Annotated in this window: 44 protein-coding genes and 10 tRNA genes (2 of these 54 only partly in view); 15 read left to right on the forward strand and 39 right to left on the reverse strand. The window is 43.0% G+C overall.

Annotated features, from left to right (window positions below; translation table 11 throughout):
- Positions 1-143 carry the end of a TIGR04211 family SH3 domain-containing protein gene (locus ACO05V_RS13455; protein ID WP_421852267.1) on the forward strand. The gene continues 526 nt to the left of window position 1, outside the view, so only the last 143 of its 669 coding nucleotides appear in the window; its start codon lies beyond the left edge, outside the window; its stop codon occupies positions 141-143.
- Between the two features lie 87 nt (positions 144-230).
- On the opposite strand, the gene ACO05V_RS13460 is transcribed toward ACO05V_RS13455, so the two are convergent.
- From ACO05V_RS13460 to ACO05V_RS13540, 17 genes are all read right to left on the reverse strand, one after another.
- Entirely contained in the window at positions 231-1,442 is a 1,212-nt protein-coding gene (locus ACO05V_RS13460; protein WP_338269659.1) for an IS256 family transposase, read from the reverse strand.
- Between the two features lie 193 nt (positions 1,443-1,635).
- The gene (locus ACO05V_RS13465) at positions 1,636-4,116 is read right to left on the reverse strand and encodes a Lon protease family protein (RefSeq protein ID WP_421852270.1); all 2,481 of its coding nucleotides are present in this window, start codon (positions 4,114-4,116) and stop codon (positions 1,636-1,638) included.
- A 219-nt stretch (positions 4,117-4,335) separates the two neighbouring features.
- Positions 4,336-5,136: a TatD family hydrolase gene (locus ACO05V_RS13470; RefSeq protein ID WP_421852273.1), complete on the reverse strand. Its 801-nt coding sequence runs from the start codon at positions 5,134-5,136 to the stop codon at positions 4,336-4,338.
- A gap of 7 nt (positions 5,137-5,143) precedes the next feature.
- Positions 5,144-6,082 carry a DNA polymerase III subunit delta' gene (gene holB / locus ACO05V_RS13475; protein WP_421852276.1) on the reverse strand — a complete coding sequence of 313 codons (939 nt, stop codon included), beginning with the start codon at positions 6,080-6,082 and terminating at the stop codon, positions 5,144-5,146.
- A complete protein-coding gene (tmk, locus tag ACO05V_RS13480) occupies positions 6,083-6,721 on the reverse strand; it encodes a dTMP kinase (RefSeq protein ID WP_421852279.1) in 639 nt (212 codons plus the stop codon).
- Positions 6,722-6,732: 11 nt separating this feature from the next.
- Positions 6,733-7,764, reverse strand: coding sequence for an endolytic transglycosylase MltG (gene mltG / locus ACO05V_RS13485; protein WP_421852282.1), 1,032 nt, complete (start codon positions 7,762-7,764; stop codon positions 6,733-6,735).
- A complete protein-coding gene (gene pabC, locus ACO05V_RS13490; protein ID WP_421852285.1) occupies positions 7,751-8,578 on the reverse strand; it encodes an aminodeoxychorismate lyase in 828 nt (275 codons plus the stop codon). Before pabC ends, mltG begins: the two co-directional genes overlap by 14 nt.
- A 48-nt stretch (positions 8,579-8,626) precedes the next feature.
- A tRNA-Glu gene (locus ACO05V_RS13495) sits at positions 8,627-8,702 on the reverse strand.
- Between the two features lie 28 nt (positions 8,703-8,730).
- Positions 8,731-8,805, reverse strand: a tRNA-Gly gene (locus ACO05V_RS13500).
- A gap of 56 nt (positions 8,806-8,861) precedes the next feature.
- Positions 8,862-8,937: transfer RNA gene (locus ACO05V_RS13505), tRNA-Glu, on the reverse strand.
- Between the two features lie 67 nt (positions 8,938-9,004).
- Positions 9,005-9,080: transfer RNA gene (locus tag ACO05V_RS13510), tRNA-Glu, on the reverse strand.
- Between the two features lie 50 nt (positions 9,081-9,130).
- Positions 9,131-9,205, reverse strand: a tRNA-Gly gene (locus ACO05V_RS13515).
- A gap of 81 nt (positions 9,206-9,286) precedes the next feature.
- Positions 9,287-9,362, reverse strand: a tRNA-Glu gene (locus tag ACO05V_RS13520).
- Positions 9,363-9,412: 50 nt separating this feature from the next.
- A tRNA-Gly gene (locus tag ACO05V_RS13525) sits at positions 9,413-9,487 on the reverse strand.
- Between the two features lie 81 nt (positions 9,488-9,568).
- Positions 9,569-9,644, reverse strand: a tRNA-Glu gene (locus ACO05V_RS13530).
- A gap of 50 nt (positions 9,645-9,694) precedes the next feature.
- Positions 9,695-9,769: transfer RNA gene (locus tag ACO05V_RS13535), tRNA-Gly, on the reverse strand.
- Positions 9,770-9,850: 81 nt separating this feature from the next.
- Positions 9,851-9,926: transfer RNA gene (locus tag ACO05V_RS13540), tRNA-Glu, on the reverse strand.
- Positions 9,927-10,057: 131 nt separating this feature from the next.
- Between ACO05V_RS13540 and ACO05V_RS13545 the strand changes: the two genes are divergently transcribed.
- The 3 genes from ACO05V_RS13545 (at position 10,058) to htpX (ending at position 12,976) form a co-directional block, all read left to right on the forward strand.
- On the forward strand, positions 10,058-10,627 hold the full coding sequence (locus tag ACO05V_RS13545) for a YajG family lipoprotein (RefSeq protein WP_421852288.1): 570 nt from the start codon (positions 10,058-10,060) through the stop codon (positions 10,625-10,627).
- Positions 10,628-10,813: 186 nt separating this feature from the next.
- Positions 10,814-12,031, forward strand: a complete 1,218-nt coding sequence (locus ACO05V_RS13550) for a pyridoxal phosphate-dependent aminotransferase (protein ID WP_421852292.1) — start codon at positions 10,814-10,816, stop codon at positions 12,029-12,031.
- Between the two features lie 66 nt (positions 12,032-12,097).
- Entirely contained in the window at positions 12,098-12,976 is an 879-nt protein-coding gene (gene htpX, locus ACO05V_RS13555) for a protease HtpX (RefSeq protein WP_211172966.1), read from the forward strand.
- Between the two features lie 73 nt (positions 12,977-13,049).
- Here htpX and ACO05V_RS13560 read toward each other — a convergent pair whose 3' ends face one another.
- The 4 genes from ACO05V_RS13560 to gcvT all read right to left on the reverse strand — a co-directional run bounded on the left by ACO05V_RS13560 (position 13,050) and on the right by gcvT (position 16,708).
- Positions 13,050-13,772 (reverse strand): flagellar brake protein, encoded by a 723-nt coding sequence (locus ACO05V_RS13560; protein ID WP_421852295.1) that lies wholly within the window; start codon positions 13,770-13,772, stop codon positions 13,050-13,052.
- Positions 13,773-13,781: 9 nt separating this feature from the next.
- The gene (locus ACO05V_RS13565) at positions 13,782-14,930 is read right to left on the reverse strand and encodes a 4-phosphoerythronate dehydrogenase (RefSeq protein ID WP_421852298.1); all 1,149 of its coding nucleotides are present in this window, start codon (positions 14,928-14,930) and stop codon (positions 13,782-13,784) included.
- Positions 14,911-15,450: an elongation factor P hydroxylase gene (locus ACO05V_RS13570; RefSeq protein ID WP_421852301.1), complete on the reverse strand. Its 540-nt coding sequence runs from the start codon at positions 15,448-15,450 to the stop codon at positions 14,911-14,913. The genes ACO05V_RS13565 and ACO05V_RS13570 overlap by 20 nt, the downstream gene beginning before the upstream one ends.
- 157 nt (positions 15,451-15,607) lie before the next feature.
- Entirely contained in the window at positions 15,608-16,708 is a 1,101-nt protein-coding gene (gene gcvT, locus ACO05V_RS13575) for a glycine cleavage system aminomethyltransferase GcvT (protein WP_421852304.1), read from the reverse strand.
- A gap of 372 nt (positions 16,709-17,080) precedes the next feature.
- Here gcvT and glyA point away from each other — a divergent pair, with 372 nt between their 5' ends.
- From glyA to gcvP, 3 genes are all read left to right on the forward strand, one after another.
- The gene (gene glyA / locus ACO05V_RS13580; RefSeq protein ID WP_421852307.1) at positions 17,081-18,358 is read left to right on the forward strand and encodes a serine hydroxymethyltransferase; all 1,278 of its coding nucleotides are present in this window, start codon (positions 17,081-17,083) and stop codon (positions 18,356-18,358) included.
- A gap of 57 nt (positions 18,359-18,415) precedes the next feature.
- Positions 18,416-18,799: a glycine cleavage system protein GcvH gene (gcvH, locus tag ACO05V_RS13585; protein ID WP_421852310.1), complete on the forward strand. Its 384-nt coding sequence runs from the start codon at positions 18,416-18,418 to the stop codon at positions 18,797-18,799.
- Positions 18,800-18,878: 79 nt separating this feature from the next.
- The gene (gene gcvP, locus ACO05V_RS13590; protein ID WP_421852313.1) at positions 18,879-21,743 is read left to right on the forward strand and encodes an aminomethyl-transferring glycine dehydrogenase; all 2,865 of its coding nucleotides are present in this window, start codon (positions 18,879-18,881) and stop codon (positions 21,741-21,743) included.
- A gap of 155 nt (positions 21,744-21,898) precedes the next feature.
- Here the strand turns inward: gcvP and ACO05V_RS13595 are convergent, their stop codons facing one another.
- Complete coding sequence (locus ACO05V_RS13595) at positions 21,899-22,804, reverse strand: LysR family transcriptional regulator (RefSeq protein WP_421852316.1); 906 nt, start codon at positions 22,802-22,804, stop codon at positions 21,899-21,901.
- Positions 22,805-22,897: 93 nt separating this feature from the next.
- Here ACO05V_RS13595 and ACO05V_RS13600 point away from each other — a divergent pair, with 93 nt between their 5' ends.
- On the forward strand, positions 22,898-24,058 hold the full coding sequence (locus tag ACO05V_RS13600) for an MFS transporter (protein WP_421852319.1): 1,161 nt from the start codon (positions 22,898-22,900) through the stop codon (positions 24,056-24,058).
- Between the two features lie 132 nt (positions 24,059-24,190).
- Entirely contained in the window at positions 24,191-25,267 is a 1,077-nt protein-coding gene (locus ACO05V_RS13605) for a GGDEF domain-containing protein (protein WP_421852322.1), read from the forward strand.
- Positions 25,268-25,271: 4 nt separating this feature from the next.
- On the opposite strand, the gene ACO05V_RS13610 is transcribed toward ACO05V_RS13605, so the two are convergent.
- Together ACO05V_RS13610 and ACO05V_RS13615 are read right to left on the reverse strand one after the other, a co-directional pair.
- Positions 25,272-26,027 carry a CLCA_X family protein gene (locus ACO05V_RS13610; protein WP_421852325.1) on the reverse strand — a complete coding sequence of 252 codons (756 nt, stop codon included), beginning with the start codon at positions 26,025-26,027 and terminating at the stop codon, positions 25,272-25,274.
- A gap of 143 nt (positions 26,028-26,170) precedes the next feature.
- Positions 26,171-27,094 carry a hypothetical protein gene (locus ACO05V_RS13615; protein WP_421852328.1) on the reverse strand — a complete coding sequence of 308 codons (924 nt, stop codon included), beginning with the start codon at positions 27,092-27,094 and terminating at the stop codon, positions 26,171-26,173.
- A gap of 158 nt (positions 27,095-27,252) precedes the next feature.
- Between ACO05V_RS13615 and ACO05V_RS13620 the strand changes: the two genes are divergently transcribed.
- Complete coding sequence (locus ACO05V_RS13620) at positions 27,253-27,837, forward strand: Fe-Mn family superoxide dismutase (protein ID WP_421852331.1); 585 nt, start codon at positions 27,253-27,255, stop codon at positions 27,835-27,837.
- A 74-nt stretch (positions 27,838-27,911) separates the two neighbouring features.
- On the opposite strand, the gene ACO05V_RS13625 is transcribed toward ACO05V_RS13620, so the two are convergent.
- Positions 27,912-28,361, reverse strand: coding sequence for a TerB family tellurite resistance protein (locus tag ACO05V_RS13625; protein WP_421852334.1), 450 nt, complete (start codon positions 28,359-28,361; stop codon positions 27,912-27,914).
- Positions 28,355-28,825: a DUF6942 family protein gene (locus ACO05V_RS13630; protein WP_421852337.1), complete on the reverse strand. Its 471-nt coding sequence runs from the start codon at positions 28,823-28,825 to the stop codon at positions 28,355-28,357. Before ACO05V_RS13630 ends, ACO05V_RS13625 begins: the two co-directional genes overlap by 7 nt.
- Positions 28,826-29,351: 526 nt before the next feature.
- Here ACO05V_RS13630 and ACO05V_RS13635 point away from each other — a divergent pair.
- Together ACO05V_RS13635 and ACO05V_RS13640 are read left to right on the forward strand one after the other, a co-directional pair.
- On the forward strand, positions 29,352-30,521 hold the full coding sequence (locus tag ACO05V_RS13635) for a type III PLP-dependent enzyme (protein ID WP_421852340.1): 1,170 nt from the start codon (positions 29,352-29,354) through the stop codon (positions 30,519-30,521).
- 155 nt (positions 30,522-30,676) lie between these two features.
- On the forward strand, positions 30,677-31,519 hold the full coding sequence (locus tag ACO05V_RS13640) for an MOSC domain-containing protein (RefSeq protein ID WP_421852343.1): 843 nt from the start codon (positions 30,677-30,679) through the stop codon (positions 31,517-31,519).
- 78 nt (positions 31,520-31,597) lie between these two features.
- Here the strand turns inward: ACO05V_RS13640 and ACO05V_RS13645 are convergent, their stop codons facing one another.
- Positions 31,598-33,184: an ABC-F family ATPase gene (locus ACO05V_RS13645; protein WP_421852347.1), complete on the reverse strand. Its 1,587-nt coding sequence runs from the start codon at positions 33,182-33,184 to the stop codon at positions 31,598-31,600.
- A 299-nt stretch (positions 33,185-33,483) separates the two neighbouring features.
- Between ACO05V_RS13645 and ACO05V_RS13650 the strand changes: the two genes are divergently transcribed.
- On the forward strand, positions 33,484-33,978 hold the full coding sequence (locus tag ACO05V_RS13650; protein ID WP_421852350.1) for a cyclic nucleotide-binding domain-containing protein: 495 nt from the start codon (positions 33,484-33,486) through the stop codon (positions 33,976-33,978).
- Positions 33,979-34,022: 44 nt separating this feature from the next.
- On the opposite strand, the gene ACO05V_RS13655 is transcribed toward ACO05V_RS13650, so the two are convergent.
- The 10 genes from ACO05V_RS13655 to ACO05V_RS13700 form a co-directional block, all read right to left on the reverse strand.
- A complete protein-coding gene (locus tag ACO05V_RS13655; RefSeq protein ID WP_421852353.1) occupies positions 34,023-34,376 on the reverse strand; it encodes a RidA family protein in 354 nt (117 codons plus the stop codon).
- Positions 34,377-34,484: 108 nt separating this feature from the next.
- Complete coding sequence (gene cobO, locus ACO05V_RS13660) at positions 34,485-35,093, reverse strand: cob(I)yrinic acid a,c-diamide adenosyltransferase (RefSeq protein WP_421852356.1); 609 nt, start codon at positions 35,091-35,093, stop codon at positions 34,485-34,487.
- A gap of 89 nt (positions 35,094-35,182) precedes the next feature.
- Complete coding sequence (metH, locus tag ACO05V_RS13665) at positions 35,183-38,920, reverse strand: methionine synthase (protein WP_421852359.1); 3,738 nt, start codon at positions 38,918-38,920, stop codon at positions 35,183-35,185.
- Between the two features lie 157 nt (positions 38,921-39,077).
- Positions 39,078-40,670, reverse strand: a complete 1,593-nt coding sequence (locus tag ACO05V_RS13670) for a hypothetical protein (protein WP_421852362.1) — start codon at positions 40,668-40,670, stop codon at positions 39,078-39,080.
- Between the two features lie 179 nt (positions 40,671-40,849).
- On the reverse strand, positions 40,850-43,483 hold the full coding sequence (gene pepN, locus ACO05V_RS13675; protein WP_421852365.1) for an aminopeptidase N: 2,634 nt from the start codon (positions 43,481-43,483) through the stop codon (positions 40,850-40,852).
- 13 nt (positions 43,484-43,496) lie between these two features.
- Entirely contained in the window at positions 43,497-44,321 is an 825-nt protein-coding gene (locus tag ACO05V_RS13680) for a DUF2797 domain-containing protein (protein ID WP_421852368.1), read from the reverse strand.
- On the reverse strand, positions 44,321-44,602 hold the full coding sequence (locus ACO05V_RS13685; RefSeq protein ID WP_421852370.1) for a YeaC family protein: 282 nt from the start codon (positions 44,600-44,602) through the stop codon (positions 44,321-44,323). The genes ACO05V_RS13680 and ACO05V_RS13685 overlap by 1 nt, the downstream gene beginning before the upstream one ends.
- An 89-nt stretch (positions 44,603-44,691) precedes the next feature.
- Positions 44,692-45,561 (reverse strand): rhomboid family intramembrane serine protease, encoded by an 870-nt coding sequence (locus tag ACO05V_RS13690; protein WP_421852373.1) that lies wholly within the window; start codon positions 45,559-45,561, stop codon positions 44,692-44,694.
- 57 nt (positions 45,562-45,618) lie between these two features.
- Positions 45,619-46,500: an NAD(+) kinase gene (locus tag ACO05V_RS13695; RefSeq protein ID WP_421852376.1), complete on the reverse strand. Its 882-nt coding sequence runs from the start codon at positions 46,498-46,500 to the stop codon at positions 45,619-45,621.
- Positions 46,501-46,633: 133 nt separating this feature from the next.
- Positions 46,634-47,572 carry a 1-aminocyclopropane-1-carboxylate deaminase/D-cysteine desulfhydrase gene (locus ACO05V_RS13700; RefSeq protein ID WP_421852379.1) on the reverse strand — a complete coding sequence of 313 codons (939 nt, stop codon included), beginning with the start codon at positions 47,570-47,572 and terminating at the stop codon, positions 46,634-46,636.
- 150 nt (positions 47,573-47,722) lie between these two features.
- Between ACO05V_RS13700 and ydiJ the strand changes: the two genes are divergently transcribed.
- Both ydiJ and ACO05V_RS13710 read left to right on the forward strand, forming a co-directional pair.
- Positions 47,723-50,797: a D-2-hydroxyglutarate dehydrogenase YdiJ gene (ydiJ, locus tag ACO05V_RS13705; protein WP_421852382.1), complete on the forward strand. Its 3,075-nt coding sequence runs from the start codon at positions 47,723-47,725 to the stop codon at positions 50,795-50,797.
- 67 nt (positions 50,798-50,864) lie between these two features.
- Complete coding sequence (locus ACO05V_RS13710; RefSeq protein ID WP_421852385.1) at positions 50,865-51,593, forward strand: spermidine synthase; 729 nt, start codon at positions 50,865-50,867, stop codon at positions 51,591-51,593.
- A gap of 112 nt (positions 51,594-51,705) precedes the next feature.
- Here ACO05V_RS13710 and ACO05V_RS13715 read toward each other — a convergent pair whose 3' ends face one another.
- Both ACO05V_RS13715 and ACO05V_RS13720 read right to left on the reverse strand, forming a co-directional pair.
- Positions 51,706-56,967 (reverse strand): GLUG motif-containing protein, encoded by a 5,262-nt coding sequence (locus tag ACO05V_RS13715; RefSeq protein WP_421852388.1) that lies wholly within the window; start codon positions 56,965-56,967, stop codon positions 51,706-51,708.
- A gap of 101 nt (positions 56,968-57,068) precedes the next feature.
- Positions 57,069-57,671: the 3' portion of an invasion associated locus B family protein gene (locus ACO05V_RS13720; RefSeq protein ID WP_421856969.1), read on the reverse strand. 60 nt of this gene lie beyond the right edge of the window; the window shows 603 of its 663 coding nt (coding positions 61-663); its start codon lies beyond the right edge, outside the window; the stop codon is at positions 57,069-57,071.

Raw genomic sequence — 57,671 nt, forward strand, 5'->3', positions numbered from 1 at the left:
TAGCGCATGCCGAAAAGCTTCAAGACACAACAGAACAGAAATGGTTTATGATTGGAGGAGCCACTTTGTTCGGCGGCTTACTACTAGGGATACTATTGCCTATGCTACGACGCAAAAAAAGCAGCACAGGGTCCTGGTCTTAAGCTAAATCATTTTAGCTTCGCAGAGGTTTTTTAGCTTATAAAAAAGGACAGTAAATGACCCTGTAACAGATTCTGTGTAACTACCATTTAGTTAAGGTGCTTTTCGAGTCGCTCCTCGAACTCAATAATAAATCGACTCATCGCTTGGCGCCAGTTTTGAATGGGCATTGTCCATTTTTTACTGGCCTCTCTAATGGCAAGATAAACCATTTTCCTCGCAGAATCGTCGCTTGGGAAGACTTTACGTTTTTTAATGGCTCTACGGATGACACTGTTCAGTGATTCAATAGCGTTCGTTGTGTAGATCGCTTTGCGGATATCGTCAGGGTAACTAAACAGTGTATTAAGATTATGCCAGTGATTGCGCCACGATTTGGTGATTTGCGGGTATTGATCGTCCCAGACGCCTGCGAAACGATCTAACTCCAACAAGGCTTCTTCTTCCGTTGCAGAGCGGTAAACTTGCTTTAAGTCCGCCGTCACCGCTTTGTAGTCTTTCCATGATACATACTTCAATGAGTTGCGTACCATATGCACGATACACAGTTGAATGCTGGTTTGTGGGAAAACGGCATTGATGGCTTCTGGGAAGCCTTTTAGACCATCAACACAAGCGATGAGAATATCTTCTACACCACGCTGCTGAAGCTCAGTGAGGACGTTTAGCCAGAACTTAGCCCCTTCGTTCTCAGCAATCCACATGCCCATGAGTTCTTTATGACCGTCGGTGTTGATACCGAGTGCCAAGAAAATCGATTTATTGATAACACGCTTATCTTGGCGGATTTTCAACACAATACAATCAAGATACACAATGGGATAGATGGCATCCAAGGGGCGTGCTTGCCATTCAGTTACTTGCTCGATCACCGCGTTGGTAACACGTGATACCAGTGTCGGAGATATCTCAGCACCGTACCATTCATCGAAGGCATTGACGATGTCTCGGGTGCTCATACCTTGCGCGTAGAGCCATAGGATTTTATCGTCCATGGAAGTAAAGCGGGATTGGTGCTTTTTGACCAGCTTTGGTTCAAAAGAACCTTCGCGGTCACGAGGCGTATCCAGTTCAAACTCACCATCTTCCGTCTTAATACGCTTACTGTTCTTACCATTACGACTGTTGGTTGACGAGGATTTTTGATGTCTCTCGTAACCCAGATGCTCATCCATCTCTGCATTCAAGGCCGCCTCAACGGTAATCTTCTTCAGCATTTGGCTAAATTCGTTAAGATCCTCAGGCGTTTTAATGCCTTTGGCGGCTTCTTTTGCGAAGGCTTCCAGTTCTTTTTGGTTCATTTGCATCTACCTATCCTTAATTCTCTATAGAATATGTTGTGATAGGTAGTTACACAAAATTAGTTACAGTCTCCAATCTTTATTACACCATTTTTTTTCTGATCAACGACAGCTGTAGCGCACAATTTATAAAAAGAACCAATGGCAAACATTAATCTGCCATTGGTTCTCTACGCTTATCCATTAGTAGTGCTTATTTGTCAGTTTTCTTCGGTTTCTTATTTTTTTCAGATTTTTTATCTTTCTCTGTGATTGCCGAGCCTTCAGAGTCATCTGTGTCAGATTCTTCGTCTTCCTCTTCTTCACCAAGCTTAGATATTTCTTCTAGTCGTTCGATTACTCGAGCAGATACCGTACCTTCTGGGTATTCGCCCTCTTCATCCGCAACGCCAGGTTCAATACCCGTCAATAAATGTAAGGCTTCGTCGGCGGTAGAAATAGCATAAACATGGAATAATCCGGCTTTAACCGCGTCAACAATTTCATCGCTTAACATCAAATTAATGGCATTAGACTTAGGAATGATCACCCCTTGCGTGCCAGTTAACCCACGCGCATTACAGACATTAAAGAAGCCTTCTATCTTTTCATTCACGCCACCAATGGCCTGAATCTCACCGTACTGGTTTAAAGACCCCGTAATGGCAAGATCCTGACGCAAAGGCACTTGTATCAACGCTGATAGCAAACAACACAATTCAGCTGTAGAAGCACTGTCACCATCGATATAACCGTAGCTCTGCTCCATTGCGATGGAAGCTGAAATGTCTAATGGGAAACGCTGAGCGTATTTATTGCCAAGATAACCAGATAGGATCAATACACCTTTAGAGTGAATGTTTTGGCCTAGGTTTGATTCTCGCTCGATATCAATAATGCCCTTGCCACCCGGATAAACCGTTGTGGAAATACGAGCAGGTGCACCAAAGCTGCTGTCACCAATCTGCATAACGGTTAGACCGTTGATTTTACCTACCGCATAACCGTCACTTTCAAGCAACACTGTACCTTCGATGATCTCTTCAATGATCTTTTCGCTAACACGGCCAGTACGATGTTTTTTCGCTTTTAAAGCCCGTGCGATATGGTCAGCCGTAATTTCACTGTCTTTCGCCATTTGACGGACAAAATCGGCTTCGCCTAACAATTCAAACACATCACCTATTTTTGCTGCCATTTCACGTTGATGCTCAGCCAAACGACTGCTGTATTCGATCAAAGCGGCAACACCATCACGAGTCACGTTGGCGTATTCTTCTTTATCCACTCGATCCTTCATCAGGCGAGCAAATGACAACTCAGCATCCTTAGAGCGTTTTAGGGTGTCATCAAAATCGACTAATACTCGGAACATTTCTTGGAAGTCAGGGTCTGCATCTTGCAGCAAGTAATAAATATCACGAGCACCAATCAGCACAACTTTGACCTGCAGAGGTAAGTCCTGCGGCGATAAGGTCATGGTATTCATCAAGCCCATATCTGCATATGGATGCTCAATTTTGATAGTCTTACTCTTTAGTGCGCGCTTAAGTGCTTCCCATAAATAATGGTCTGTTAGTAGCTTTTCGGCATCTAAAATTAAGTAACCACCGTTAGCTGCATGCAAACTACCAGAGCGGATCAAACGGTAACTTGTTACCAACATACCTTGGTCGCTACTGTGCTCAACCTGACCAAATAAATTACGGTAAGTAGGATGCGGCTCATACACCACTGGCTGCCCACTATTTGTTTCGTGGGTAATGGCGATATTCGGTAAATACAGTTCTTCATAAAACTGACGTCGACCAACTTCATCACGATTTTCAGACGCCTTATCGTCAGCCATTTGATCAATAATGGTTTTATCTAAGTCGTCTCTCAACGCTTTTAGATGCGCACTAATATCCGCATCGTCTTTGTATTTATCAAACAAGCCTGACATTAAGGGATCTAACGCTTCTTTGACGGTATCTAAATTTAGCTGGCGAATTTGCTCATAGGTTGCTCGCTTCCATTGCGGCAAGCCCAACAACTCTTCATTAAGCAAACCTTCCAGTGTCGAAACACCTTCTTGGAAGGTATCACGCTCATCATCGGTTAAAGCGGCAAACTCGTTTTCTTCTAATGCTTTGCCATCCTTCATTGGCGCAAAGCTCACAGAAGATGCATCACGGAACATGGCAACACCAATTTTGCCGGATACACGCTCTACTTTGTTTATTGCAGCTTCATACTGATCGTTAAAGGCACGATCAATGACACTTTTTTGTTGCTGATACGTTGGGTTTTCAAAAGCTGCGGGGAAGGTAGCCATTAAGCCATCAATTAACGCTCGGATTTCTTTTTCGAATTCGGATGCTTGTCCCGGAGAGAACTCAAGTGCTTTCGGGCGATGACTTTCAGTAAAATTATTAATATAAGCCCATTCATTAGGCGCTGGACGGCGTTTTGCTTCACTCTTTAAGTAACTCAATACATAAGAAGAACGACCTGTGCCGGAATCCCCCATGGCAAAAATATTATAGCCTGGACGTTGCATTGCCACACCAAACTGAATGGCTTCAACCGCGCGCTCTTGGCCAAGAATACCGCTAAGAGGTTCAATATCCTTTAATGTTTTGAAAGTCAGGTGATCCGCAGGAACTTTGGCTGAAAGAGCTTGATACGGTAGAGAAGTAACCATGTTGGACATCAATGGATTTCCTTAAGTCTAACAAGCTATTGAGAAAATAGGCTTGCGAAAGAAGAAGGCTCTTCTTTCAAATATTTTAAATAAATACAATATGTTGAGACTAACACTCTGATTTCACTTCGACTATATCGAAGCCGAAATATCATTGCCTTATTAGCAAACAAACACCAGTTGCCCAACTTTTTGTTACTCAATGAAACATAATCTTTTTGAAACATTCTAAAGCTGAAGTTGATGCTGCGGATTGGCTTTCGCAAAAACTCGGTGGAAATTAGCCGCTGTCGCTTCCAACAGGGCCTCGTAACGAATGCCTTTTAAATCTGCCACATATTGAGCGACTTCAGACACATACTGAGGTTCATTTTTTTTACCACGATAAGGAACTGGCGCCAAATACGGTGAATCTGTTTCAACAATCAGTGACTCTAATGGCAACTTGCGCACCGTTTCTTTCAGGTCCTGTGCGGTTTTAAAGGTCACAATGCCAGAAATAGAAATGAGATAGTTTTCATCTAATGCGGCTTTTGCCATCTCGTAGTCTTCAGTAAAGCAATGTAGCACACCGGCGCAATCACGATTGCCATATTGTTTAATCAAAGACAAGGTATCTTCTTTAGCGTTTCTGGTATGAACAATCACGGGTAAGCCAAGACTACCCGATGCTTTAAGATGATGCATAAAGCTAACCTTCTGCGCTTCATGAGCCTCTGCTGATGCTTCATAAAAATAATCTAAGCCAGTTTCACCGATTGCAATCACTTTTGGATCAGCGGCGTACTGACGGATTAAGTTCTCGTCGGTAACAAGACCCTCACTCTGTAAAGGATGAACACCACAACTTGCATAAACGCCATCGCGCTTTGTAAATCCTAACACGGTATCCATTTTGTTAAGATCGACAGAAATAGTAAGTAGTTGTCTAACGCCCTTGCGGTACGCAGCATCGATGACTGAATTTATATCATTGTTATGTGGAGCCAGATCAAGCATATCAAGATGGCAATGGGTATCAATTAACATAGTTGGTTTACCACTGATTCAATTCGTGTGTGAGTTGCATAATGGGGTTTAAATTTGTTTTTTGAAGGTCTGACTTCAGTTTTTGCAACGATTGATAACGTAGCATGAGAGTTTGAATGCCTAGGCGAGCAATCAGCGTGTCATAAATAGACTGCAAAGCACCGTCTATAGGCGCACCAGTTGAATGGCAAATACATTGATGCAGAATGGCTGCTAAGCCGTTGCAGTAATCTTCAATATTATTACTATCGAGCCCTTTTAATACGGCACTAACTGGTGTCGCCCCTCGTAACATAGCCGTCAATTGATCGGGCAAAGCCGCATACAATTGCGTCTTATTTTGCTGTTGAATAGCCAATAATCGAAACGGCTGAGTAGTTAACCAAAATAATGAAGCCAAGGCTTCACCATCTGGCTGTTGCATCAACCAAGACTTTACTTCTGCCATACTGGGCGTCGGCACATTAACCAATAAACAACGACTTCGAATAGTTGGTAACAGGCTAGTGGACTGAGAACTTGTTAGCACAAAAAAAGTGCGATCAGCAGGTTCTTCAAGGGCTTTTAGAACAGCATTGGCTGCATTAATATTCATTGCCTGAGCATGGGTAATTAATACGACTTTGTTTTGGCCAACTTGAGGCTTCTGACTAATTTGACGAACCAATAAGCGGACTTGATCAACTTTGATCGTAGCGGCTTCGCCATCTAATATACGATAATCAGGATGCGTATCAGCGCTCATTAGCTGACAAGAATGACAGGCCCCGCACGCGGCAGCCTGATCTCTTTCGCACATTAAATCTTTTACCATTTCATGGGCAAGCTCTTCTTGCCCTACGCCATCGGCACCGGTAATCAATAAAGCGTGTGAGAGACTCTTAGTTTGTTTCAGCACCTGTACTTGACGTAAACAAGGAATCAACCAATCAGCTATATTAGTCATTTAACAGTCACCAGCCCAAGCTTTACGAAGTCGTGATAGCTCATTTTCAATCTGACTCTTGACTGATTCTAAAGACTGGCTAGCATCCACTACTTTCACTCTTTCAGGGTCCGCTTCAGCTCGCTCAAGAAAGCCATCACGAACTTTTTGATGAAACGCCAATGACTCTTTATCTAAACGATCTTGGTGTTGACGCTGAACCACTCGTTCTTGCCCCAATTCAACGGGGACATCTAATACTAAAGTAGCATCAGGCTTATTATCTCCTACAACCCAGTTCGCTAATTGGTCGAGCATTGCAATATCGCCGCCACGAGCTTTACCCTGGTAAACATAACTTGAATCCAAAAAACGGTCGCTGATCACCCATGTACCTTTATTCAAAGCAGGTTGAATTTTTTCAGCTAAATGCTGCGCTCTTGCCGCAAAAACGAGCAATAGCTCAGTGACATCGTTCACCGCTTCGTCTCGCGGAGTCAAAATAAGCTGACGGATCTCTTCAGCAAGTGGCGTACCGCCGGGCTCACGCGTCATTATGTAAGGAATGTTATGATCTTCTAACCACTGTTGAATGAAATGAATTGCAGTGGTCTTGCCGCTGCCTTCTCCACCCTCAAGCGAAATAAATTTGCCTCTCATACAATCTTCCTCTATTTCGCAATGACTGGAGTCGAACGATAGTCTTCTCGACGTTTAAACTGATACTTTCTAACGGCTTGGTTATGCTCTTTTAGCGTATTCGAAAAAGCATGAGTTCCATCGCCCTTGGCAACAAAATACAAGGCGTTTGTTTGCTCGGGGTTTAATGCCGCCACAATGGCTTCACGACCGACATTGGCTATTGGTGTTGGCGGCAAACCATAAAACCTGTAGGTATTATAAGGTGATGAGTCTTGTAGCCCTTTGCGCGTCAAATTACCTTTAAATAAATCACCAAGGCCGTAGATAACCGTAGGATCTGTTTGTAGGCGCATGCCCTTTTCCAATCGACTAATAAACACTTGAGAAATCAATGGTCGCTCATAAGGCACCCCCGTTTCTTTCTCAATAATAGACGCCATAATTAACGCTTCATAAGGTGATTTATAAGGTAAATTCTTTGCTTTGTTTTTCCATAAATCATCCAAGGTTTGCGCCATCAACTCGTGAGCGTGTTGCAATATACTGACGTCTGTGTCGCCTTCATGGTAGCGATAAGTATTGGCAAAAAACTGACCTTCAGGGTGCGGCACGTCGAGCCCCACTTTTTTTACAATTTCTTCATTTGTTGCATCAAGCAAGGTCATAGTGATGTTGCCACGCGCTTGCATGGCCAAAAGAAAATCACGAGTTGTTTTTCCTTCCAGTAAAGTAATGGAATAAAAAATAGACTGGCCAGAATCAAACAGCGCCATGATATCCAATAAATTCATTTCAGGTTTAATCGCATATTTGCCGACCTTAGGTACCCACTCTGAATGTAACTTGGCAACCACACGAGTTAAATATGGATTGGCAATCAAACCTTTTTCAGTTAGTTCGTTGCCTAGACTATAAGCCGTATCACCCGATTTAACTTCAAACTCTTCTTTGGAGGTGATTTCGACAGGGACTGTAATAGAATGATAAAGATAGCCCGCCAATATAGCCGACAAAGTAATGGATAAAAAAACAACGCGATAAAACCACTTAATGAACGCCATGCATATCCTTAGCTTGCATTAAAATTTGTAACCTTCGAGTATATATCCCAATTGGAAAAGATACTCCACTAACACCAATGACAGGCACTATACCCATAAGGCTATTGGTAATAAACACTTCATCTGCCGCCATCAGATCGGCAAGCAGAAATCGACCGACTTGAATTGTGTAATCGTATTGATGTTCGATAATGGCTTTCCGATAAGTACCTTGCACACCCGATTGCTCAAGCGAAGGAGTATAAAGAACGCCTTGCTTGCACCAGAATAAATTGCTTTGGATGCATTCAACCAATTCACTGTTTCCATTCAACATAATGGCCTCAAAATCAGGCGACGATACAAATTGCTTAGCAATCACATTCTCAAGCCGGTTTAAGTGCTTTATCCCTGACAGAAAACGATTTGCACTGACTGGAACAGGTGAAACGGAAAGTGAAACACCTTTCTCTCGATGAACTTGGTAATTTGGTGCGGGTAGGATACCGATAATAATGGAATGAATACAGTTCTCAGGCGCTAAATACCCTCTTCCACCCTCTCCTCGACTGACAATAATCTTTACGACAGACTCTTGATGGATTAATGGCAAAACATCGGAATGCAAAAAATTATGCAAAGAAGATTTTTGCGCTAAAGAAAAAGGCATAGCAAGTTTAGAGAGCCCGCGATAAAGACGAGATAGGTGATCGTTGATTTGCAAGAAACATTGAGGAAAAACACGAATAGTTTCGAATACACCATCGCCGTAAGACAAACCACGATCAGCAACGGAAACCGAATTGTCTAATCTGTAATTGACGAACCAGGTCATGGCTAAAAACTCAAAAATTAAGGTTAGCTATGATAGCGCAGAAAAGGATGGCGTCCCATAGGGGGTTCGAACCCCTGTTACCGCCGTGAAAGGGCGGTGTCCTAGGCCTCTAGACGAATGGGACGTATAAAAACTTTCTTCTTCAAAGAAAGTGGAGCGGGAAACGAGGTTCGAACTCGCGACCCCAACCTTGGCAAGGTTGTGCTCTACCACTGAGCTATTCCCGCATTTCTATTGCTATACACTACTTAGCAATAATTTTTTACCTTAATAAAGGTAAAAGTGGCGTCCCGTAGGGGGTTCGAACCCCTGTTACCGCCGTGAAAGGGCGGTGTCCTAGGCCTCTAGACGAACGGGACATAAACTTTTATTACACTTACAATTTCACTTTTAAAACGGCACTTTTTACTTCACAAAGTATAAAAGTGGCGTCCCGTAGGGGGTTCGAACCCCTGTTACCGCCGTGAAAGGGCGGTGTCCTAGGCCTCTAGACGAACGGGACACAATTTAGCTTTTGTAGTGCTATAACTATTTTCTTCTATAATAGAAGAATGGAGCGGGAAACGAGGCTCGAACTCGCGACCCCAACCTTGGCAAGGTTGTGCTCTACCACTGAGCTATTCCCGCATTTTAACTGCCCTACTCTTTATTCGCATAAAGCAGTGAGCAATCTATTGATGATCCGCCTTGGCCAATCATTACAATTCGTGGCGTCCCGTAGGGGGTTCGAACCCCTGTTACCGCCGTGAAAGGGCGGTGTCCTAGGCCTCTAGACGAACGGGACACAATTTAGCTTTTGTAGTGCTATAACTATTTTCTTCTATAATAGAAGAATGGAGCGGGAAACGAGGCTCGAACTCGCGACCCCAACCTTGGCAAGGTTGTGCTCTACCACTGAGCTATTCCCGCATTTCAACTGCCCTACTCTTTATTCGCATAAAGCAGTGAGCAATCTATTGATGATCCGCCTTAGCCAATCATTACAATCCGTGGCGTCCCGTAGGGGGTTCGAACCCCTGTTACCGCCGTGAAAGGGCGGTGTCCTAGGCCTCTAGACGAACGGGACACAATTTAGCTTTTGTAGTGCTATAACTATTTTCTTCTATAATAGAAGAATGGAGCGGGAAACGAGGCTCGAACTCGCGACCCCAACCTTGGCAAGGTTGTGCTCTACCACTGAGCTATTCCCGCATTTCAACTGCCCTACTCTTTATTCGCATAAAGCAGTGAGCAATCTATTGATGATCCGCCTTAGCCAATCATTACAATCCGTGGCGTCCCGTAGGGGGTTCGAACCCCTGTTACCGCCGTGAAAGGGCGGTGTCCTAGGCCTCTAGACGAACGGGACAACGTTTTAATCTTGCTGTGTGAGCGGGTGCGTATATTACTGTTACCAATCTTAAAATCAACAGTTTTTTTCATTAATTTAAGCCACTTAGATAAAAAGTCGCTTTAGAAATCAATCTGATCGGAGCTATTATGCTAAACAAACAACTATTTCTAACCCTGTCTCTTACGACGCTTTTACTAGCAGGCTGCTCTACAACGCACTATATAAGCATCACCCCACAAGAAGACGTTAAGACAGCAACGCTTTCTAACGAAAGAGTTATCGACGTTACCACCAGCACAAAACTAACTAATGCAGTCGGTTCTATTAAAACAGGTATTAATGAGCGAGCAGACATTTTCACAACAAATGATGTAAAACAAAGCGTTAAAGACAGCGTGTTGAGCGGTTTGCGTAAGATGGGCTTTACTCCAGATCAAGGCTTAATGCCGGCATCGGATCTACAAATTGAAATATCCAAGATGAGTTACACAACTAAAGTAGAAACATTAAAGACAGTTGCCACCCTAGAATTTGAATTGAAAGTTACTCTGGCAGCCAAAGGACAAACTTATAAAGCCAACTACGGATCTCAAAAAGTTAGAGAATACGGCACCATGCCATACCAACAAGCCGTTCAAGACGACATGAACGTACTGGCCAGCCAAACAGTTAATCGCCTATTGAGCGATCCCAACATCATCACTCTACTTAAATAAAATTAGTCAAAGAAAAATAACAAGGCCTAACTATCAGTTAGACCTTTTTATTGTGATTCATCACCATCGCGTCAATTTAGAGCATCTAAGCTATTTTTTACCCATATCAATCCCTTCACCTTGAATGCGCCCACGTAAGGAGTAAAGTTAGTATTTTCTCCGCCCAGCTTCAGTAAGGATAAAGTGGTGCAAATTCGAAAATCCAATAAACTCGCCAATATATGTTATGAAATCCGTGGACCAGTCCTAAAAGAAGCTGTTCGCATGGAAGAAGAAGGACAACGCATACTTAAACTCAATATAGGCAATCCTGCGCCATTTGGCTTTGAAGCACCTGACGAAATATTAGTTGATGTAATTCGTAACTTACCTACTTCTCAAGGTTACTGTGAATCCAAAGGTCTTTTTTCGGCCCGAAAAGCGGTAATGCAGAAATATCAAGCCATGGGCATCAAATCTGCCGATGTAAATTACGTATGGATGGGGAACGGCGTCAGTGAACTTATCGTAATGGCCATGCAAGGACTATTAAACGATGGCGACGAAATATTAATACCAGCTCCCGACTACCCTCTTTGGACTGCCGCCGCAACGTTAGCTGGCGGCTACGTGAAACACTATTTGTGTGACGAGGGTTCAGGCTGGCAGCCAGATATAAACGATATCCGCTCAAAAATTTCCAATAAAACAAAAGCCATTGTCATTATCAACCCAAACAACCCAACGGGTGCGGTTTATGAAAAAGGCATCCTTGAATCTATTGTTAACCTTGCAGAAGAACACAATCTACTGATTTTTTCAGATGAAATATACGACAAAATCCTCTATGACGAGGCTCAGCACATACCCACCGCCACACTGACCGAAGGTCGCGCGCCCTGCATTACCTTTGGCGGACTGTCAAAAGTGTATCGCACAGCAGGTTTCCGCTCAGGCTGGATGCTCATCACTGGAGATCGAAGCGGTATTAGTGATTATATAGAGGGACTAGACATCCTTAGCTCTATGCGATTGTGTGCCAATGTGCCAGCACAACACGCCGTACAAACGGCATTAGGAGGATACCAAAGTATAAATGAGCTAATCGTCCCTGGTGGGCGCTTCTACGAGCAACGCAAAATAGCATGGGAGGCGCTAGATTCGATCCCAGGCGTTCATTGCCACAAACCAGAGGGCGCATTGTACTTATTCCCTAGACTCGATCCTAAAATGTACAAAATCAAAAATGACATGGACCTTGTTCTACAATTCTTACGAGAAGAAAAAGTACTCATCGTTCAAGGCACAGGATTCAACTGGCCAACACCCGATCACGTCCGTTTTGTGTTTCTTCCTCACGTCGAAGAGCTAACACCTGCCATGGATAGATTTGCTGCCTTTCTTGGTCGATTAAGAAAGCGCTAATACTCCCTTGAAATAATTCAATAAAGCCCTACTATGCTCCTTAACAGTTTCTTAAGGAGCATAGCGATGCGTATTATTCTGTTTTTACTGACAAACTTAGCTGTCATGGTGGTAGCAGGTATTGTATTAAGCCTTTTAGGTGTTAACGGTTACATGACCAGTAATGGCCTAGATTTTACTTCGCTGCTTATTTTCTGTGGTGTGTTTGGTTTTACTGGCAGCCTAATCTCATTGCTGTTATCAAAATGGATGGCAAAACGTGGATCTGGCGCGGTAGTTATCGAACAACCACGTAACCATAAAGAAGTCTGGTTACTAGACACGGTAAAAGAGCTTTCGCAAAAAGCAGGCATTAAAATGCCTGAAGTAGCTATTTTCCCAGCTCACGAAGCGAATGCATTCGCAACAGGCTGGAACAAAAATGACGCACTGGTTGCTGTATCCAGCGGCATGTTGGATCGATTTTCTCCTGATGAAATCAAAGCCGTTCTAGGTCACGAAATCGGACACGTTGCCAATGGCGACATGATTACATTGTCTCTGATTCAAGGCGTGGTAAACACATTCGTTATGTTTTTTGCTCGTATCGCGGCTTATGCTGTCGATCAATTCCTCCGTAAAGACGATAACGAGGGCTCCGTTGGCTGGGGTTATTACATAGCGACATTCGTATTTGAAATTGTCTTTGGTATTTTGGCATCCATGATTGTTATGTGGTTCTCTCGTTTCCGTGAGTTCAGAGCAGATGAAGCTGGCGCTCGATTAGCTGGGAAAGGTGCAATGATTGCCGCCCTTGCTCGATTACAGCAAGAACATGAAGAGAGCCGCATGCCAGATTCCATGCTTGCGTTCGGTATTCGTCGCGGAAAAACACCAACGATGGGCGAACTTTTTTCAAGCCACCCACCAATCGAAGATCGCATCAAAGCCCTTCAAGCCCTTTAAATATCTAAAATAGTAATGATAAAAAAACGCCAGCTTATGCTGGCGTTTTTTTTATCATTGAAATAACAAGGTTTCATTTTATCTTGTTACGCTGAGCCTCCAAAATAAATGCAATCAATGGAATCCCCGTCTCCTTTGCCAAATCAACAAAGCGGATACCATAAACATAGAAGTACTCAACACCCATACGAGTTAAAAAATCATTATCAACTAAGGTTGCCTGAACCTGCTCAAGCATCTGAATCTCTTGAGATCTGATTTCACAATCCAATTTAAGGATATGATTATAAGACCCTATCTTCACATTACAGACCAAACGCATGGTTTGATTAACTGTGCCAAAATCTTCCTTAGAAATTAATTTAGCACCACCAAGACTCAAATCGATAATAATTGCTGAAGAGGACTCCGCTATTGTTGTCGCTAAACCATTTGGCTCTATATTTGATATTAGACGAGTTTCCACTCGAACAGCCTGACGAACCTCAGACGTCTCTACATAATCCGGATAAGCAATATGAAGATGAGCCGCGGGTTCCAAATAACTTTTTGCAATCTTACTTGAGAATGCGCAAACATGAGTACTCAGCATCAAACGAATATTGACAATCTGATTTTCCCTTACCAATATATTTTTACCATTTATTTTGGGACAAGAAACAATCAAAGAGCTTCCCTGAATACTTCCAAGGACCTTTACCATGTAACGCCCTGGAGGAGAAATAAACTCTATCTGAACATTCGTCCCTAATGGTACATCAAGGTCTCCTAGATCGACCTGCATTACTCCAGCCATGCACTTACCTTAGTCATTATTTTTTTCTACAGAAAAACCAGCAGCATTCATAAGATCACACGCATCGTCACTATTAGCACGAACTAAACAAGTATTTAATTCATCCCTTTCTACATAATGTTTTCGCAGCCAATCAAAAATATTTTTTTCTTTATTTTCTCGGTATTTATAGCGCAACCTAACATCGTCTCTTGACACATCATAGATCGCCTGCACACTTCGAGCCAGCATTTCTTCTTGAGGTATTTCCGCACTCATATCAATAGACGAAAACCAACCTGCGCTAATGGCGTCATTCTTACTCACAACATTAGAACTTAACCCAAGATTTTCACACAAAGCTTGATACACCATCCATGTGCCTTTTTCACGACCCTGCTTGCTGTAACCTGCAATATGCGGAGTGGCAATATCAACAATAGAAACCAGCTCTTGATTAATAGAAGGTTCACCATCCCAAACATCTAATACTAAATGAATATCTCCATTTAACTGTTTATGTCGTTCAAGTAATGCGGCTTCATCAATAACACCGCCTCGACCAGCAGAAATAATAGCAGTGCCTACAGATAATTGAGCAAGCTCTTTACTTCCTATCATTCCTTTTGTCGAATATTGACCTGAATGCGTTAAAGGCGCATGCAGAGAAATAACATTGCACGAAAGAATTTCATCTAAAGAAACGAAATTAACTGAACTGTCGCTCTTTTCTTTAAAAGGGTCATAGACACACACCTGACAGCCCATGTTGGCAAAACGGTCATATACTGTTTTGCCAACATTGCCATACCCAATGACACCGATTTTTTTACTTAGCCAGCTAAACTTTTTCGTCATATAAAGATGACTTAAGCCACTAAATACATAATCCGCGACCGCTTCTGCATTACAGCCGGGCGCACTACTAAAAGGGATATTCGATTTTGCAAGATAATCCAAATCAATGTGGTCAACACCTATTGTGGCACTACCAACAAAACGAACAGCACTACCTTCAAGCAGTTCTTTAGTGACTTTTGTCACCGAACGCACTAGAAGAACATCTGCGTCCTTTACTTGTTCATGAGATAGTGTTCGACCATTTACCAATTCAACTTCACCCAAATGCGAAAACAAGGCTTTCGCATTTGGCATATTTTCATCTGCAATAATTTTCATACTGTCGCTTTAAAAACTCATTTAATACTTGGCCGGGAAGTCGCTGTGCCAACAAATACTTCGAAAAGACCTCAGCCCTTTTAGGTAAGCCATAAACAATATACTTACCGACCTGAGACATTACAGCCCGTTCAAAATGTTTCGCGTCGTAATCTGGAATAGACAAATTATCCACACTGACACGAAAAGATAACCCAGCTGCCCAATATAAAATACACTCGACTGCCTGAGGTTTCACCTCAACTTTCTCAAACTCTTTCTGTGTTTGTAGGTTACGCGAATCTGATTCATACCAATAACCATAATCCTCTAGTAATCGCCTTTCATGTCCAGCGATACACCAATGACTCACTTCGTGCAGAGCGCTTGAAGGGTAATCAAAACGAAAATATATAGCAGCCGAATCGTTTGATTTAGCAGGCAGATAAAGAGGCTCATCTGCCCCACCGATAAGACGGGTGTTAAAACTTGAAAGGAAACAGGCGCTAAAGGCCTCCACAAGTTGCGTTGCACTTGCCAACCGCAGACTCCAAAAGTAAAGAATTATCACATAAGAAACAAAAATGCGCCACGCAAAGAATTAGGCCTCGCATAGCGCATTTATTTAAAATGCGAATTGAGCTTAACTAAGTGCTCTCAAATTCAACGGTTCATTCACTAAATAGTACATTCGCTAATTAGCCGCGGAAATAGCGAGAAGGCACAAATGGCATCGCTGCTTGCTTTAGAGGAATACTTTTCCCTCTGACACTAGCAAACAACGGCTCGTTAGAGTCAAGAGCTTGAGTCGATACATAAGCCATGACAATAGGTTGAGCAAGACTTGGCGAAAAGCCACCACTGGTGACCGTGCCTTTTACTTCTCCTGAAGCATCCACTATTTCGACACCTTCACGAACTGGCGCACGACCTTCAACCAAGAAGCCAACACGTTTTCTCGCTGGTTTATCCGTAAATTGCGGCAATATGATATCGGCCCCTGGAAAACCACCAGCACGCTGACCATCTAAACGACGTACTTTTTGTATCGCCCAATTTAGAGAGGCTTCAATTGGCGTTGTTGTGGTATCAATATCATGCCCGTACAAACACAAGCCAGCCTCAAGACGCAAAGAGTCACGAGCACCAAGGCCGATCCACTCTACTTCGTCAAAAGCCAACAAAGCATTAGCGAAGGCTTCAGCCTGCTCATTTGGCACAGAAACCTCATAACCATCTTCTCCGGTGTAACCAGAGCAGCTAACCCACAGTTCAATACCTTGCCATGTAAATTTTAGGCTTTGCATAAACGTCATAGTAGAAGCATCAGGTACCATACGAGCAAACACTTCACGGGCTTTTGGTCCTTGAATAGCAAGTAATGATCGATCTTCAATAACCTCAACATCACAATCAATCAAAGACGCTTTCAAATAAGCAAAGTCTTGCTCTTTGCAGCCAGCATTAACCACCATGAAGACATCATCACCCCAATTGGCAAACATCAAATCATCTGTAATGCCGCCTTTCTCGGTCGTAAACATACCGTAGCGCTGTGTATTTTCAGCCAACCCAAGCACATCAACAGGCAAAATAGATTCAAGCGCCGCTTTTACATTATTGCCTCGCAGCATCACCTGCCCCATGTGTGACACATCAAACAAGCCCGCATTTTCTCGAGCCCATAAATGTTCTTTCATTACACCCAACGGATATTGTACCGGCATTTCATAGCCAGCGAATTCAACCATTCTAGCGCCAGAAGCGATATGTAGATCACACAGAGCAGTACGTTTCATAACGAAAACCTTAATTAAAATTGTGAGAGTGTCTGTTTCCAATTGGAAACAGAGTATCTAAAAGCAACTTGTTTTGACAAGCACAAAGCGACATTTATTCCGTAATACCTATAATCAAAACCAACTAATATCAATAAAAAACCTAAATGATCGGTCAACTTTAATAATAAACAAACTTGGAAATTGACTCTCCTTTGCTGTTTCCAATTGGAAACTTTTTGATTATGATAAGCGAAATTGACGCAAACCGAACAATGACTGGCGCTCCTAGAAAGATGATCTTTTTTCATCATTTTAGACTACCTTAGTGTTATTATATGCAAGACTCATTGTCTTATGGGCATACACGTTTTATTAAAGAGGAATTTCCCCATGGCCAACACCGAAGCCTTTTTCAGCCAAACTCTCGCTGAACGAGATCCTGAGATTTTTGCAACAATTGTTGAAGAACAAGAACGCCAAGAAACGGGCATTGAATTGATCGCATCTGAAAACATCACTTCAAAAGCGGTTCTAGAAGCTCAAGGTTCTGTTCTAACCAACAAATACGCAGAAGGTTACCCAAATCGTCGTTACTACGGTGGCTGTGAAGCGGTTGATGTTACTGAACAACTCGCTATTGATCGCGCTAAGCAATTGTTCAGTTGTGAGTTCGCCAATGTACAACCTCACTCTGGCGCCCAAGCAAATGGCGCAGTGATGCTTGCCCTACTTCAACCAGGCGACACAATCCTAGGCATGTCTTTGGATGCTGGCGGTCACTTAACTCACGGCGCGCCACCAGCTCAGTCTGGCAAATGGTTCAACGCAATTCAATACCAAGTAAACCCTGACACACTATTGATCGATTACGATGCAATCGAAGCGCAAGCGTTAGAATGCAAGCCAAAAATGATAATCGCTGGCGGCTCTGCTATTCCTCGTGTTATTGATTTCAAACGCTTCCGTGAAATTGCAGACAAAGTCGGCGCTTACCTATTCGTAGACATGGCTCACATCGCCGGTCTTGTTGCGACAGGCGCTCATCCATCTCCACTTCCACACGCGCATGTTGTTACCACAACAACGCACAAAACACTTCGTGGACCACGTGGCGGCATGATTCTTTCCAACGATCTTGATCTTGGCAAGAAAATCAACTCTGCGGTATTCCCAGGTTACCAAGGCGGCCCATTAATGCACGTTATTGCTGGTAAAGCAGTGGCATTCGGTGAAGCGCTTAAACCTGAATTCAAAGTTTACATCGACCGAGTCGTTGCTAATGCTAAAGCTTTGGCTGCTGTTTTGATCGAGCGTGGTTGCGATATTGTTACAGGTGGAACAGATACTCACCTTATGCTAGTTGACCTTCGTCCTAAAGGTTTGAAAGGTAACATGGTTGATAAAGCACTAGAGCGCGCCGGTATTACTTGTAACAAAAACGGCATTCCATTCGATACTGAAAAACCAATGATCACCTCTGGTATCCGTGTAGGAACACCAGCAGCAACATCTCGCGGTTTTGGTATTGAAGAGTTCGAGAAAGTGGGTCATCTAATCAGTGATGTACTTGATGGTTTGGTTGATATGCCAGAAGGCAATCCTGAAGTTGAAGCTCGCGTGCTTGCAGAAGTAAAAGAGCTTTGTAAACGCTTTCCACTTTACCGCTAAAATCACATACCCAAGGCTTAACCTCCTTGGGTATTTTTTTAAAGAGGCATAAATACTATGAGCACTATTCCAGACAACCTAAAATACGCAGACTCTCACGAGTGGGTTTTAGACAACGGTGACGGCACAGTCACTGTTGGCATTACCGATCATGCACAAGATCTACTAGGCGATGTTGTTTACATTGAACTACCAGAAGTAGGCACAGAAGTAACTGCGACTGAGCAGTTCTCCCTAGTAGAATCTGTAAAAGCAGCTTCTGACATTTATGCTCCTATTAATGGCGAAGTGATTGAAGTTAATGACGCACTAAACGATGCGCCAGAGCTAATCAACGAAGCGCCATATGAAGGCGCTTGGATTGCTAAAATAAAGCTAAGCAATCCAGCTGACCTTGACAAACTACTTGATGCTGCAGGCTATTCAGCCACTATCGAATAGTCTCTCAACTATAGGCTCTCCCTCTATTCTGTATCGAGAGCCTAATCCCCCAGATTTTATTTTAATAGGTGATTGAACCATGACCTCGTGCATCCGCGATTTGTTAAATAACGATGAATTTATTGCTCGCCACATCGGCCCTGACGAATCAGAACAAGCCAAAATGCTAGCAACAATCGGCATAAACAGCCTTCCAGAACTAATCGAAAAAACGGTTCCAGAAGCCATTCGTCAAGCAAATCTAGACCTTTCAGCCAACCCTGTTAGCGAAAGCGAAGCACTTGTGCAGTTAAAAGCGATTGCCAGCCATAATAAAGTGGCACACTCCTTTATCGGTATGGGTTACCACGACACGCATGTTCCATCCCCTATTTTGCGCAACTTATTAGAAAACCCAGGTTGGTATACAGCTTACACACCTTACCAACCAGAGATTTCTCAAGGTCGTTTGGAAGCACTATTAAACTTCCAACAAGTCATCATCGACCTAACTGGCATGGAAATTTCTAACGCTTCTTTGTTAGATGAAGCCACGGCTGCAGCCGAAGCCATGACACTCATGAAGCGCTCAAACCGCAAGAAGAGCGACAAGTTATTCGTTGCGAGCCACTGCTTGCCACAAACCATTGACGTTGTGAAAACGCGTGCCGAGCTACTAGACATTGAAGTCATTGTTGATGACATCGCAAACTTTGCAAAACATGATGTATTTGGCGCCATCTTCCAATACCCAGGCATTGACGGCACGGTTACGGATTTGACACCTGTCATCGCACAAGCACACGAACAAGGCGCTCTTGTGAGTATCGCTGTAGACCTGCTTTCTCTTGTACTATTGAAATCGCCCGGCGAAATGGGCGCTGACATTGTATTCGGTTCTGCGCAACGCTTTGGTGTACCAATGGGCTTTGGCGGTCCTCACGCTGCCTTCCTAGCAACGAAAGACGCATTTAAACGTTCTATGCCAGGTCGTGTTATCGGCGTATCTAAAGATAGTCATGGCAAACCAGCACTTCGCATGGCGATGCAAACCCGCGAGCAACATATTCGCCGCGAAAAAGCCACATCAAACATTTGTACCGCTCAAGCCTTGCTTGCCATGATGGCTGGCTTCTATGCGGTTTATCACGGCCCTGCCGGTCTTAAGAAAATCGCCAACCGCATTGCGGCATTAACGAATTGCTTTGCTAACGCCATTCAAAAGCAAGGCTTCACAACGAACGCAAGCTACTTCGATACCCTTATTGTTAATACTGGCGAGCAAACAGACAACATCATGGCAAAAGGCGCCGCGAAGTTAATGAACTTCTATAAAGTGTCTGAAGGCCAAGTATCTGTCGCGTTAAACGAAACCATCACACCAAACGACCTGATCGATTTGGCGGAATGCTTCGGTGCAGAACTATCAATAGAAGACATTACTGACTCTGAGACTGCATACGGCTTTGACGCTTCGATGCTACGTCAAGATGCCATCCTGACTCACCCAGTATTTAACAGCCATCACAGCGAAACTGAATTGATGCGCTACATGCACCAATTAGAAGTGAAAGACATCGCACTAAACCAAAGCATGATTCCGCTTGGCTCTTGTACGATGAAACTAAATGCGGCATCTGAAATGATTCCTGTTACTTGGGCAGAGTTCGGTCGAATCCACCCGTTTGCACCAAGCAATCAAGTTGCTGGCTATCATGCATTACTGCAAGAACTTGTCGAGATGCTATCTAAAGCAACAGGCTACGATACAGTGTCTTTGCAACCCAACTCTGGTGCACAAGGTGAATATGCCGGCCTTATCGCTATCGACAAATATCATAAATCTCGTGGCGATCATGAACGCGATGTATGTTTGATTCCAAGCTCTGCTCATGGCACAAACCCAGCCTCTGCTGCTCTTGCCGGCATGAAAGTTGTGATTGTTAAATGTGACGAAAACGGTAACATTGATTTGGTCGATCTTGCTGAAAAAGCAGAGAAACATGCCGCGCAACTTAGCTGCATCATGGCGACTTACCCATCTACTCACGGTGTATTTGAAGAGCACATTCGCGAAGTATGTGACATCGTTCACAAGTTTGGCGGCCAGGTCTACATTGATGGTGCGAACCTAAACGCACTTGTCGGCGTTGCGCCTCCAGGCACGTTTGGCGGTGACGTTTCTCACCTTAACCTACACAAAACATTCTGTATTCCACATGGTGGCGGCGGCCCTGGCATGGGTCCGATTGGCGTAAAATCTCACCTTGCGCCTTTCCTACCGGGTCACGCGGTTGCGCCTGTTATGGGCATGCTAGAGCAACACGGCGCGGTATCTGCAGCACCGTACGGTAGCGCAAGTATCCTTGTAATTACTTGGATGTACATCAAAATGATGGGCGACAAAGGCTTGCGTGATGCAACCTTCAACGCCATTTTGAATGCTAACTACATCGCTAAACGCTTAGGCGAGCATTACCCAGTTCTTTACACTGGCAAAAACGGCACTGTGGCACACGAATGTATTATCGACATTCGCCCACTAAAAGCAGAATCAGGCATTAGTGAAGAAGACATCGCTAAGCGCTTGATGGACTTTGGTTTCCACGCACCAACCATGTCCTTCCCTGTTGCTGGCACGTTAATGATCGAACCAACGGAATCTGAAAACCTTGAAGAGCTAGATCGCTTCTGCGATTCCATGATTCAGATTCGCAAAGAGATCAGCAAAGTACAGGCAGGCGAATGGCCACTAGAAGACAACCCGCTAGTTAATGCACCACACACAGCCGATAGTCTTTTAGATATGGAATGGAATCATGCTTATTCACGTAAAGAAGGTGCCTACCCATTAAACTGGATCAAAGTGCGTAAATACTGGCCACCTGTTGGCCGTATCGACAACGTTTACGGTGACCGTAACCTATTCTGCGAATGCCCACCAATAGACAGCTACGAAGACTAATCTTCGTAGCAATCAAAAAGCATTAGAAACAAAAAAGGCGAATCAGCAATGATTCGCTTTTTTGGCTCTGTATAAAGCAATAAGGGGGGAACTCCAATATCAATGATAAATATCATCTTTTTATGATTATATTTATCATATAAATTCATTTTTATTCACTCACGATCACGACCACCCCAGTGTGCAAGCAACGCATCACGAAACACCATTAATTTGGCAGATCGATGTCGGGCGGATGGATAAAGAAGCGTCAAAGGAGTCGATGATCTAGCATATCCATTTAAAACAGTCGTCAGCAAACCGCGTTTCAAATAATCCTCTACAAAGAAAGTCATCAATTGTGCCATGCCAATACCCAGTAAAGCGGCCTCAACTAAAGGGTCTCCATGATCAACAACTAATCTTCCTCTAATGGGAAAGTCAGCATCCTTCTCATTCTTCCGAAATGCCCAAGGAACTAATTGCCCAGTAGCTGAATTTCTAACTTGCATGCAATTATGTGCAGTCAATTCCTCTAACGCCTTTGGGGAACCATAAGATTCAAGATATTTTGGTGATGCAACCGTCACCCAATCAGCCGCCTTAAGAGGCCGTGCAATCACTCGACTATCCTGAATATTTCCGCTACGAATAACAGCATCAAACCCTTCTCCGACCAGATCAACCACTCGATCAGTTAATACCAACTCTATGGTGAGCTGTGGGTACTCATCCAATAATTTAGCAACAATCGGCATAACAACAACTCGTCCGAATGCTGATGGCGCACTAATCTTCAAACTACCTTTAGGTTCAAGTCCATGCTCTAGTAACTCTTGATGCGCCTCTTCAAGGCCGCCAACTAATGGCTTAACACGTTTTAAAAATAACTCGCCATCTACCGTCAATTTCAAATTACGTGTATTACGGTGCAACAGGCGTAGACCTAACTGGGACTCCAACCGATTGACCGCTCTAGAGATACCAGATTGAGTTACATCTAATTGTTGAGCGGCAACCGTAAAACTCAGATTTTCTGCCACTTTAATAAATTGCCTTACGGCATTGAGATCATATTCCATGATTTTATTCATTACTCAAATGATTTAATTGCATTTATTAAACTTAAATCATCAAAGATAATCTCACAACTTAAAACTTTGTTGGAGAGAGAAATGCGAACACCACTACCGATTAGTGTTTATATGCTGAGTTTTGGCATTTTCATTATGATCAGTTGCGAACTACAAGTATTAGGGATGATGGAACAATTATCAGCAGCGTTGACGATCAGCATCGCTCAGGCAGGATATTTGGTCTCTATTTTTGCTGTCAGCATGGCTATTGGTGGCCCCATATTGGCGATCTTAGTTTCTAGACTAGCCGTTAAAAAAGCCTTAATGATGCTCTACATCATCTTTATCTTGGGTGAACTGCTAGGCGGTTTTTCGAATACTTTTGGCCAACTAGTCATCGCCCGATCTATAACAGGCATGGTTTCAGGTGCGTTTTTTGGTATTGCTATTGGCTTATCAGCTCGACTCGTCAACTCAGATAGCAAACTCAACGCCATATCAACGGTATTAGCAGGTATTATGCTTGGCACCATCATAGGCTTGCCGTTGGCTAAAGTAGTGTCTGAATACAGCAACTGGCAAAGCAGTTTTTTTCTTGTTGTTGGTCTGGCAAGTATCAGCGCTTTATTGACATACCTGACCCTACCCGATCTTTCGCCCGAACCACCACAATCTCTTAGAAAAGAATTAGGTGCTGTCTTTGATACTCGGCTTTGGTGGGTGTTTTTTACCAGTTTCTGCATTATTGGTGCCGTATACGCTCCGTTTAGCTATATCGTCCCTATTCTCAATCAAACATCAGGGATATCTCAAAACACTATTACATTAATTCTCTTTGCGTACGGTGGCATTATGCTCATCGGGAACAATTTGGTTGCTAAAATGGCAGCTAAAAATGCAAAAAGAACGCTAATAATGGGGATCAGTTTTCTCATTACCAATCTATGCATATTTGCCCTTTTTCATGATGATCATTGGTTAGCAATAAGCTGCACTTTACTACTCGGGTTATGCGGTGTCAGTTTAAACCCTGCCATGGTCAGTCGATTAATGGAATTACCTCAAGGTGGTCGTGCATTTATCAACACGCTCCATGCATCAATGATAACTTTAGGCATCATGTTTGGCAGTTTTACTGCTGGAATAGCGTTATCGTTCGGCTACCCACTAACTATGACCATTTGGATAGGTGCTGCTATTGCTCTTGTCGGCCTGTTAATTCTAAAAATCAGTCCAGCCTTAACAATTTCAAGTAGTTAGAACGTCATTTAATAAATCCCAAGTAACCCTTTTAGTATAAATTCACGTGCAGAAAGCTCTCATTTCAAATTTTTATCGAGGGCGACCCATTTTTTAACTTACAATAGACTAACTATATTGTGAGCAGATAACATGCACAGACGCTATTTAAAGAAAGTACTAGAGTGGTTACTTGGCAACAAAGACAAGCCGTTTGAATACACACACCATGCAGTATTACTCGTCGGTACGGTTCTGTTTTTTTACGCTGCGGTTGTAAACTATCATCTTGGTTTGGCAAATACATTTACCGTAATCGCTCTTTTGGCACTGTCATTTCTGATATTTATCGTTTGGTATTTATCTCGCTGGCGAAACCAATTCAAGCTCATGAGCGTCATTTTTATTGCCTTGATCATCCTAGTTGCCATTCCTGTCAATTGGATGGGGAATGGAGGGTCAAATGGACCAACATTTTTTGTTGCTTTAGGGCTGCTTATTTACATTTCGGGCTCATTTAAAAACATAGGATTATACCGTCGACTTGGTCAGCTTTTCTGCCTGTTGGTCCCTATTCCATTAATTATGCTAGAAAATGCGCATCCTGAACTTGTTTTTCATTACGCCACCGACTCACTAAAACAGATTGATCTAACCATTACCTTCATTATTATTGGTGTATTTTTGATCATTATGATGGAAAGCCTGTCCACTCGATTCAAGCTAGAAAGAGAAAAAGCCAAGCAGCTCTCAGAAAAACTTAAAGCCCTTTCAGAACAAGATTCACTCACAGGTTTGTATAATCGCAGAAAGTTAGATGAACAATATACGAGTTGGAAACAGCAAGGTCGCTTATTTAGCTTGGCCTTGCTAGACATTGACCATTTTAAAAACCTAAATGATCAATGGGGACACAACTATGGAGATAAGGTTCTGCAATCCTTTGCTGAACTACTTATGGATGTCGCCAAACAAAATAATGGCTTAGCCATACGGTTTGGTGGGGAAGAGTTTATCCTTTTCCTGCCTTTATCATTGGATGAGACGTATCAAGCTATTACTAAAACAGCACAATCCCTTAGCGAAAAAGCATTTCAACATGGCTCAGTAACCTTTAGTGCTGGCATTGCTGAAAATAGAACCAAGAGATCACAAGACGAGCTATTAAAATGTGCTGATAATTTAATGTATCAAGCGAAGAACAACGGCAGGAACTGTATTTTTAAGTAGAGAATCAGGCTCGCATTAATGTTCGACCAAGCAGACCAAAATAATTATGAAAGGCTTGGTTTATACGGTGCCGCTGTTCACCTTGTGGATAAAGGCCCATTTTAGCTTCTTCTGAATGACGACTGCCTTTAACTAAAAAAGTACTGGTAGGTTTGGTATCTTCAACGAAGGCTTCGAACGCTCTCGCTGTCATCTCTTCTGGCTTGTCATAATAGACTATTTTTAGTTTTTGATCAGCAAGACGGGATGCCTTAAACATATTGCTCGGTTCATCGCCTTGCTCATTTAACATGATAACCCGAAAGCACTCAGCTAATAATAAGCTCAGCGGATGAGGTTCTTTATTGCGAGACAATTGAATTGGGGAATTATTTAACCAGCTTGTAGAAGCAAAATGAGAAGGCGATACATGCTGAAACATTTTTTCGCCCATATAATGGTCAAAAGCATGAAACCATTCGTGTGCTAGACTTCCTGCGCCCGCATTTTTCGCTAATGACAATTGTCGTGTTGCAGGAACATAATGAGCTGCCACTCCTGGGCGACCACCCTTACCGTATTGAAGACCAAGTGTACCTCGTAAAGATATCAGCAGTTCTGGCCCTTGTAATACAGACATTAGATCTTCTAGCGCTCGATAAAAATTAACTGCTGCGCGATCTCTTTCTTCTGGTGTAACCCAACGGCCCATCTCAATGCCACGGAAATCAAATTGCCGACGTATAATGACAAAATTAACTAGACCTTGGTTAAAAGACATTTAGACTCGCTAATTAACGGTTAAACATAAAAAAATATAGTCGTGGTGAGTCAGGTTTCTTTCAACCTGACGGGGTTACTAGTTTCGTTGGGAAAACAAAAAAGGCCGATAAATCGGCCTCTTCTAATACTATCAGAACAAATTTATTGAGAATTAAGTTGCTGTTCTAGCATAAGCTGATTTATTTGCTTACGTAGACGGATGATTTCACCACTCACTTGAGTTCTAAAAGCATCGCTTGAGTTAATGGCATCTTGATGTTTAGCCAATGTATCTTGAATCTTCGCTACATCAGTTGAACCTGTATCTGCGGCACGTTTTTCTATTGTGGCTACTTTTTTCTGCAGCGCCGATAAGTCCTGTAAAATCTGATCAAGACTCAAGGCTTGAGCTTCATTCTGCCCAGCTTGTGCAAGGATTTGCTTTTCAGATGATTGCAATCGTTTTGCCTGATCATCTTGCTTTATCGCAACAGCTTTTACAGTTTCATCCATGGAAGCTACTGTTGGAATAAGTTTATTGTAGCCGGCTTCAACCTCATTAAAAGCTTCAGCTTGTACCGCAATGCGCTTAGATTGAGTTGAAACGGTATCGCGCAGTGAGGAAAGTTTTTTCTGCAGTTCGTCAATCGCAGTATCGTTACTTGCTATCGACTTTCTATTGGTGTCATAAGCAACACCCCAGAGTTTACGAATTTCACTGTCGTGATTTTTCAACGTTTCTTCTACGGTTTCGCCCTGTTTATTAGCTGAAACATCAGCAGCAAGAAGTTGATGATCTAAATTTTGTATCTCACTTTTTGCGCCATAAAGTTCGTTACGCAGCTGCATATTTTGCTGCCACAACCAATACCCTGCCCCTGCAGAAGCCATTAATATGAGTATCAATAAAATATAAATACCCGCTAAACTGGGCTTCTTATGGACAATAGTAGGTGCATGAGCTGGTTTTGCAGGAGTGGGATTAGTATGACCTTTTTGTGCTGTCGCACCTTGTGGCCTTCTATCGCTGACTTCATCTTGATCCAGAGTCAGGCTTGGGATCTCAACATCATCGTCTCTACGCATGGAAAATCTTATATAGTCGCTATTAATAGAAATTATGGAAATTCTTTAGTGAACAAGCCTAAAGAATATTATCTTCTGCTGTTCAGTGCTAGTATATAACCACCATTAACTGCTTGATAACAAGCATTTTTCGTTAATTAAAAGCAAGGAGAATTGAAATGGCTTTTGAATTACCCGCTCTTCCTTATGCTAAAGACGCACTAGAGCCTCATATGTCTGTTGAGACGCTTGAATACCATCACGGCAAGCATCACAACACTTATGTTGTTAAATTAAACGGCTTAGTTCCTGGTTCTGAATACGAAAATAAAACGCTTGAAGAGATCATTGTATCTGCTCCAGCGGGCCCTGTTTTCAACAATGCAGCTCAAATCTGGAACCACACTTTCTTCTGGAACAGCTTAAGCCCTAATGGCGGCGGCGAGCCAACTGGTGCTCTAGCAGATGCAATCAATGCAAAATGGGGTTCTTTCGCAGAGTTCCAAGCAGTATTTGATGACAAAGCTGTCAACAACTTCGGCTCTAGCTGGACTTGGTTAGTTAAAAACGCTGACGGCTCTCTAGAAATCGTAAACACAAGTAATGCTGCAACGCCAATGACAAACGGTCAAACAGCTATCATTACTGTGGATCTTTGGGAACACGCTTACTACATTGATTACCGCAATGTTCGTCCTGACTACCTAAAAGGTTTTTGGGCGCTAGCTAACTGGGAATTCGCAGCAGCGAACTTCGCAGCTTAAATCTATATTTCTATCAATTAGAAAGTAGAGTTAGACCAGTCAAAAAAACGCGGCTATTGCCGCGTTTTTTTTGCTTAAGATTCCTCTGTTTTCATTTCATCCAGTACAAACAGCTTTGCTTGGATAAATTCGGAGTGAGGCATAAATAGCAACTCACTGATCCTTCTTATGCGATGATCTTCATAAGAGTCGATGTCACCATCAGCTAATGCAACACGCCATAAACCTTTCAATAGCAGCATTTTTTGCTCTAGCGTTGCGCCTTCATTAATGACCTTAGTAAATTGATAAAGGTCGTTTGCTTGATCTACACCAGAACGAGCGTCGTCATAAAGAATATCAATATCTTCCCCCAAATCGCTCACTTCACGAAGAAAACGCTTCACTTGTCGTTCTTCTTGCTCATCAATTTTATGGTCAGCTAACATCACTTCCATAAGCAGAGCTGCCACAGCTTTCTGATAAGATATTTGCTCACCTTGCTCTACAGGAAGACTGAAAAGACTTTTTAAAGCTTTTAACATTTTTTCTCCAAAGTACACTCTCGTAGAGCTTCAATTAGTATATTAGGAAACTGTCTATAATCTAGGTATGGACACCAAATATACGGAAGGCAGACAAAGGCAGTATGCACCTCGCCGATTTCTTGCGCAGAATCTGCGATAGGTAATTCATCTCTAAACATATTGCCAACAATAAAAACAACGCCTTTATAGTCACAAAGCTGGTCTAAAGAAAACGCAACGCCTACTTTAGATAACAGCTCTGCATCGCGAAAGGCTTTCCACGAGTCATAAGCAGGTGCGGCTAATTTTGCCATGATCGTAAAAATTTTACGCCAGTGATTTCCATTTAGTTCAATTAAGAGAGAAACATTAGGTTTTTTTAAAAAGCACACATCAACAGAATCTGGTAGAACAGGTCTATTTGGTAAAAGAAAAACATACTCAGCTTCGTCAGCACAAGCCCCTAGCCATAACTCATTCATCTAGTACTCCTTAATCGTACAAGAATACAGCGAGTGCTTTTTAATATCTGCTAATCAATAGGAAAAAACTGTGTAAACAGCCTTCACATCAAGTCTCTAAATAACTTTATTTACGAGTAGATCAACAAAGCCAAAAATAACAGATTGTTTACAACATTATATTAGACTTATCTTATTAATATAAATTAGAATAAGCTTATATAAACTAAAGGATTCCAATCATGGATACAATTTTTAACCCACTCGTAGGTGGTGTACTGATAGGTCTAACGGCAACAATTTATCTTCTTAGCATCGGAAAAGTGATTGGTATCAGCGGGATATTATCTCAGCTATTGTTTAGCAAGGAGCGTTTTCTGCCCTTTCTATTCATTGCTGAACATAATCCGCACCGCTTCAACTGCTGCGCTAGTCGCTTAAGGTCTTACCGCCGGATAAGTAACAGCCATAAGTAGGACGGGAAAAGGTAAAGACGTTTACTTATTTAATCGGTTTATGTTTTGCATAATTAAGGAGCCTCTAGCCCATGACGACTATTGACGTTAATTCTTTCTACACACCTGAGCGTTTTGCCCGTTTTAAAGCGTTTGCTGAAACCAAAGACACCCCTTTTGTTGTTATCGATACAGCCATCATTGACGAGGCTTACACAGAGCTAACCAAAGGCTTTCCTGTTGCTGATATTTTTTACGCTATCAAAGCTAATCCAGCCCCAGAGATTCTGACTCTACTTCGTGACCGTGGCTCAAACTTTGATGTAGCATCACGTTATGAGTTGGACAAACTGCTTGCGATTGGTGGTATTTCACCTGATCAAGTGAGTTACGGTAACACTATCAAGAAAGCAAAAGACGTTCGTTACTTTTATGAAAAAGGCGTGCGCATGTTTGCGACAGACTCGGAAGCAGATTTGCGCAATATTGCGAAAGCCGCTCCAGGCTCACGCGTTTATGTTCGTATCTTGACAGAAGGCACAGTAACAGCTGACTGGCCACTGTCTCGTAAATTCGGCTGCCGTCCAGATATGGCGATGGACTTACTTGTGCTTGCAAAAGAACTTGGTTTGATTCCTTACGGTATCTCTTTCCACGTTGGCTCCCAGCAGCGTGATATCGGTGCATGGGACGCGGCAATTGCTAGCGTTAAAGTAATCTTTGAACGTCTTAAAGAAGAAGATGGCATTGTTTTAGAAATGATTAATATGGGTGGTGGATTCCCCGCAAACTATATTGCTCGTACTAATGACCTTGCTACTTATGCGGAAGAAATCACACGTTTCTTAGAAGAAGACTTTGGTACTGATTTACCACGCATTATTCTAGAACCAGGTCGTTCTTTGATCTCTAACGCAGGTGTGCTTGTGAGCGAAGTTGTTTTGATTTCTCGTAAATCACACACAGCACTAAATCGTTGGGTATTCACTGACGTTGGTAAATTCTCTGGCCTTATTGAAACACTAGATGAATCGATCAAGTATCCGATTTATGTTGAAAAAGGTGGCGAGTTAGAAGAAGTTATTATCGCAGGTCCAACCTGTGACAGCGCTGACATTATGTATGAAAACTACAAATATGGCTTACCACTGAATTTGGCAATTGGTGACCGTATGTACTGGCTATCCACTGGCGCCTACACAACGACTTACAGTGCAGTAGAGTTTAACGGCTTCCCGCCTTTGGCTTCATACTACTTGTAAGTACGACTTGTAAGTATTTTTTGTAAGCAATTTGCCTAAATAGCAAGAAAACGAAAGCCTCAGAAAATGAATTTCTGAGGCTTTTTTATTGGAATGATTTACCTGTTAAGTAATAATACAGCCTAATTTCATTCAAAGCACAAAAGGGAATTTTCATGTCGTACACCCTAAGTGAACTCACGATCTATCCAATTAAATCCATCCAAGGTATCTCTTTATTATCAAGCCAAGTCGAGAATGCTGGGCTTTGTGAAGATAGACGCTACATGCTGGTCAAACCGGATGGTGAGTTTATTACTGGTCGTAAGCACCCAAACTTAACATTAGTAACGGCCAAGCAACTTGAAAATAGTTCGTGGAAGCTTTCTCATCCTGATGTTGTTAGTGATCTTATTATCGATCCGTTAACTTTTTCCAGTCATTATATGCAAACCATTGTTTGGGACAATCCAATCAGCTCGCAGCTCACTCAAGAAGACGCTAACACCTGGTTTAGTGAGGTCGCAGGCGAAGCCGTAAAACTCGTGTATTTCGGTGAAAAGTCGAAACGCTTTACCAGTCGTAAACCTGAAGTACCTGTTGCTTTTGCCGATGGCTACCCTTTTTTATTGACGACAGAAGCTTCACTAGATGAGCTAAATAAAACTTGTCCTGAAGATATTCAAATGGCGCAATTTCGCCCTAACTTGGTAATAACAGGCAATAACCCATTTGAAGAAGATAGCTGGAAACGCATTCGTATAGGTGAAGTGGAATTTGAAAATGTTAAGCCTTGTGATCGCTGCATTTTCACAACATTAGACCCAAGCACTGCACAGCGAAGTAAAAAAGGTGAACCACTTAAAACGCTTGCAAAGTTTCGTTTACTTGGTAAAGAAAGCATTACTTTTGGTATAAATATGATCACGCTAAATACAGGGGTTATCAATATTAACGATAAAGTTGAGGTGCTTGAATATAAAGAACCTGAAGTATATGTAGACCGTCGAAAACGCTAAAAGAATTCGTTTTAAAAAAACCATAAAAAAGAAGGCACTCGGCCTTCTTTTTTTATAACAAAAATATGATTTCTTGGTTTAGGCTTCTATTTTAGCCAAGTACTCATCGTATGTACCATGGAAATCGACAATACCTTCACTGGTTACTTCTACAATGCGAGTTGCCAAAGACGATACAAATTCACGGTCATGACTGACGAAAATCAAAGTGCCTGGATAGTTCTCAAGGGCCAAGTTCAAAGACTCAATCGATTCCATGTCCATATGGTTAGTTGGCTCATCCATAACGAGAACATTAGGTTTTTGTAGCATCAACTTACCGAACAGCATACGACCTTGCTCACCTCCAGAAAGAACTTTAACGGATTTCTTGATATCGTTTTGAGAGAACAAAAGACGACCTAACGTGCCACGAATTACTTGCTCATCGTCGCCTTCTTGCCCCCACTGTCCCATCCACTCAATCAGATCGACGTCTTTTTCGAATTCATGATGATGATCCTGGGCGTAGTAACCAATGTTGGCATTTTCGGACCACTTCACGTCACCTTTGGTTAAGTCTGTGTCACCAACCAAACATTTTAACAAGGTTGTTTTACCGATACCGTTTGGCCCGATAACCGCAATACGCTCGCCAACCTCAACCATCATGTTCAGGCCGCTGAATAATTCTTCATCATATGATTTGGCAACGTTTTCAATTTGAACCGCCATACGATGTAATTTTTTCTCTTGCTCGAAGCGAATAAATGGATTCTGGCGACTAGAAGGTTTCACTTCTTCTAGTTGAATCTTATCAATCTGTTTAGCACGAGAAGTCGCTTGTTTTGATTTAGATGCGTTGGCAGAGAAACGGCTTACAAACGATTTTAATTCATTGATTTGAGCTTTTTTCTTCGCGTTGTCTGACAATAAACGTTCGCGGGCTTGAGTCGCCGCTGTCATGTACTCATCGTAGTTACCAGAGAACAAACGCAATTCGCCGTAATCCAAATCCGCCATGTTAGTACAAACAGAGTTCAAGAAGTGACGGTCATGGGAAATAATGATCATGGTGCAATTACGCTCGACCAAGACACCTTCCAACCAACGGATAGTATTGATATCCAAGTTGTTTGTTGGCTCGTCCAGCAACAAAATTTCTGGATCAGAGAACAAGGCTTGAGCCAACAAGACTCGTAGCTTTAAACCCGGAGCCACTTCGCTCATCAAACCATAATGCTGCTCGGTAGGAATACCAACACCTAGCAATAATTCTCCGGCACGTGCATCAGCAGTGTAACCATCCATTTCAGCAAATTCAGCTTCTAGATCGCCGGCACGCAAGCCATCCGCTTCTGTCATTTCAGGGTTAGCGTAGATAGCATCTTTTTCAGACTTTATCGCCCAAAGCTCTGTGTGGCCCATGATAACGGTATCAATAACAGAATATTCTTCGTAAGCGAATTGATCCTGTTTCAATTTACCAAGACGCTCATTAGGATCTTTGGAAACATTACCGGAGCTTGGCTCCAAATCGCCACCTAGAATTTTCATGAAAGTGGATTTACCACATCCATTCGCGCCGATAAGACCGTAGCGCTTTCCTTCTCCGAATTTGACAGATACGTTTTCAAAAAGAGGTTTTGCACCAAATTGCATGGTGATGTTGGCCGTCGTTAACAAAGTATTCTTCCGTTTATCATGAGGTAAATAATGGTGCTCTAGTAGACTAAATCGTCAGAGCAAAGCTGATGGGCGCATTATCGCACAGATTGACTCGACTCTTTAAGGCCGAAAGCAGTTATTGCCAAAAAAAAGCCGAATTTACTGTTACAGATAGAGTCAAAAAATATAAATTGAATACAAAACGACACTACTGTTTTGCCCTAAATAGACCTAAAACTAATATATGCCTCTCGGCTATTCAGAAATGAACTTTTTGGCCGATGATATTAAAAGAACTCACATAGACGGAGAGAGAAATGAAAACCGTCCTAGCAAAAGAATCACAATACAACATTTCGCCAGCACATTTGAAAGAAGGTTCTATTTTTGGTGCTTTATCCGAACCTTCTATCCAGTTTCTATTGAATGAAGGTGTTTTACATAAGGTCACCAAAGGTGATGAGATTTTTTCTTATGGCAGTAAAGGTGGCAGTTTCCACACAGTATTGCATGGCAAGTTAGATTTTTATAAGCAACATGGTGAGAAGAAGCTACGAACCAGAACGATTTGTTTCGGAGAAGCGATTGGCTTTGTCTCAATGATTGCATTGCATGAGCGAGTTGGTAGCCTTTGTGCAATAGAAGACAGTCTTTTACTCGAAATATCCAGTCAGTTATTTAGTGACTTTCACGACCAATATCCATTCGATTTTGGTATTTTACTGATGAACCTATCCCGAGATATGGCAAGAACCATTCGAGTATTAAGTAATGCTTTGGTTGAGAACGATGTGGTAGTAAAAAGAAATTAAGTAAAGATAGACTGGTACTCAAGGTGCCAGCCTACCTCAGGAGATTACTTTATTGCAGCAACAACGGATATTTCAACTAACAGCTCCGGTCTTGCCAATCGAGCTTCTACGCATGCTCTCGCTGGGGCGTGGCCTTCGGGAATCCACTTATCCCAAACAGCATTCATCGTTACAAAATCTTTCATATCACGAAGATAAATAGTAGCAGAAAGAATATAGGATTTATCGGTACCAGCTTGCTCTAATAATACATCTACTTTATCAAGCATGGTTCGTGTTTGTTCAGTAATGTCCGAGTTCGCATCAGCACCAACTTGGCCGCAAAGATATACCGTTTCATTATGCTTAACGATACGACTCATGCGTTGACCAACTTCCATGCGCTCAATGGTTGCCATAAAAACCTCTATTAAATTGAGAGTTAAAAAATCATAACTTAATTATTAGAATGTGTTCTATAAAACTCTTGATAAATAACTAGCCGACTAATATAAAACGACAAAGCATTAAAACTCCAGCCCTTTTTGCGCTTTAATGCCTCGCTTGAATGCATGTTTTACTTCTTTTATCTCACTAACCGTATCAGCCAACTCAACCAGAGCGTCAGAAGCACCGCGACCAGTCACCACAAGATGCTGATTCTCAGGACGATTCATCAAAGCCTTAAGCACAGTATCTTCAAGTAAATACTCATAATGCAACAAGTAGGTTAACTCATCGAGTACCACCAAATCGATACTTGGATCAGACAGCATAGCGGCGGCTTTCTCCCATGCTTGCTCAGAAGAGGCGATATCTGAATCACGATTTTGTGTTTCCCAGGTGAAGCCTGCTGGCATGATTTCCCATTGCACGTTTTTTTGCTGCTTAAAGAAATCGATTTCGCCCGTGTTCCACTCACCTTTCAAGAACTGGACCACCCCAACCTTCATACCATGACCTAAAGCACGGGCGACCATACCCAAGGCCGAACTCGATTTACCTTTGCCATTACCAGTCAAAAGAACAAATGTACCTTTGTCTTCTTGGGCTTTGGCAATACGTTTATCAACATGTGATTTGATCGCTTGCATGCGTTTTTTATGCTTATCTGGATCTTTAATGGTTTTTGACATGTAAATATCCTTTAGAAATAGAAAAACCTAATCTGCGCTGACTAGCCTCGCAGATTAGGTTTGCTCAACAAAAGAGACGATGAATAAAGTTAAATACGATCATCTTCAGGGTCATAACCAAGATTTGGTGCTAACCAGCGTTCAGCTTCATCTTTGCTCATTCCTTTACGCTCTGCATAGCTATCCACTTGATCTGGGCCGATTTTACCGACGCCAAAGTATGTCGCATCTGGATGAGCGAAATACCAACCACTTACCGCCGCCGTTGGTAACATGGCAAAGCTCTCAGTGATCTCCATATCAATTTTTTCTTTTACATCCAACAAGGCCCAAAGCTTGGCTTTTTCTGTGTGATCAGGGCAAGCCGGATAACCTGGTGCGGGGCGAATACCTTGGTATTTTTCTTTGATCAATTGCTCATTGGTTAGCGCTTCAGCTTCTGCATAACCCCAGAATTCTTTACGCACTTTTTCGTGTAAATACTCTGCCGTCGCTTCGGCTAAGCGGTCTGCAACCGCTTTGATCATAATAGAGTTGTAATCATCATGATCTGCTTCATATTTCGCCACAAGAGGATCAATACCAAAACCCGCAGCACAGGCAAAAGCACCAATATAATCCGCTACGCCACTTTCTTTTGGCGCCACAAAATCCGCCAAGCTGTGGTTATATTTACCCGGAGCCGTTAACTCATTCTGAATTCGAAGGAAAGACAAACGTTCGACGACTTCGCTACGAGATTCATCTGCATAAATTTCAATATCGTCATGATTTGCTTGGTTAGCAGGGAATAAACCAACCACTGCGCGAGCTTGCAAGCACTTAGTAGCGATTACTTCATCTAACATCTTCAATGCATCTTCGAAGACACGTTTTGCCTCGACACCGAGTACTTCATCGGTAAGAATCCGCGGATAAGCGCCAGCTAATTCCCATGTCTGGAAGAATGGCGTCCAATCTATGTAATCTTTAACCTGATTAAGATCGATATCGTTTTCCGTTAATACTGTGATGCCAAGCTTTTTAGGCTGAACTACGTTACTACCTTCAAACACAATTGGAGCTTTATTCTGGCGAGCTTTATCCAAAGAGACTCGACGGCCTGCTTTGGCACGATCCTTATAGCGAATTCGGGTTTTCTCGTAATCGGCTTTAATTTCATCGACAAACTTCTGGTAACGCTCTTTGTCTTTGCTTAATAAAGCACTTGCCACGCCCACACTTCGCGATGCGTTGGTGACATGAACCACTTGATTGCGTTTGTAGTTCTGTTCGATTTTTACCGCCGTATGCGCTTTCGATGTTGTCGCACCACCTATCATCACCGGCAAATCAAAACCCTGGCGTTCCATTTCTTTTGCTACATGGACCATTTCATCAAGGGATGGCGTGATCAAGCCAGACAAGCCAATCATGTCTGCACCAACTTCTTTTGCGGTGCGCAAGATTTTTTCAGCAGGCACCATGACACCAAGATCGATAACTTCAAAATTGTTACATTGCAGCACAACACCAACGATGTTCTTACCGATATCGTGTACATCGCCCTTCACCGTCGCCATAACGATCTTGCCATTGCTAGACGACGCGGTATCCATGTTAAGGCGTTTTTCTTCTTCGATAAAAGGCATTAGGTAGGCAACGGCTTTTTTCATCACTCGTGCTGATTTAACCACTTGAGGCAAGAACATTTTACCGGAACCAAACAAGTCACCGACTATGCTCATCCCATCCATCAATGGCCCTTCAATGACCTCTAAAGGGCGAGCAAAGGCTTGACGCGCTTCTTCCGTATCGTCATCAATAAATTCAGTGATGCCTTTAACCAGTGCATGACTAAGGCGTTCAGACACAGGTAAACTACGCCATTCTTGAGTTTCTTTTTCTGCTACTTCGCCTGTTCCAGCAAACTCACCAGCCATAGCTAACAAGTTGTCTGTTGCATCTGGCGTACGGTTAAGTACTGCGTCTTCTACGGCATTACGCAATTTGGTTGGGATATCTTCATACAAGGCAAGCTGCCCTGCGTTGACGATACCCATCGTCATGCCTTGTTTGATCGCGTGATATAAGAACACCGCGTGAATCGCCTCACGAACAGGGTTATTACCACGGAATGAGAAAGACACGTTTGAAACGCCGCCAGACACCTTGGCATAAGGTAATTCACGAGTGATATCACCTGTTGCTTCGATAAAGTCCAAGGCGTAACGGTTGTGTTCTTCAATACCTGTCGCGATAGCAAAGATATTCGGGTCGAAAATAATGTCTTCGGGTGGAAAGCCTACTTCATCGACCAAGATGTGATAAGAGCGGCGGCAGATCTCTATTTTACGCGCCCGCGTATCCGCTTGGCCAGCTTCATCAAATGCCATAACGATAACCGCCGCACCGTATTTCATCAATTTGCGAGCTTGATCACGAAACTTATCTTCGCCCTCTTTCATACTAATAGAGTTAACGACACCTTTGCCCTGAACCCATTTCAAACCCGCTTCTAAGATTTCCCATTTAGAAGAGTCCAACATGATCGGCACTCGAGAAATATCAGGTTCAGACGCGATGAGCTTAAGAAAGCGCTCCATTGCAGCTTGCGAATCCAGCATGCCTTCATCCATGTTAATGTCGATTATCTGCGCACCGTTTTCCACTTGCTGACGAGCCACATCCAAAGCAGTATCAAAATCACCTTCTTTGATAAGACGCTTAAACATGGCCGAGCCAGTTACGTTGGTTCTTTCACCGACGTTCACAAACAAGCTATTGCCATCGATATTAAATGGCTCAAGACCAGACAAACGACAGGCTTTTTCGATTACAGGAATAACACGAGGTGTAGCGTCTGCAAAGGCAGTCGCGAAAGTCTTAATGTGCTCTGGTGCCGTACCACAGCAACCGCCGATGATATTCAGAAAACCAGAGTCTACCCAACCTTGAATCTCTTCAAGCATCTCTTCTGGCGATTCGTCGTATTCACCAAAAGCATTCGGTAATCCAGCATTTGGGTGAGCAGATACATGCGTATCAGCAATACGAGAAAGCTCTTCCACATATTGACGCAGCTCTTTTGGACCCAAAGCACAATTCAAGCCAACAGAAATAGGCTTGGCGTGAGAAATAGAGTTCCAGAAAGCTTCCGTGGTTTGTCCAGATAAAGTACGACCAGACGCATCAGTAATAGTCCCAGAAATCATGATTGGGTAACGAACACCATTTTTCTCGAAATAATCTAATACCGCGTAAATAGCAGCTTTTGCGTTCAATGTATCGAAGATGGTTTCGATTAACAGAATATCCACGCCACCTTTGATCAAACCATCAACGGCAGTTGTATAAGCGGAAACGAGCTCATCAAAATGTATGTTGCGAAAACCGGGATCGTTTACATCAGGAGAAATAGTACAAGTACGACTAGTCGGGCCAACCGCACCAGCAACAAAGCGTGGTTTGTTGGGATTTTGTTTAGTGAATTCATCAGCGGCTTCACGAGCTAAACGAGCCGATTCGAAGTTGAGTTCGTAACTAAGATCTTCCATGTGATAATCCAACATGGAAATATAATTGGCGTTGAAAGTGTTGGTTTCAATAATGTCTGCGCCAGCTGCAAGATAACTGGAATAAATGTCTTTGATGATCTTTGGTTGAGTCAAAGAAAGCAGGTCATTGTTGCCTTTTAAGTCACTATTCCAATCAGCAAAACGCTCGCCGCGATAATCTTGTTCTTCTAATTTGTATCCCTGAATCATGGTGCCCATGGCGCCATCTAAAATCAATACGCTTTCAGCTAGTCGTTTCTCAATAATAGAATACGAATCGGACTTTACCACTCTCACCACCTCAAAAAAGAATATGCGAACGTACTATACCGAAAAGTGCGGCTTTGCGCGTTGAAAAATAGTAATGAGGAGTTGAATGATCCGAGGAAAAAAATGCGAAGCCAACAAATCAAGTCAGCTTCGTTATTTTTTGGATGAAGCGGTGATTTTAAGAGTTTAATTCTTGATTGTTTTTTGATTTGTTAATACGGCCAATAAGAAAACCACCCAACAAGCCAAGTAAAATTGCGATACCCCAATATCCATATTTTTCAAACAAGTTAGTATTGATCAAAGATAAGGTTTCATTTCCTCGGTAAACTTGTCGCTGAATGGTTTGATCTTGAAAGGCAATTTGCTGGTTCACAAATAAATTCAATTGCGCTTCCGGCTTTTCGTTTAAACCCGCTACACGCCAGCGCCATTGCAAGCGACCATTCTGAACGACAGCACTAGCGATGCGATCACTGATCATCTGTATGTCACTGTCGGTCACCAGTTCTGCCAAATAGGTTTGTCCAGATAGCGAAGGTTGAACATCAGCTGAAACTAAAATTTCGAAATTGTTATGCAAAGCGATTTCATTGGGTAATTGCCACTGCACATTCTGTAATGCTGAGCTCATTTGTGACTGCAAGGCTTCTATTGCTGCAGTGACTGAAATACCGCTATTTTCATTTACTTCTAAAGCTTGTTGAGTACTGGCGAGACGTGCCGATAATGCATTAAGTTCAGTTTGGCTGGCAGCTAACTGCTCTCCAGTAGCATTTAGTTGAGCCGTTAGCGCGGCATTTTTTTGCTGAGCTTGAGCTAATTTATTATCAAGGTCTTTCCAACGAGCTTCATAATCAGCACCTTCATCAAGTGCTGATTCTAATTTTAGGATGTCACTTTTATATTCATCGATAAGGGCTTTTTGCTCCGCCACTTTACTTTGAAGGTCGGCAAGCTCAATACGCATTTGCGCATTTTCACGCTCGTAATCCGAATCATTAGAGGAAGCGGGCTGAATAATTGGAACAACTGGCTGTGGCACTGAATCAGTCCCTACTGATTTCTCAGCATTTAAAGAGCGAATTTTGTCCCATAACACTTGATGTTGTGCTCTCGCGTCAGATAAAGCGCCACCTAACATGAGGTTCTCTTTTTTAAGCGATGTAAGACGTTTTTGATTGGCTTGATTATCAGCTTCTAGATTGGCGTATTTTTTTTGTAATTGGGTATTTTCGCTAAGTAAATCAAGATAACTTTGTTTAAAACCATCTTGTGTCGTTGGCATGTTCTCTAAGCTAGAAACCTGCTGCTTTAATGAAGTGTTTTCATTTTCTAGCTGACTAATGCGGCGCGTTAATAAATCATTATCCAGTTTTAATGCTGAATAACGTGATTCTAACAATTCGCGTAACTTCTTTTGTTCTTCTAATTCAGCTAAAGATTTTGCGTTTGACGATGATTTCTGCAAATTAGCAATGATGATGTCTTTTTCATCAAGAGATTTGTTTAAGGAAGCAAGTTGTCTTTTATTATCGGCAAGTTGTTTTTGAAGAGAATCAATAAGAGAGGTTTTTAACGCGACTTCTTTCTCCAAACCGATTTCTTTTTCGCTAACGACAGCCTTTGGGGTTGGCGTTTGAGATGCTGATTCGGTAGAACTGGCAGTTGGCTCAATCACAGAGTCAGTCTGCTGACGTGAGGATGTAGTACAACCAGACATCATCAAGCCCAAGGCAATAGGAATCAAAATCGTCTTACGTGCTTTCATTTTTCGCTCCTTAATAAACTCAAGGTCGACAATAGGTTACCTCTCTTATGCCAGAATTAAGTATGGAATGCAAAGAAGTAGTAAAGGCAACGTTATAAACCATATCAAATAAATCACAAAAAAGCCCCTGAGGATAAATCCACAGGGGCTTTAAATCTCTTAAATCGCGTAATTAATTATTACGCAAGGCTTTTAGAAATCACTTCATATACGTCTTTAGACAAATCCTCTGCCAAAATACGCTCAAGTTCTGCTTTCATTTTTACGCTTAACTCAGGCTGCATTTTTTTCCAGCGAGTTAATGGTGTGCAAAGTCTCGAAGCAATTTGCGGATTACGCTTGTTTAATAAAATAATCTGATCCGCTAAGAAACGATAACCGCTGCCATCTGCGTTATGGAAACCAGCAACACTTTGACCAAAACCACCCAAAACAGAGCGAACTTTATTTGGATTTTTCAGATCAAAAGCTGGATGTTCCATAAGCCCTTTCACTGTCTCCAACGCCGTTTCTTGTTCTTGGCTGGCGCTTAACATTAGCCATTTGTTTACCACCAATGGTTCCGTTTTCCACTGCTCATAGAAAGCTGCCAATAATTCTGTAGCTTTATCGTGCTGAGCATTCACAACGATAGAAAGTGCAGCAAACTGGTCTGTCATGTTGTTGGCAGATTGGAATTGCTCAAGAACTCCATGATGAGCAAGCTCATTGTTTGTTTCAACCCAATAAGATAAGGCGATATTTTTCAATGTACGATGAGCGATATCTTCAGCGGTTGCTTGGTATTCACCTTGGATTTTATGATCACGATACACTCGTTCAAAATCCGCTGACAAAGTACTCGCCAATTGAGCTTTTAAGTACTGGCGCGCTTGTTTAATGGCGGCTGGATAAATGGGGTTTGCTAACTCAGACAAATACGCTTGACTCGGCAAAGCCAAAATCAAGGCAACCATGGCAGGGTCTAGTGTTTTATCATTTAACAAGGTTTTAAAACCATGGACTAACTGAGAGTCAATCGATAATTCTTTCCCTTCAATTACCTGATTGATTAACACTGTAAGCTCATTAACCGCCAATTGTTGCGATGCACTCCAACGGTTAAAACCGTCAGAATCGGCAGACAACAATAATAAGAGATCTTTTGAAGAATAGTCGTAACGCAATTTCACAGGTGCCGAAAAACCACGTAACAGAGAAGGAACAGGTTTCGCAGTCAAACCGCTAAACTCAAATTCTTGCTCACTGGATTTCAGATGCAACACATGATCTTCTGCAACAATGCCATTTACTTCAGCAGACAAGGCTGCGCCCTGCTCATCAAGCAAACCAACACGTACAGGAATATGCAGTGGCAATTTTGTTGGCTGACCTGGAGTGGCTGGCGTGTCTTGTTTCATCGTTAAACGATAAATTCCTGTTGCTTCGTCAAAGCTGTCTGTCACTGTGACAATTGGAGTGCCCGCTTGAGAGTACCAGCGCTTGAATTGAGAAAGATCAACACCAGAAGCATCTTGCATCGCGGCAACAAAGTCATCACAGGTAACCGCTTGACCATCATGACGATCAAAATACAAATCAGAGCCTGCTCGGAATTTTTTAGCACCTAACAAGGTGTGAATCATGCGGACAATTTCAGCGCCTTTTTCATAGACAGTTAATGTGTAGAAGTTTGAAATTTCAATAAATGAAGCCGGACGAACGGGATGCGCCATTGGGCCTGCATCTTCTGCGAACTGCGCTGTTTTCAAGAATGAAACGTCTTCTACGCGTTTTACGGTTTCTGAATGCATATCAGCAGAAAAAGACTGATCACGGAAAACGGTAAAACCTTCTTTTAAGCTTAACTGGAACCAATCACGGCAAGTCACGCGATTACCAGACCAATTATGAAAATATTCGTGAGCAACAATGGCTTCTACACGCAAATAAGTATCGTCAGTTGTTGTTTCTGGGCTGGCTAACAAACAAGAGGAATTGAAAATATTCAGCCCTTTGTTTTCCATGGCGCCCATATTAAAGTCATCAACGGCAACGATCATAAAAATATCCAGATCGTATTCGCGTCCAAAGGTTTCTTCATCCCAACGCATAGAACGTTTTAGTGCTTCCATTGCGTAATCAACTTTGTCGATGTTGTGCGACTCAGTGAAAATCTGCAGTTTAATATCGCGCTTACTTTGTGTGGTAAACACATCATTTTTGACTGCAAGGTCACCCGCAACCAAGGCAAAAAGATAAGCCGGTTTTGGGAAAGGGTCGTGCCATACAACAAACGTTTTACCTTCGTCAGTTTTGCCACGCTCCACTTCATTACCATTAGACAGCATAACTGGATAGCGAGCTTCGTCAGCAATAATGGTTGTAGTAAACACCGACATTACATCAGGACGATCTAGGTAATAAGTGATGTGACGAAAACCTTCGGCTTCACACTGAGTGCAAAACATAGAAGACGAGCGATACAAGCCTTCTAAGCGTGTGTTGTTTTGTGGCTCAATTAAGGTTTCACAGGTCAGGACAAACTCATCCGCAGTCGCCGTAATAATGAGTTTATCTTCGCTTACTCGGTATTCTTCTGGAGGTAATGAATAATCATCCATTGCCACACCGATCAATTTAACATCTTCGCCACCGTCTAGAATTAAAGGGGCTGTGGATTTGCCAAATGCAGGGTTACGGCGCATATGAAGACGAGAAGTAACAACCGTGGTGGCTTCGTCTAAATCAAATGTAAGTTCTGTTTTATCAATGAGAAAAGGAGGAACTTTATAGTCTTTTAAATAAATCGCTGAAGGTTGACTCTCTTTCATTTGTTCTTATCTCCTAGAATGTCAATGTCGCTTGATAGCCGGTGTATTTACGAATATTTATCACGCCAGTATCTAGCATCCAATATTGGCCTTTAATACCCATCAAAGTACCTTCGATAAGCGGCGTTTTTTCGGCGTTAAGGCTGGTGATTTTGGTTGGGTATTCTAAAACTGGGTAGGTAAATTCATGGGTTTCATTTTCATCGGATAAGTCGGTGATGGACTGCAACCCAAACTCATGTTGCAAGGAATCCAAACCTTCATAAAGTCGATCAATTAAACGCTCTTGCTCTTGCTCAAGATCCATCTCAATTGACGATCCTTTTAACATATTACGCCAATTGGTTTTATCTGCTACTTGGGTTTTAAATAAGGTTTCGACTAAGCCAGACATTCTGCGGTTTTGAACACGAAACAATGCCCGTGCCTGCGTGGCACCTTGATCAATCCAACGTGTGGGTAATTGGTCTCCGCGGGTAATGCCAACCTTCAAAGCCGATGAGTTAGCCAAATAAACATAATGACTTTGCATGCAGTACTGCTCAGCCCATTCAGGCTCTCGGCAAGTTCCTAAGTGGAAATGGCACTTTTCTGGGCTCATGATGCAAGTATCGCAGGCGGCTAACTTTCGAAAGCAATTAAAGCAAAAACCTTGGCTAAACGATTTTTTGGTCACCTTGCCGCAATTTACACAATGAATCGTTCCATCAAGATGCAAAGAGACTTTTTTACCTAACAAATCATTAACCAGTACATGATTACTTCCTAGGTTAAGGTGATAATACACTTGACCATCACGAACCTCGGTCGACATTTTTTTAAGATTACCCTGCAACATCAAGCTTGTCCCTCAGGACCATCGCCAACCCATTTAATGGTGTCTTGTTCTTTAGCAGGGTCTTTTTTACCGACGTTTTTATGACCTGTGGTGTCGATGTAACCAACACGATCTTTTTCTTCTTTATTGCTGTAGTCGTAAGTAATGACAGCTTGAAGACATAATTCCGTTTGTTCGGGTGTCAATCTCACACCATTGGGCCATTTACCAAGCTCAACGGCCTGTTTCAGTTTGACATAAACCTCAGGCGACATAGTATCGATCATTTCTTTAAAATTCATTTTTTTGCATCTCCCTGCATTCAAGCAGGCTGTTATTAAAGTCTGTAAATTAAAAAGTAAATCTAAAGTAAAATATAGGCTGAGTTTAACTAGCTCTGGCGGTGTTTGGTCGCAATCCAGTAAATAACACCAAGTGCTAACCCTGAAAGCAAACCAATGCTATGAGCCGTGTTAGCAATACTGCCAAGCCCCAACATTTCAGGAAAAAGCGTATAACCTATGCCCAACCAAATAACAAAAAACACCATCAATTGCTGGCTAATAATGATTGGCCAACGCTTGTTTAAAATAGGTAAAAGCCAAGCAAAACCAATTAATCCGTACACCACACCAGATAAACCACCAAATAAGGGGTAGCCACTTATCTGATACTGTAAAACATTACTTAATACAGCAATGATGACAACACCAATACTCCAAACGACCGACCCTATAATACGCTCTAATTTCCCACCGATTTCCCAGATCCATAAGGTGTTGAAGATGATGTGGAGCACACTAAAATGCAGCAATGTTGGCGTGAAAAAACGCCAATATTCACCTTTAGAAAAGACTTCAGCCAAATCATAAAAGTAAATATGGCCATTTTTTATATCGAATGGGCTGATAGAGAAATAACTGACGCTTTTGATGTCTGCGCCCAGTTGAGTAATCACCGCTACTAGTAATGTTAACAATAATAAGATTGTCGTAACTGGCGACAGTTTAAGCAGAGAAAGTATTCCGCCTCTAGAGCTTTTTCTAACTACAGAGGCTGGTTGGGCTTGCTGCAGCAAAGTCGGATCGTCTTTCCAAATAGTCATAAGCTGTTCAACTGCTGGCAATTGACTTGGATCCAATACCCACAACTCATTACAACCATCTTTGAAAATAATTTGATGTGCCACCTTATGATGCCACAAGGCTTCGGTTAACCCTTTAGGGTCTTCTGTTTTTTTGAACTGGTAAACAAAATACATGGAACCCCTAAAGAGGATATATTTATGAAATAATAAAAACTCAACCAGAACCCAATATTAAGGGCGATAACTGGATTGCCAACCTAGCTTGTCACGACACACGTTATAAAAATCATGATTTTTAGGATGTATCAATCGAATACCACCTGCTTTTTTAGTGATATGAATTTCATCCCCTGGTGCCGCTGTAATATTAAGCTGACCATCACAACTCACACTTGGATAAGTAAGGTTAGATTCACATACTACAATGCGAATTCTTGCATTTGCATCAATCACGATTGGTCGATTACTTAGCGTATGCGGATGCATTGGTACCAACACTAAAACATCTAATTTAGGTAGCATGATTGGACCGCCAGCAGATAGCGCGTAAGCGGTCGAGCCCGTCGGTGTAGCCACAATAAGGCCGTCTGATTTTTGGTTCATCACAAACTGATCGTCGATAAAAAGATCAAAACGAATCATTCGCGCAGATTTACCAGGATGGAGAACCAAATCATTTAACGCGATGCCTTCGCCGCTAGGACGATTCTGGCGCTTGATTTTTGCTTCAATCATAAAACGCTTTTCTTCATGATATTCACCACGAAAGATAGGATCTAATTCTTCTTGAAGGTTGTGCGGAGAGATATCCGTTAAAAAACCCAACGTGCCTCGGTTGATGCCCAATACAGGAATGTCGTAATTACATATTGCTCTAGCAGCACCAAGGAAACTACCGTCACCTCCGACTACCATGACCATATCGCAATGATCACCTAACTCTTTTAATGCCGATGATGCGACTTTCACACCTGGCATCATGGTCGCCAATTGATCTTCAAGAACTGGCGCAATGTCTTTTTCTTGAAGATACTCCATCAGTTTCTTAACCGTATCAAGAATCTGAGGTTTATCTAACCGAGCAATAATACCAACACGTCTAAAAAGACTCATGTGTCATTCTCTTCCCGTCTATCGATGTAAACAAATCAATCCACTAACGCATTTAAAACGGTTTTTATTATTAATGTGGATTTTACATAAGTTGGGCAACTTTAACATGAAGACGCCAACTATCGCCATCTCGTTAAGAACACGCAAAAGGATTAGTATGATTTGAATACCCTCGCCAGCCTTGCAAACCACCAGTATGGATAAATAATGTACGACGATAAGGCCAGGAACCTTCTTTCATCGCTTTAAAAACGGCAAACATGCTTTTGCTGGTATAAATAGGATCAAGTGGATGATTCGGGTTTACATCAGCAAACTCTCTCATAAAGGCGTTTAATGCGGGACTTTGTTTGGCAAAACCACCTTCGTGACAATCGGAATGAAAGAATAATTTCACACCGAGCTCTGCGCTCAATATTGATTCTGCTGTTAGCTGATTCGCTAAATCTAAAATCAATCCTCTTTGAGCGGGCTCACCTTTTAATGCGCTGAACACATGTAAATCAGGCGCATGGATATTAGAAAGCAACCCCGCTGCGGTTGTCCCCGTTCCAGACGAGACAACCCAAGCATCGTATTTATCATCCATTGCACTGATGTCATTCGCCCAATCATGACAGCCCTTTGCACCAAGTGCCCCGCCACCGCCTTCTGGGATCCAGTAGACACTGCCGTAGCGCTGGTTTATTTTGCCTACTATTTCTGACTCTATTCCACGTCGATAATCGGATCTTGTCGAAGGCCATAACTCAACACCATCGTCCGCCATATCTCTAAGAGTTGGAGTCAATTGAGACTGCAATTCCCCACGAACAATAGCAACAGCTTTAAAAGGCAAATGTCTAAGTGTTGCTCCAAAAGCATGAAGATGATTTGAAAACGGCCCGCCAAAAGTCGCAATAACAGAGGCGTTTTGTTGTTCTGCGGCCTTGAGGTGATGACGCAACTTATGCCACTTATTTCCCGGCGCATTCGGGTACTCGAGATCACCACGGTAAATATCTAACGTATATTGATGATTGGATGACTGTTGGAAAGCTGTTGACAAAATGATTGGCTGAATGAAGGACACAAATAAACCCAATTACAAAAAATGTATATGCCTTTCATAGTAACATGAGTTTTTAGAGTGTTATCACACACTTTTTTCAACTCAGAAAAATCACTCTCACAGGCGTTTCTTTGATAAAATCTGCGCACTCATCATTTGTGGAGATGAAACATGATTCCAAAACTTTCTGAAGTCTCGCCGATTCAGGCCAAATACCTTTCTTTCATCGAACGCCTGAAAGCTTCAGGATTCTCAGGAGATACTAATCCTGATTACGCCAACCGTGTGGTTCTGTCGACCGACAACTCAATTTACCAAGTATTGCCTCAGGGAGTTATCTTCCCTAAGAACACCCAAGACATTCAGTTGTTGGTGCAGTTATCCAACCAAGAAGAATTTAACGATGTTGTGTTAAGCCCTAGAGGTGGCGGCACTGGCACCAATGGCCAGTCGTTAACCGATGGTTTGGTGGTGGATCTATCCAAGCACATGAATCGAATTTTGGAAATTAACGCCGAGGAAGGCTGGGCTCGCGTTGAAGCTGGCGTAGTAAAAGATCAGCTTAATAAAGCAATCAAGCCTCATGGTTTATTCTTTGCGCCAGAGTTATCAACCAGTAACCGAGCCACCATTGGTGGCATGATCAATACCGACGCCAGCGGACAAGGTTCGGTGATGTATGGAAAAACGCGCGACCACGTTCTTTCCCTCAAAACCGTATTGTTAGATGGGCACCTACTCGAATCAGCGCCTATTGACGATGAGACACTCGCCAACATTCAAAGCGGCAGCGATTATTCTGCCCACGCTCATCGTGTTGTCGATAACATTCAGAAAAACAAAGCTCAAGAAATCAAAGACACTTTCCCTGAGCTCAACCGCTGCTTAACTGGCTATGACTTGGCTCACATTCGCACTGACGATGGTCAATTCAATATGAACTCGGTGCTTTGCGGATCAGAAGGCACGTTAGGTTTTATTGTCGAAGCCAAAGTGAATCTTCTGGCTATTCCAACCTATGCCGCTTTAGTGAATATTCGATATGACAGCTTTGAAGGCTCCCTTCGTCATGCTCGCGAACTACTGGCAGCCAAGCCAACCTCTATCGAAACTGTCGACTCAAAAGTTCTAGGTCTTGCTAAAGGCGATATCATTTGGAATTCCGTTGCTGAGTTTTTTCCAGAAAATGCTGGCGAAAATATCCAAGGGATTAACCTCGTCGAATACACCGGCAATGATGAACAAGAAGTCGCCGATAAAATTAAAATCCTCACCGATAAACTCGATGTCTTAGCCAAACAAGGTGACAGTAGCGCGTTGGGCTACACCATCGCCATGGGACATGACAGCGTTAACAAGCTTTGGGCGATGCGCAAGAAATCTGTTGGTTTATTAGGCAACGCTAAGGGTGAAAGGCGCCCTATTCCATTCGTTGAAGACACCGCGGTGCCGCCTGAAAACCTTGCCGATTTTATTATGGAATTTCGTGAAGTATTAGATAGCTACAAGGTTCAATATGGCATGTTCGGCCATGTGGATGCAGGCGTTCTGCATGTTCGCCCTGCGCTTGATCTTAAAGATGAATCCCAGGAACCGATGATCCGCGAGATCACCGACAAAGTGGTTGCGCTCACGCAGAAATACAATGGCTTACTCTGGGGTGAACATGGCAAAGGCGTTCGCTCCGAATATTCGCCTGCCTTTTTCGGCGAGCTTTACCCGAGCGTTCAACAAGTAAAAGGCGCGTTTGACCCAAGAAACCAATTAAATCCGGGTAAAATCGCCACGCCGTTTGAACTCGGTGCGGATTTATTGAAGATAGATGCGGTCCCGTTACGTGGACAATTTGACCGTCAGATTCCGCTTCAAAACCGCGATCAATTTCAAGAAGGCATGTACTGTAACGGCAACGGTGCTTGCTACAATTTCGATCCAAATGACGCCATGTGCCCTTCTTGGAAAGGCACACGAGATCGTCGTCACTCGCCCAAAGGTCGTGCTTCTTTAATGCGTGAATGGCTACGCGGCATGAGCCAGCAAGGTGTCGACACAGTTAAAGCAAGCAAAGACGCAAAAGACAGCAATGTCTTTTTCAACTTCTTGCCAAGATTAAAAAACACCCTAGCAAAACGCCGTGGTGAATACGATTTTTCAAATGAAGTTCATGAATCCATGATGGGCTGCTTGGCGTGTAAATCCTGTGTCGGCCAATGTCCAATTAAAGTTGACGTGCCAGAGTTTAGAGCAAAATTTTTGGAGCTTTACTACGGCCGTTATCTGCGACCCGCCAAGGATTATCTTATCGGTTCGTTGGAATTTATGATGCCAACCATGGCGATATTCCCGCAGCCATACAATTGGTTGGTGAGCCGCAGCTGGGTGAATCACTTCAGTAGCAAATACATAGGTTTGGCCGACAATCCTAAACTGAGCAAGCTCAATCTAAAAAAAGAAATGTCTCGTCGTGGTATTCGTTTGGCAACACCCTTAGCAATTGAAGCCTTAAGTCCAAAAGATAGATCTCGTGCTGTTATTGTGGTCCAAGATGCTTTCACCAGTTATTTTGAAACCGAGTTAGTATTAGACACCATGGAAACCTTGAGTCGTCTTGGCTTCCAAGCATATCTGGCACCTTACATGCCAAATGGCAAACCTTTGCATGTACATGGCTTCATGAAAGCCTTTAATCGCACTGCTCGTAAAAACTTAGACATGCTGCAAAGCTTGGCTTTCTATGGTTTGCCATTCATTGGCATTGATCCTTCGATGACGCTGACTTATCGTTCGGAATACACCAAAGCCTTTAGCGACACTCGACAAATACCAAACATCCAGTTGATGCAAGAATGGTTAATGAAGAAAAGCGCACACCTTATTAAGCAGCCTTTAATGTGTGATAACTCGACTTACCATCTAATGACCCACTGCACAGAAAAAACCAATGCGGCAGCTTCTATCCAAGACTGGCAAAAAGTCTACAGCATTCTAGGGCTGGAACTAAAAGTCGAAAACGTCGGTTGTTGTGGCATGGCTGGAACTTACGGTCATGAAACGGCCAACAAAGAAACCTCGAAAACCATTTATGACTTGTCATGGAAAGAAAAAGTAACCAATCCTGGATTGCTCGGAAAGCTGGTGGCAACTGGCTACTCTTGTCGTAGCCAAGCAAAGCGCTTTGATGATGTTGCTATTCCTCACCCAATACAAGCTATTTTGAAGCATTTACGAGAAGCAAAAATCGAGTGATTTAAAACGTTTGCTACCAATAAGGCTCGGCAGTTCGAGTCTTATTTATTTTTATTGAAGGAACATTATGTTACTATATGACAGCGCAGATGAACTTGGTCCAATTCGCATTTTTGATGATGGCCAATACCGCATCCTGTCTTTTGCCGAAGGTGATGAGCAAAGTCGGATTCGTCTTTCGACTCCACATATTTTACAGCACGAATACACCCAAGCCATGATGCTGCCTTTGTTGTTTTGTGAGCCAAAACGAGTGTGCATCTTAGGTCTTGGTGGTGGCACTTTACTTAACGCGCTCCACCATACGATTCCTGCTATTCATATCACCGCTGTAGAACTATGCCAAGAAGTCATGGACGCGGCTGAGATGTATTTCAAATTACCCAGAGGCAAGCGCATCAACTTAGAAGTTGCCAATGGCATTGATTACATGGCAGAAGGCTTGCCGAAGAAAGTCGATTTGCTGATGACGGATCTTTATAACACTGAAGGAATGGACCGTGCGGTTCTCCAGACAAGCTTCATTGAAAACTGTGCCAAAAATATAAAAGAAGATGGTTGGTTAGCTTTAAACTGCTGGATTGATCAGAAAAATAACCACGACCTCACGGCCGTGATTAAAAAATACTTCAACGATGTCCGAGCCTTAGACACAGGAACCGGAAACTGGGTCATCATCGCGGGAAAAAGAATGAACAACAATAATGCCAAAGAGCTTAAAGCCGCCGCGCAAAAACTCAACGACAAAACGGGCTTTCAATTAACAAAATGGCTGTCTAGATTGTCGGAAATTTAATACGCCTGTTTTTAACTGCAAAGAAATAAAAGCATTCGCCCCTACATAAACAATTACAATTTTCGGCTCCGTCATTGTGTTTTCGGAGCCGAAAATCAAAAGGCAATAAATTTTAAATAGACTCTTGTTGTAATTGCTTTTTCTTACCTTTCTTCCGTCGCCAAACCAAACCTAGAAGAAGCAAAGCTATGCCAGCTAAGGAACCAGCAAAAGCGATCTTACGTCGCCAAGCTAAGCCTAGAAGAAGCAGCCCCATACCCGCCACACTGCTGCTTAAGAAACCAGCAAATCCTATGTTGAGTAAGCTTTCCTTAACCGCAGGATTTCGAGCGTTATCATCAGTAGAATTAATACCAGCCTGCGCTAGCACTGGAATGGTATCTAAAGGAACGGACAACTCATCAGAGCGGTTCGAATCGATGTTTATTGGCTTAATCGCTTCAATGGATTCTATCGAAGGTGATGAGATCGCCACTGGTAATGCTGCGACTGAAGCAAGGCCCTGCTGTGTAGGATTCGTTTTTCCAACAGTGTTCGTTGATATCGGTAGCGCCTTATTTACGGTAGGTTCAATGATGCTTATCGAAGCATCTTCAATAGGGCTTTCAGAGATCGCAAAAACAGGAATTTCTACACTGGTTTGGACATCTGAAACAACAGAATTATTTGGAATAACTGGCGTATCCACAAAGACAATAGTATTCACTACCGAGTTTTTAGGACTATTCGTAACACTGAAATCCGCCGCGCCATTATCGCCAATAAAGGGACTGCCGTCGTAAGACTTCACACCCAGATTGCTAGCAGAACTAACAACTATATCCTTAGTGTTGGTGTCTAAATCCTTGGGGGCTGTGTCTATGTTCTTGGGGAATGTATCTAGATTGTCAGGACTTACATCAGCAGAAACAATTTCTAGCTCACCTGTTTGGTAAGTAATCGCGTAGTTTTTCGAGGTCACGCCAGACGCATTGATGACATAGTCGCCCGCGTCTTTGGCACCTTGAGAGGAGCCTTGGTAAGCCAAATTAGTCAGGCTGACAGCTGAACTGTCATCGCCCGTGACAAAACCTGCGTAAGACACGCCATTCCCACCGGAATAAGCCACCCCATCGTAAGTTTTGCTGTCGTCATTGGCACGAATGGTTAAGTCCGCTTGATCGACCTTTAATTCACCAGCTTGATAGGTAATCGCGTAGTTTTTCGAAGTCACGCCAGACGCATTGATGACATAGTCGCCAGCGTCTTTGGCACCTTGAGAGGAACCTTGGTACGTCAAACCTGTCAGGTTAACGGCTGAGCTGTCCTCACCAGTGACAAAACCCGCGTAAGACACGCCATTCCCACCGGAATAAGCCACGCCATCGTAGGTTTTGCTGTCGTCCTTGGCTGTAATCGTTAAGTCAGCTTTATCAATGGTTAAAGAGCCAGACTTTATCGCTATATCGTATCCCTGCTGTGAAGAATACCAGTCACCATTCATGCTGATATTTGAGTCACTGTAAGTGCCCACATCAGCATTCTTCGCTGTATATCCAAATTCCGTTGTCTTTTCTTTTATAAGCGCTGTATCAACATCAGAATGACTGTATTTCAAATCGCCTAATCCACTAAAGCTGGTATTACCATCATAAGTTTTGCTGACATCGCCGCCACTAATGGTCAATTGCGTCATAAAACTGCGCAATAAGGGCGCGGTATAACCATCGTAAATGCGCCAAATTGCGCCTGTTCCAGCCTGATTATCTATATCCCAGTCAGCGAAAGTCGAGATATCCATCATCTGGGCTGTTGTCAATCCATTGCTATTATCGCTACCAGCAGAACTGTTTTGTCCCGTGACCTCTTTATTCCAAAAAGAGTTCGAGATAGTACCGCTCATATAGTTACCGACTAATCCACCGACTCCTCCAAAATCACTATTGCTTATTGATCCGGACGCGTAAGAATGCTTGATTTCCCCACCCGCACTTATCCCAACCAAACCGCCCGTATGATTTGGCTCTGCGGTGCCCGCAAATACGACAAATTCATCTATATACGTCCTGGCAGTAGCATTGGAATAGCTGTTTTCAATTATTAAATCACTAATCCCTACTAAGCCACCTACAGCAGCACGTCCCTCTACAATCCCTGAAGAATAAGACCCTGTAATTGTGCTGTCGTACCCTTGACCAACTAAGCCACCTACAAAAGATCGTCGACCTTCTGCAGAGACTTTTCCTGCGAAATAACTACTCTCAATGATACCGCCTTCAAGTAGACCGATTAACCCACCTGTATCGGACATAATAGCCCGTGCCCTAACCTCTCCAGTGTTATAGACATTGCTGATGGTTCCACTACTTCCTCCTGCTAAACCACCCACCTCATATGAGTCATAGCCCCCGATAATAAGGCCATCTTCAAGACCGAGGTTACGAACCGTACCTTGCGTACCGATGTAGCCAAACAACCCAACATTTTCTCTGACAGACTCATTAATCGTCAAACCAGAGACAAGATGATCCCCACCGTTTAACGTTCCAATAAAATGGTTATTCTTGTCTCCTAGCGGCACAAAGCCAGACTGAGACCAGATGCTCCCAGCGCTTGGTTCTTTTGTATTGGCGGCATCTACATCATGAATCAGTTTATAATTGCCATTAAGGTTCGTGCCAATTAACGCCAGTTGATGGAGATTGGAAATAGTCACAACGCCATCGGCGTTAGGAGTCGGGGCTTCTGAGCGTAAAATGGGGCGCATGTCGCCACTTTGATACCAAACGTTATCAAAATCCCAACCCGTATAATTTGCCTGATTACGAGCTTCCATCGAGCTTAAACCTATAAGTCCGGAATCGTCGCCAATTGCGACACCAAGAGTTTGCTGTGTTGTATCTATATCCCAAAAGGAGTTTATAATTTTTTTGGTACCGCTTATTTCTCCTATTAGCCCTCCAACCCGAGAGCCAATTCCAACGACATGACCAGACGCATAACTATTACTTATGGAAGTCTCTATTAAACGACCAGCTAACCCTCCAACTGCACCATCACCCCCACTTACATTGCCTGTAGCATAAGCATTGTTTATTTTTGCTTGTCCAGTAGTGATCCCAATCAAACCGCCAACCAAATTCGTACCAGCAACGTCACCCAATGCGTGGACATCAGTAAGTGTTGTGCCCGTCGCATACGCTATTAAGCCCCCTGAAATAGCACCTATCGAAGTCACTTTGGCATCCGTGTAAACATTGTCAAGCACACTAAAATCATCCATACCCAATAGGCCCGCAACTGTATTTTGTGCCTTTACAGCCCCCGTAAAATAGACATTATTTATGCTAGTAGATCTGGCGTATCCAGCAAGCCCTCCAACTTGCTGCTTACCCGTTACGCTACTATCTACAACGCCAAGATTACGAATGGTTGCGAAGTTAATATTGCCAAACAACCCCACCATATCTGTATTGGGGCGATTAATATAAAGATTAGATATTTCTTGGTGATCACCATCCAACGTGCCGGAAAAGTTGGTTATTGGCGCAAAACCCGCACCATTATTCCAATTAAGTGTATCAGTCGCATCAATATCTCTACCCAAGGCATACACTCCCCTCAGGTTGGTTGCCATTGCTTGCAGGTTGTCTAATGTATTGACCAACATGTAGGCAGTGCCCGTAGTGCCCGCGCCCATATTTCCCGCATAGCTAATGGCTGAATTATAATCATCTGGGTTGTAATAAATCGAAACGCCACCTGATGCTGTCGCTTGCGCACCTGCACCAAAAGCGACAACGCCAGCTCCTATGCCTGAATTATCCGCTCGTAAGATGATGTTTGAGTCTGTACCGCCAGTAAGATTGGCATTGACGTTAATATCGCGATACGCTGACAAGGTAAGTGTGGAGCCACTGTTCCAAGTCACGTTATTGGCCACGGTGATGTCGCCAGCTTGCGCGCCCTCTGAATCAGATGCACCTGTGGTAATCATGACGTTGGCGCTGTTTAAGGCATTTTGTAAGGTGGTGACGTTAATAACACTGTCGTCGCCAGTGGCAGCAAAGCCGGAGGCATTTTGATCCGCCCCATTGGAAATGGTGATATTGTAAGGGTCAAGTAAAAGCGTACCAAAACCGCCTTCGCCCTCAAGGTTTGCCTTACCATGGTAAGACAAGGTCGCTTTACCTGACACTTCCGCATCGCCGCCCTTACCCGTTTTACCAGCACCACGAGCGCTAATTAAGCCGTCAAACGTGGTCAATTTATCAGACCAAATAATGACCTCGCCCCCATCGCCTTGTTGCGTGGCATCAGCACGAATCACGCTATTTTCATCAATGTGGTTAGTGTCGGCACGCTGCGTGTCACCTTTGCCTTGGTAATCACCGCCAATCTTGATATGACCACCACCTGCGGCACTGGAAGCGTCCACAGTAGCGTCTTTCAGGTTAATGGTTTTACCTGTTACCGTGATATCGCCACCTTGGCCATCATCAGACGTGGCGATGATTTGTGCCGATATATCGACCTGCCCGCCGTCACCGCCACCAATGACAATCGCGCCGTTCTCACCAGAAATACTTTTTGCCTCGACAACCCCAGATAAATTGATGGCGTGACGCGCCGCTTCCCTTGCAGATGCCGCCGAAATCAACACCATGCCGCCATCAGCAGAAATTGTGCCCTGCTGTTCAATTAAAGCGCCGTTGCCCTCAGCCCCGTGCTCAGTCGGCATTGCAATTTGCAAAAAGCCATCCCCAGAGAAATCCAAGGTAGCTTGTTCACCCGACCCTAAACCGACCTTGCCCAGAGGGGCAGCGATCAGACCATTATTTTTGATAGTACCGCCGATGAGAGCCGCGAAACCGCCACGGCCTACAGTGATAACACCCTCATTACGAATCGCGGCCGAAGCGCCATCCCCTAAGAAGCGAAAATTATCCGTCAAAAAGTCTTGGTCGGTCATATCCAATGTGGACCCCACAAACCCACCGCCGACATTAATCGTTCCGCTAGGGGTAATGGCGATACCATTGGGGTTAATAAGAAAGACTTGTCCATTGGCATTAATCGAACCAGCGATAGTCGAAGTCATTGATCCTGTCACACGGTTCAAAATAGCCGACGAACTATTAGGCTGTAGGAAATTAACGGTGGCGTCTTTGCCGACAGAAAAACTGTCCCAATTAACAATGGCTTTGTCTGAATGTTGCGTCACTGTCGTAACATTTTCAGATGAGCCAATGGAAACATTCCCCGCCGCCACAGAAGCGGATGCTGGCAAATGGTCATTTGCAAAAACTGGTTGCATTGTAAAGGTAAAAATTAGAAATTTAGCAATAGAGTTACTAACTCCAATAGGCAACATTTCATTTCGATTTGATGGCATTTATATCTCCAAGCAACAGCTTTGTTGAACGCGTAATTCTTACAATTGACTTTCGCTTCTTATTGAATCCACTAAGTAGCACCTATGGGCCAATGGTTGTTTTAGTGTTTTGCGCTTAGTGCCTTCATGGCTTGATTAAAGCCAACCCAAGAAATTGGAATGCCTTGCATTATTCCACCGGCATCCATAAACCGAATTTGACCTTTTATTTCAGTATCAGTAGCTGCACTCAATTTTTCATTAAATTTAGCTACTGCAATACAACCAGCGGGCAAACAACGCACAAGATTTAAGTCAAGCCCAGCTTTCTCTTCAGCATCGGCTTTTCCGTCAGCAGAAACATGCACACGCCCTGGAATGCTCACATTGATAGGTAAAACTGCCGTGACAGTAAACTCTTTAGAATCCGTAACTAGGCCAATTGCTAATTGCATTAATGGTCGAGATTGACCTTGCATCTGAGCCGATTGAACAATTTCACAATTACTCTGTGATTTCTTTGTCTCAGTAGGCATCCGAACACAATGCAAAACCCAGTTTCCGTAGGTTGCCGTGGTGCTAAGTGGCTCATCTGTTATTGTTTTGCTGGTTACGTGAAGATTCTGATTGGGGACGGTTTTCTGAGCGTAGCCATTCAATGAAAGGTTCTGATTCGTGACAGTCGCTGCTTTCACAAACATAGAAATAAGCGCAAAACCTGTAAT

Source organism: Marinomonas sp., assembly GCF_965225885.1.
GTDB lineage: Bacteria > Pseudomonadota > Gammaproteobacteria > Pseudomonadales > Marinomonadaceae > Marinomonas.

Bases quoted from the DNA above. Each gene is read 5' to 3' on its own strand.
- gcvP (WP_421852313.1), top strand. From the start codon at position 18,879: ATGACCTCGTGCATCCGCGATTTGTTAAATAACGATGAATTTATTGCT.
- ACO05V_RS13715 (WP_421852388.1), bottom strand. From the start codon at position 56,967: ATGCCATCAAATCGAAATGAAATGTTGCCTATTGGAGTTAGTAACTCT.
- cobO (WP_421852356.1), bottom strand. From the start codon at position 35,093: ATGTCAAAAACCATTAAAGATCCAGATAAGCATAAAAAACGCATGCAA.
- ACO05V_RS13635 (WP_421852340.1), top strand. From the start codon at position 29,352: ATGACGACTATTGACGTTAATTCTTTCTACACACCTGAGCGTTTTGCC.
- glyA (WP_421852307.1), top strand. From the start codon at position 17,081: ATGGCCAACACCGAAGCCTTTTTCAGCCAAACTCTCGCTGAACGAGAT.
- ACO05V_RS13460 (WP_338269659.1), bottom strand. From the start codon at position 1,442: ATGAACCAAAAAGAACTGGAAGCCTTCGCAAAAGAAGCCGCCAAAGGC.
- ACO05V_RS13625 (WP_421852334.1), bottom strand. From the start codon at position 28,361: ATGTTAAAAGCTTTAAAAAGTCTTTTCAGTCTTCCTGTAGAGCAAGGT.
- ACO05V_RS13710 (WP_421852385.1), top strand. From the start codon at position 50,865: ATGTTACTATATGACAGCGCAGATGAACTTGGTCCAATTCGCATTTTT.
- ACO05V_RS13470 (WP_421852273.1), bottom strand. From the start codon at position 5,136: ATGTTAATTGATACCCATTGCCATCTTGATATGCTTGATCTGGCTCCA.
- ACO05V_RS13670 (WP_421852362.1), bottom strand. From the start codon at position 40,670: ATGAAAGCACGTAAGACGATTTTGATTCCTATTGCCTTGGGCTTGATG.
- pabC (WP_421852285.1), bottom strand. From the start codon at position 8,578: ATGACCTGGTTCGTCAATTACAGATTAGACAATTCGGTTTCCGTTGCT.
- ydiJ (WP_421852382.1), top strand. From the start codon at position 47,723: ATGATTCCAAAACTTTCTGAAGTCTCGCCGATTCAGGCCAAATACCTT.
- ACO05V_RS13465 (WP_421852270.1), bottom strand. From the start codon at position 4,116: ATGTCCAACATGGTTACTTCTCTACCGTATCAAGCTCTTTCAGCCAAA.
- ACO05V_RS13560 (WP_421852295.1), bottom strand. From the start codon at position 13,772: ATGGCTGGAGTAATGCAGGTCGATCTAGGAGACCTTGATGTACCATTA.
- ACO05V_RS13595 (WP_421852316.1), bottom strand. From the start codon at position 22,804: ATGGAATATGATCTCAATGCCGTAAGGCAATTTATTAAAGTGGCAGAA.
- ACO05V_RS13690 (WP_421852373.1), bottom strand. From the start codon at position 45,561: ATGTATTTTGTTTACCAGTTCAAAAAAACAGAAGACCCTAAAGGGTTA.
- tmk (WP_421852279.1), bottom strand. From the start codon at position 6,721: ATGAGAGGCAAATTTATTTCGCTTGAGGGTGGAGAAGGCAGCGGCAAG.
- holB (WP_421852276.1), bottom strand. From the start codon at position 6,082: ATGACTAATATAGCTGATTGGTTGATTCCTTGTTTACGTCAAGTACAG.
- ACO05V_RS13605 (WP_421852322.1), top strand. From the start codon at position 24,191: ATGCACAGACGCTATTTAAAGAAAGTACTAGAGTGGTTACTTGGCAAC.
- ACO05V_RS13620 (WP_421852331.1), top strand. From the start codon at position 27,253: ATGGCTTTTGAATTACCCGCTCTTCCTTATGCTAAAGACGCACTAGAG.
- ACO05V_RS13610 (WP_421852325.1), bottom strand. From the start codon at position 26,027: ATGTCTTTTAACCAAGGTCTAGTTAATTTTGTCATTATACGTCGGCAA.
- gcvH (WP_421852310.1), top strand. From the start codon at position 18,416: ATGAGCACTATTCCAGACAACCTAAAATACGCAGACTCTCACGAGTGG.
- ACO05V_RS13680 (WP_421852368.1), bottom strand. From the start codon at position 44,321: ATGTTGCAGGGTAATCTTAAAAAAATGTCGACCGAGGTTCGTGATGGT.
- ACO05V_RS13640 (WP_421852343.1), top strand. From the start codon at position 30,677: ATGTCGTACACCCTAAGTGAACTCACGATCTATCCAATTAAATCCATC.
- ACO05V_RS13650 (WP_421852350.1), top strand. From the start codon at position 33,484: ATGAAAACCGTCCTAGCAAAAGAATCACAATACAACATTTCGCCAGCA.
- ACO05V_RS13695 (WP_421852376.1), bottom strand. From the start codon at position 46,500: ATGAGTCTTTTTAGACGTGTTGGTATTATTGCTCGGTTAGATAAACCT.
- ACO05V_RS13655 (WP_421852353.1), bottom strand. From the start codon at position 34,376: ATGGCAACCATTGAGCGCATGGAAGTTGGTCAACGCATGAGTCGTATC.
- ACO05V_RS13615 (WP_421852328.1), bottom strand. From the start codon at position 27,094: ATGCGTAGAGACGATGATGTTGAGATCCCAAGCCTGACTCTGGATCAA.
- mltG (WP_421852282.1), bottom strand. From the start codon at position 7,764: ATGGCGTTCATTAAGTGGTTTTATCGCGTTGTTTTTTTATCCATTACT.
- ACO05V_RS13630 (WP_421852337.1), bottom strand. From the start codon at position 28,825: ATGAATGAGTTATGGCTAGGGGCTTGTGCTGACGAAGCTGAGTATGTT.
- ACO05V_RS13565 (WP_421852298.1), bottom strand. From the start codon at position 14,930: ATGAAAATTATTGCAGATGAAAATATGCCAAATGCGAAAGCCTTGTTT.
- pepN (WP_421852365.1), bottom strand. From the start codon at position 43,483: ATGAAAGAGAGTCAACCTTCAGCGATTTATTTAAAAGACTATAAAGTT.
- ACO05V_RS13685 (WP_421852370.1), bottom strand. From the start codon at position 44,602: ATGAATTTTAAAGAAATGATCGATACTATGTCGCCTGAGGTTTATGTC.
- gcvT (WP_421852304.1), bottom strand. From the start codon at position 16,708: ATGAAACGTACTGCTCTGTGTGATCTACATATCGCTTCTGGCGCTAGA.
- ACO05V_RS13545 (WP_421852288.1), top strand. From the start codon at position 10,058: ATGCTAAACAAACAACTATTTCTAACCCTGTCTCTTACGACGCTTTTA.
- htpX (WP_211172966.1), top strand. From the start codon at position 12,098: ATGCGTATTATTCTGTTTTTACTGACAAACTTAGCTGTCATGGTGGTA.
- ACO05V_RS13600 (WP_421852319.1), top strand. From the start codon at position 22,898: ATGCGAACACCACTACCGATTAGTGTTTATATGCTGAGTTTTGGCATT.